Genomic DNA, 54,920 nt, shown 5'->3' with positions numbered 1-54,920 from the left:
GCTTGTAGTAATCCCCCATCCAATCCATGTCCGCCATGATGTCGGTATCGCCCGAAACATAGAGCATACGCCCCTCGGCCGCGATCATGAAGCCGACCTCACTGCCGCCGGTGCGCAGACCATCCGGTGTTGAAAAAGTTGAGCTGTGAGAGGCCGGAACCATTGTCACCTTGACGCCGTTCAGGTCGACGGTGCCGCCTTTGTTGAAACCGATGGTCTCGATTCCTTCCGCTTCGCTCCAGTATCCCATCAGGTCATACTGTCCGACAACGGGGATTTTCAGGTGTTTGGCCAGCGGCAGAATATCAACCACGTGGTCGAAATGCGTGTGGGTCAGAAGGATATGACTCGCACCATCCAGCGCTGCATCATGCTGATTTTCTGGCAAGACCGGGTTGCCGGTCAGCCACGGGTCGATCAACAGAACCTGCCCCTGAGTTTCAATGCGAAAACTGCCATGGCCCAGCCAGATAATGTTCATTCCGGTTTTCCTCCCATAAGGTCTCTTGGCAGCAGCCTAGCATCGGCTATGTAAAATTCCATGGACTGGATTCGAGAAATTGATGGCTATTGCGAACGCGTGTCGGCGGACTATTGGGCCGAGCCGATCAATGCGATCACGAACGCTGCTTTTCTGATTGCCGCATGGATCATGTGGCGGCGCGTGCGCGATCAGGACATGCCGCTGGCCAAGGGTCTGGTCGTGATTTTGGCCATGATCGGGGTCGGAAGCTATCTGTTTCACACCCATGCCCGGGTTTGGGCTGCTTTGGCGGATGTGGCGCCGATCCTGCTGTTCATATTGGTCTATATATTTGCGGTGAACCGCGACATCTGTCGCATGTCGTCCGGAATGGCGATCTGCGGTACGATTCTGTTTCTTCCCTATGCGGCGGCCGTTGCGCCCCTGTTCCAGCTTGTGCCGGGGCTTGGTGGGTCGGCGGCTTATGCGCCGGTCCCTTTGTTGATCCTGATCTACGCGTTCCTGCTGCGGGGCAATGATCCGAACTTGGCCAGAGGGATGACGCTCGGGGCCCTGATCCTGATTCTATCGATCACGTTCCGTGCGCTGGATTTGCCTATTTGCGGGCAATGGCCAATGGGGACGCATTTCATGTGGCACATCCTGAATGCCATAATGCTGGGATGGATGATCGAGGTGTATCGCGCAGCTCTTGTCAGGGGCCGTTTCTGCAAAGGCCCGGCGTCTTGAGGCGCGGGAGGATCGCTTGTGTCCTCCGAGCCTCGTGACAAGGAGGTCAACGAAACCGCCGTGGTCCGATTCTAGTTCTGAAAGGCTGCGGCCAGATGGTCGGGCAGATCAAATTCGTTCAACACCCGAGCGCGGCCTTCGGGCGACATCTTGCGGGCGGTTTTTTCAACGATGCTCTGGATTTTCTCGGCCGAGTGTTTTGCGGCAAAGGGCTGGAAATACCATTTCAGAAACACAAAGCAGATCACGTCTTCCAACGCCTGCACTTCCGCGTCCCGCTTGATGCCCTGTTTGCGCAACATGCGCCCTGCGGCCTCGACCTGTTCTGAATCGTAACCTTCGCGGGTCATCAACCCCATGACCACGTCGGCATGGTGTTCGCCCTGCGCCTTGCGCCATGACAGATATCCAACCCGGCCTTCGGGATATTCACTGCGGGCAAGTTTCCAACGTTCCACATGCTGCCCGCGCGCGGCGATTTGAAGGGCGTCAGAAGCGTCCGGAAACAGGCGGCCCAGCTCGGCACTCATGCGTTCGCCATACAACAGCGCCGCGGGGCGGCCCTCGTCTTGGTTGGGGTCATTTGCATTGGCTGCGTCGATTGCGTCCAGAACCGCTTGTTTTTGCGCGCTCATCATCTGCTCCACTGGCTTGCCTGAACTACGAAACCTTGGCGCAGTTCTGTTCTGTATTCGACGTCATGCTAGCGGCTTACTCTGGGATGTGCATCCTCGAAAATGCAAAACAGCCGGGTCAGAGAGGGGATATCTGACCCGGCTTGGACCTGCGCGTTACTTGGCAGGTTTGACCTGATCCTGCGTGACCGGTTCCGTGATAGGGGACGGGAAGGTCAACGTGCGTGTCAGGTTGCTTGTGTCGATACCCAAAGCCATGGCCGGTGCGGCCAAAATCGTGGCGGACAAGACTGCGGCTGTAATCAGGGGTTTCATGTTTTTTCTCCGGTTTGCGTTATGTCGCATAAATAAAATGAACAGTACAGTTTAGTTTTCAAGATCGATAATGAACTACTCGGTTTACTTTTTTGCATACCAGTCATTCAGTTTTGAATAGCCTCAGAAAAGGGGGGAGTTCCAAACTCGGACCTGCCCAAGGCAGCCCGGTCTTGCGACTGCCGCTACAGACGGGTAAACGCCCCCTAACATAGATGAGGGAAGCCGATGTCGATTGACCAAAGCACCGCCGCCAAAGTGGCCAAACTGGCCCGGATCAAGGTCGAGGATGACGCGCTGCCGGCGCTGGCATCCGAGTTCAACACCATCCTTGGGTTCATCGAACAGCTGAACGAAGTGGATGTGGAAGGTGTCGAGCCGATGGTTTCGGTCACACCCATGCGCCTCAAGCGCCGTCAGGACGAAGTCACCGATGGCAATCAGCAGGACAAGATTCTGGCCAACGCCCCCGACGCCCGCGAAGGGTTCTTCGCAGTCCCCAAAGTGGTGGAGTAAGACATGAGCGATCTGAACAAATTGGGCCTGGCCGAGGCCCGCGACGCGTTGCGAGCCGGCGACGTCACCTCTGTTGAGCTGACAGAAGCCTGCTTGAAAGCCATTGATGAAGCAGATGCGCTGAACGCATTCGTCCACAAGACGCCCGAGATCGCGATGGAGCGCGCCAAGGCCGCGGATGAACGGATCAAGGGCGGGGACGCTCCGTCAATGTGTGGCCTGCCGATCGGCATCAAGGACCTGTTCTGCACCAAGGGCGTGCCGTCACAAGCCGCGTCGGGCATTCTTGAAGGCTTCAAGCCGGAATACGAATCCACCGTGTCACAGCAACTGGCCGACGCAGGCGCAGTCATGCTGGGCAAGCTGAACATGGACGAATTCGCCATGGGCTCGTCCAACGAAACATCGGTCTATGGCAACGCGGTCAGCCCGTGGCGTCGGGGCAACGATGATGCGCAGCTGACGCCGGGCGGTTCGTCCGGCGGGTCCGCGTCCGCTGTGGCCGCTGACCTGTGCCTGGCAGCAACGGGTACCGATACCGGCGGTTCCATCCGCCAGCCCGCGGCTTTTGTCGGCATCACCGGCATCAAGCCGACCTATGGTCGTTGTTCGCGCTGGGGCATTGTGGCGTTTGCGTCCTCGCTGGATCAGGCCGGTCCGATGACCAAGAATGTCCGCGACGCCGCGATCATGCTGGAAACCATGTGCGGCCATGACGCCAAGGATTCGACCAGTGCGGATCTGGCCGTTCCGAATTTCGAAGCGATGCTGACTGGCGACATCAAGGGCAAGAAGATCGGTATCCCCAAGGAATACCGCATGGACGGCATGCCCGCCGAGATCGAAAAGCTCTGGGCCGATGGTGCCGCGATGCTGAAGGATGCGGGGGCCGAGATCGTCGATATCTCGCTGCCGCACACCAAGTATGCGCTGCCTGCCTACTATGTGATCGCCCCGGCCGAGGCGTCCTCGAACCTCGCCCGCTATGACGGTGTCCGCTATGGGCATCGTGCACAGTTGGCGCAGGGGGATGGCATCACCGAGATGTACGAAAAGACCCGCGCCGAGGGCTTTGGCCACGAAGTGCAGCGCCGGGTCATGGTCGGCACCTATGTTTTGTCGGCTGGATTCTACGACGCCTATTACAATCGTGCCCGCAAGGTGCGCACGCTGATCAAGAAAGACTTCGAAGACGTGTTCGCGGCCGGTGTCGACGCCATCCTGACCCCGGCAACCCCATCGGCGGCCTTCGGTCTGGGCGAAATGACCGAAGCAGATCCTGTTCAAATGTATTTGAACGATGTCTTCACCGTGACCGTGAACCTGGCCGGACTGCCCGGTATCTCGGTCCCCGCAGGCCTGGACACACAAGGTCTTCCGCTGGGATTGCAGCTGATCGGGCGTCCTTGGGAAGAAGGCGACCTGCTCAATACCGCCTATGCGCTGGAAAACGCGGCCGGTTTTGTGGCCAAGCCCGGGAAATGGTGGTAAGCCTCGGGCAACTGAAGCACTAGACACGGAGCCAAACAATGCGCGTTTTGCTTTTGGTCCCCGCTCTTGCACTGGCAGCGGCGTGCACGGATGTCGCGCCGCTGACCAGCACGGGTTTCAACACGCCTGAATACCAGGCGCAGCGCGAGGCTCAATTGGCAGGTCAGGGCGTGGCCGGCAACCCTCTGCTGGCCCCGGTCGAAGTTTCACAACAACCGCTGGGCGCCCCGGGTACGGCGCCTGTTGCCACGGGTGAAAACGCGGATATCGCCAACCAGACCGCGGCGGCATTGGCCAGCACATCTGGCCAAAACCCAGCCGCGGTTACGGCGGTTCCCGTGGCGAACACTGGCGCGATTTCGGATGAACAGGATTTTGCCGCCGTGTCCGAACGCCGCAGCATCGAATCCGACGCCGCCCGGATCGAGCAGAACCGCCAGACGTATGAACTCGTGGCCCCGACGGCAGTGCCCGAGCGCACGGCGAGCGGCCAGACAAACATTGTGCAATACGCGCTGAGCACGTCCAATCCGGTAGGTGTGCAACTTTACAGCCGGTCCGGTTTCAACCTTCAGGCCAAGGCTCAGAGGAACTGCGCGCAATTCCCATCCCCTGATCAGGCTCAGATCGAGTTTCTGTCCAATGGCGGCCCCCAGCGCGACCGCAAAGGTCTGGACCCGGATGGGGATGGCTATGCGTGTGGCTGGGACCCGAGCCCGTTCCGCAGTGCCGTCAGCAACTGACCCCCTGAACCCGATCTGGCATCCGTCACCCAATTTTGGTGAGCGCCGAGATGGTCTGACACCATCCTTGATCGTGATCCATTACACGGCGATGGACAGCGCTCAGGCGGCTTTGGATCGTCTGTGCGACCCAAAGGCCGAGGTCTCGGCCCATTACCTGATCGGCAATGATGGCACGCTGTGGCAGATGGTGCGCGAAGAAGACCGGGCCTGGCACGCGGGTGCCGGAGAATGGCACGGTCAGACCGACATCAACTCTCGTTCCATAGGCATCGAGCTGGACAACGCCGGCAAGCATCCGTTCCCCGAACCCCAGATGCATCGGCTGGAACAGCTGTTGCGCCAGATAATGCACCGTTGGGCCATCTTGCCAAACGGTGTTATCGGCCATTCGGACATGGCGCCTGGGCGCAAATTTGACCCCGGTCCGCGATTTGACTGGTTGCGGCTCGAGCGCAACTTGCTGGCCACGCCCCGCGGATATGCCGCTGGTCCGCAAACTGCATCAAAGGGCCAGTTCCGAAATCTGGCTCAGGCTGCCGGTTTCAGCGCTGATGTAGACGATGATACGCTGTTGCATGCCGTCCGCCTTCGATACCGCCCATGGGGCAGGGGGCCTTTGCAGCAAGCCGACCTTGCACCGTTGATCCCGCACTCCTGATCCGCACTTCATCTGGCTGAAAATATCCCGGGGTTGAATTGGCCGCAGGCCAAGAAGGGGCTGGCCCCTTCTCTGTACCATCCACCCTTGACGCCGCCGACCGCAGAGCCTACCCAACCCACGCGCGGAGGGCCGGATGGCCGCTGGGGTCGCAAGGCCCGAGAGGAAAGTCCGGACTCCACAAGACAACGGTGCCGGGTAACGCCCGGGCGGGGCAACCCGACGGAAAGCGCCACAGAAATCAGACCGCCCGGAACCTTGGTTCAGGGTAAGGGTGAAACGGTGGGGTAAGAGCCCACCGCGCCCCTGGCAACAGGGGCGGCACGGCAAGCCCCACCGGGAGCAATGCCAAATAGGGTCCCCGCGCGGGCCGGTCGGCGCAAGCCGATACCGCCGCTAAGCCCGTCTTGGCCGAGAGGGACCGGGTTGGCAGCTTGAGCCGCGCAGCAATGCACGGCCTAGAGGAATGGTCATCGAAGGGGGCGACCCCGGAACAAGATCCGGCTTACAGGCCCTCCGCGCGTCTTCGCCTATCCTCCGGGCGGCGTGTAGGAACCGGTCAGCGCCGCCGCTTTCTCGGTTATCGACGTGAACTCGTCCGCGGTCCAGGCGCGAACGGTTTCGATGTTCGTCACTGCACCCGACGCGGCGACAGCCATGCCAACGGCCACGGCGTCTGTCCCATCTGGGGCTTCGCTGATCACAACCACGTCGTTGCTGCCGGTCGTCATGTAAAAGGACAGCAGCCTGCCGCCTACTTTTTCCAGCAGAGCCTTCACCGGACCGGTACGGTTCTCGGGCTTTTGCAACATGCCTTTGACACCGGCTTGTGAGTAAGATGCGTAAGTAATGAAAATGGGCATTGATACCTCCTGTTGCGTCAAATCGTTTTTGGGTCTTCAAGTCAGCCGACCCCGGGGCCGTTCAAAATCAGGGGCCGGAAAACAACGGCGCCGTGATGAACCAAAGGCCAGCGCCAATCAGCGCAAAACCTGTTACCGGCACAAGCCACCGGGCCCCGGGCAAAAGTTTTTCCAGCGCGACATAGGCGGCAATTCCAACAATCCAGTAGAGGTTCATGATCCCTCCGACGAAAAGCAGCAGCATCAGTGCCCAGCAGCACCCCAGACAATACGTGCCGTGCAGGATACCGGTGCGGAATGCACCGAATGTTCCGGGCCGGTTGTGATTGGCCAGGAAACGTGCGGGGCTCTGACAGTGGCGCAGGCATGCGTTTTTCAAAGCTGAAAACTGATAGGCGCCAGCCGCCAGCAGAACGCTTCCTGCGAAGACACCCGAACTGATTGTCATCATCGGTCCGTCGGACAACCCGATTTGTTCCAACCCCCATTGCAATGCGGTTGCAATCAGGCTGAACGCCCCCCAGGCCACCAGATAGCCGGATAAAAACCACAGGCTGAACGCAACCGTCCGATGCGTTTCAGGCCCTGTCCGCTTGACCGCGATAAACAGAAGAACGGCAGGCGCAGCGCTTGGAGTCATCATGGCGATCATCATGATCCACCACATCAGAAAGATCAGCAAGGCATAGCTTGCGCTCCACGCTGCTGCCGGGCCCATTTGCATGGGGTCGCCGACCGGGCCGGCCATCCGGGTCATCTCGACCGCGGACATGTTCATCCCGACGCCGGCTATCGTGTACCAGGTTGCACCGAGGATGATCAGAAGGACACTTCCCAGAACAATCGCGCTGTCCTGTCTCAGCAACCACTCAACCGTCCCGCCCTGGGGCGATGCGTTCTGTTTGGTCATGGGTGTTCTCTGCTTATGCGCCCAAGACGCCATGGCCCGAGATGTTCAGATGCGCCAGATGAGCATGGGTTGCGTCAAAGGTCAGCTGGATCTGACCACCCGTCGTAGTCGCACTGCCTGATGCCGCTTCGGCATGGCGGTATTCAAAGCCGTTTGGCAACTGTATCGACGCGCGGTGAGGCGCGCCCGATACGATATGAGGGATCGGATTGACCTCAACATCAAAAACTCCGGCAACTTTGGCGTATCCGCTGCGTTCTTCGCGGTTCCAGTCCAGTTCAATCGGAACAAACAGAGTTTCATGTTTCAAAGGCGCCATGGCGCTGAAGACATACCAGAACGTGGCCATTTCATCCGTATCCTGACCGGTCATGATCGCTTGCAACGCGGCACGCTGTTCAGCTGTTGCACTTTCATCAATGATCAGCTGCATCTGACCGTTGCCCTCATGAATTGGTCCCGGCCAATGATAGACCCCTGCCGCCCGAAGACCGCCCAGATCAGTGTCACCGTAGTGACCGCTTTGAATGTCAAAGACCACAACCGCCTCGCAATTGCCGTGTGACGGCAGTACGCTGAACTGACACGGGCAACCGAAGTTGCAATTGCAATTGGCCAGTTCTTCGGCCTGAATAGCCCATTCTGTCATGATAGCCCCCCAAGAAAAGTCGCATAAAACAGCTCTGCTCGTTGCAGGTTGACCCCATTCACGCTGCCTCGGCCTTCGAGCCTGAATTCGGCTTCTTGGATGGGCGAACCTATCACGAATCCGTGATATGTACAAACAAGACCGCAAATTAAATGCCTTCTTTGGGCTTTATCATGTGCCGGGCTATGGGCCGGTCGCGTTCAGGTTGAGCACGGTATTCGGGATTGCATTCGGCTGTTAGACTTTCGGAACCAATTTGAAGATATGGGAGGTTGATTATGAGCTTTATGAAAACACTGGCGTCCGTGGCCATTGGTTTTGCTGCGGCCAAGGGCATGGAAAAATATCAGAAGATGGGCGGCATGGCTGGGCTGCAAGACATGATGCAAGGCGCCGGCGGTGGTTTTGGCGCGGATCAGCTGGGCAAAATGGCAGAACAATTTGGCCTGCCCGGTGGCGCGTCAGGCTTGCAGGACATGATGAGCAAGATGGGGGTTGGCGGCAGCACAGCCGGAGCCGCTGGTTTGGGTGGGTTGTTGAACGCCATGCAAGGGGCCGCCAAAACTGCCAATCAACACACAGGTGACATGATGGAAACCGTGTTCGGCGGCACGCCCGCGGGTGCAGCGATGGAAGAGCAGGCAAAACTCATGCTGCGCGCAATGATTCAGGCTGCCAAGGCAGATGGCGAACTGGACGAACAGGAAAAAGAAATCATCCTGGGTGAATTGGGCGATGATGTCAGCGAGGAAGAGCGCGCGTTCGTGCAAGAGCAGCTGAACGCACCGATTGACGTCATGGGGTTGGCGGCTGATTCTGGTGCGCCGCTCAAGACGCAGATCTATGCAACTTCCCTGGCTGCGATCCGTCTGGACAACGCGCGCGAGGCATCTTACCTGCGGCAATTGTCCACCGCTCTGGGTCTTTCCGACGCGGATAGAGACCAGATTCACACGTATATGGGCGCGCCAACCCTGCCTAGTTGAACCTGCACGAGATTCCTGTGCCTGTATCATCCGATTGGCCTTGACATAGGCGGTGCAGCGCGTAAAAGCGCACGCTCATAGGAATTCAACCGAAAGGCCCCTGCCTTTTCGGACGCAGGAGATAACCATGGCGAAGCCGACGACAATCAAGATCCGTCTGAACTCGACCGCGGGCACGGGCCACTTCTATGTGACCAAGAAGAACGCGCGCACCATGACTGAGAAAATGACCATTCGTAAATACGACCCGGTCGTTCGCAAGCATGTCGAGTACAAGGAAGGCAAGATCAAGTAATCTGCCATTCCATTTGGAATTCCGAAAAAGGGCTCTGTTGTACAGAGCCCTTTTTCAGTTCCGGTTTCCTGATTTCAGCGGATGGCAAGCTGCGGCAGTCCGTTGCAGTGGCGCATCAGCATTTGGGACAATCGCATCCCCTGCGGCTTGCTTTTTGTGGGAACCTGCAAGTACGCTTCAGCAAACCGCCACAAAATGTTGACCGCCATGAAAAAAATCTTGTTATCCACAATTGCCGTTCTGACCCTAGCGGCCTGTGAAGACCCGTTTAACCGCGAAGGTGTCGGGTTTACTGGAATCGATGGCGAACCGCGCACGATTTCGGACGTACCCGGTGCCGTCGCCTTTCTGCCGGACGCGACCAACGTTCCGGCAGAGTTGGCGGAACTGCGGACAGTCACGCTTTTGAGTGATGAGGTTGAGCCGTCCAAGGTGGCTTCGGTTGCAATAGACAATGGCGGGCAGACGCCAAACACGGCTGTTCAACTGCAAGGAAGCGACACAAACTTGTTCCTCAGCACTGTCAGTGTCAACGGCACCTTGTTTGGTGTGCTGCGCACGAGTTCGAACAGTGTGAAGGTCGACAATTCGATCGGTGTAGGCTTTGCGGAAGAAACAGAGCGTTTTACCGGCTGTCTGCCAGCTGGCGGTGTATTCCGCAAAGGAACCTCCGAGAAAAGTTCCGGCTTTGCCATCCCGCTGAACTGTAGCTGAACCCGATTACGTTCCAGTATCTCAAAGCCCCGCCTCGACGGCGGGGTTTTTCATTTCCGGGCAAAAGAAATCCGTCGCGCAAAAGAAAAGGGCCGGTCGTGGACCGGCCCTGAACCAATTCGGTTGTCGGCAAGGCCTATTCTTGCTGACCCATGAACATCAGCAGGAACTGGAACATGTTCAGGAACGAGATATACAGGCTCAGCGCGCCGTCGAAGGCGGCTTTGTCCAGCCATTCCTGATCGCCATGTGCAGCGTGGGCGACGTAAGTGTTCTTGATGTCCTGCGTATAGAACGCGGTCAGACCGGCAAAGATCAGGATGCCGATGGCCGAGATGGCCAGCATCATCACGCCGGATTGCAGGAACAGGTTGATGATCATCGCAACCAGCAGACCGATCACACCCATCATCAGGAAAGTGCCCATTCCGCTGAGGTTCCGCTTTGTGGTGTAGCCATACAGGCTGAGGCCAGCAAAGGCGATCGACGTCACCAGGAAGGTCTGGGTAATCGAGTAGGGCGTGAAGACCAGAAAGATCGAGCTCATCGAGATGCCCATCACGGCGGCAAAGACGAAGAAGCCAAGCTGAACTGTCGCGGCTGAGCCACGGCGCATCAGGGCACCCCATCCAAACAAGATGAAGGCCAGCGGAGCGAACATTACCACCCATTTCAGCGGCGACAGGAACAGCGCGCCGCCCAAGCTCGTCAGATAGCGGTCAGCGCCGATCTGAGCAACCGCGTTGCTTGGATCGCTGGTTACTGCCAGACCGGCAATAGCCCATGCCGCCAGTGCCGTGATCAGCATGCCGACGGACATGGTGCCGTAGACTTTGTTCATGTGGGCGCGCAGGCCCTGATCAATCTCGGCGGCGCGCGCGCCGGATGCCGTCCGGATCGTGTCGAATTGTGCCATCAAAGGGTCTCCCTAGTCGTCAAGTTAGAGCGCCCCGGCAGAGCGGGGCGGTTTTCCATCTAAATATCGGCAACAAGGGGCTGTGTTTCAAGAGATTCCGGGCGAAAACCGACTAAAACACGCAACAAAAATGCCAACAGGCGACTCAAGGTCGCCCATCGCCACAAAAATATGAGAGTCACAGTCACCTTTTCCAGAATTGAGGTGCATCCCAGAAAAAGCGTTTTGCTTCTGCGGATGCTTCCTCGCGGGTGACTCCGATATCGTCCAGCACGGCGGCATCCAGTTGTGCCAGCTTTCGCCGCTGTCTGGACAGTTCGAACGCTTGAGAGATCAGGGACACCAGGGAGCGTTTGGCCGGTTTGCAGGGATTATGGATTGCGAGTTGCGTCATAACTTGTCCTTTCTGTATTTTCGATGGTTTTACTGGCTGATATCAATTTCCTTGATTGATATGGGCGAGTGTGACACATTTTAAAAACGAATATTTTTGATGGAACGCATAAGGAATCGTGAAGATGCGAAATCTGGACATTACAACCCTGCGGTCTTTCGTGGCGGTGGCGGATCAGGGCGGTGTGACCCGCGCCGCCGGATTTCTGCACCTGACGCAGTCTGCGGTGTCCATGCAACTCAAGCGGCTGGAGGAGCTGCTGGGCCTGGAGTTGCTGGACCGAAGCGGCAGGACAATTGCCCTGACCGCATCCGGTGAGCAGCTGCTGGCCTACGCGCGCCGCATGGTTGCCCTGAATGACGAGGTAATCTCAAAACTCACCGATCAGGCCTTTGAGGGCGAAGTGGTTCTGGGCGTTCCCCATGACATCGTCTACCCTGTGATCCCCCGGGTCCTGCAACGGTTCAACGCCGATTTTCCCCGAGTCAGGGTGCAGTTGGTGTCGTCCTATTCACTGCAATTGAAAGACATGTACAAGCGAGGCGAATGTGATGTGATCCTGACGACCGAACCGTCTTCGGCCGATGGCGCAGAGACCATCGCAGAGCTGCCGCTGCGCTGGATCGGCGCGCCGGGCGGATCCGCATGGCGCAAGCGCCCGTTGCCTCTGGCGCTGGGGCGGCGCTGCTTGTTCAGACCGCAGGTCATATCAGCGCTGGATGCGGCCGGAATACCGTGGGAGCTGTCCGTGGAAACCGAAAACGACCGTACCATAGAAGCCACGGTCAGTGCCGATCTTGCGGTTCACGCAATGCTGGACGGAACCGAGGCCGCACATCTTGAACAGATCGACTCGGGTGGGGCTCTGCCGGATTTACCTGCGCATATGATCAACCTCTACGGTGGCGAGCATGGCCGGGATGCGGTTGTCGAAGCTCTGGCACAGTTGGTGCGTCAGAACTTCAGATTGCTGGGCGGTACCCAGTTGCGGGCCGTGGTCGGATGACCGCGATCAGGGCGTGATCACGATCTTGCCCGTTGATTTTCGCTCTTTCAGCAACTGCATTGCATGCGCGACATCTTCAAGTGGCAGGACGTGACTGATGTGCGGTTTTATCCTGCCCTCTGAATGCCACTTGAACAGGGTGTCAAAACTGTTGCGCACAGTTTCGGGGCGGAATTTCAGATAGCCGCCGATATACACCCCGATCACGGTCAGGTTTTTGACCAGCAGATGATTGGTCGGAATCTGCGGGATGTCGCCCCCGGCGAATCCGATGGGCAGCAAACGCCCTTCGGGATTGGTGGCCCTGAACGCGGCCTTGAACACATCCCCGCCGATGACGTCATAGACGACATCCGCGCCACCCAGCGATTTGACCCGCTCGCGCAGGTCTTCGGAAGCATCGATCAGATGATCGGCACCAGCGGCACGGGCAACGGCAAGCTTGTTCTCGCCGCGCGCCTGCGCGATGACCGTGGCGCCCATGAGTTTGCCGATTTCGACGGCAGTCAGGCCGACGCCTCCCGCTGCGCCGGTGACCAGAAGGGTTTCACCCGGTTGCAGGCGTGCCCTGTGATCCAGGGCCATGTGACTGGTGGCATAAGCGATCTGGATGGCGGCGGCGTCTTCGAATCCGGTGTCGTCCGGCAGCACGATCGCACGATCCGCGTCGAATACACCGTACTCGGCCAACCCACCCTGACCGGAATAGACTGCGATCCGGTCGCCTGGGCTGAGCGTTGAAACGCCGGGCCCGACTGTCTCCACGATACCGGCGATCTCCATGCCCAGGGTGAATGGGGCAGGTGGCGTGTCCTGATACGCCCCCGTCTGCATCAGCAGATCGGCGAAATTCAGGCCGCAAGCTTTTATCGCGACCCGCACCTGGCCTTCGCCCGGCTCGGGTATTTTCACGTCACAAAGCTGGGCAGACGCCCCGTCGGATGGAATGCAATAGGCCCGCATATTGTTCCTCAAGAGTTTCCGACATAGGCGCGTGTGCCGTCAGAAAAGTCAATCCGTTTGCTGCGCGGGCGCAAAAGGCCCCCGATTTTGAAGGAGGATTCAGTTGCAGGAATACGGTTCTGTAAAGGCTTTGGGTAATACAACCACAAATCCCTGTCACGGGCATTCGACTCAACCAGCTTGAAAAAAATCTCAAAACCGGCATTATAAACAATCAGTACTGTAAACGGGGGGCGGTACAGTCCGTATTAGGGAGCGGTTAAGGGGAGCTCTCTAAAACTGCGATATCGGACGTCGCAAAATCCCGTGCAGATGTTTGTGTAGTATAGGAGAATACCAATGACTCATCACGTCGATGTCCATGTGGGCAAGCGCGTTCGGCATCGCCGCTGGCTGATTGGGATGACCCAGCAGCAGTTGGCGCAGCAAGTTGGTATCAAGTTTCAGCAAATCCAGAAATATGAGACTGGTGCCAACCGAATCAGCGCATCCCGCTTGTGGGACATCGCCGAGGCGCTGGATGTTCCGGTCAGCTTTTTCTTCGAAGGTCTGGAAGAAGCCCAGAAAGGCGATGCGGACAAGAAATCCGTCCCTGCCGACCTGATGGGTGACAAAGAGGCTTTGGATCTGGTGCGCTCTTACTATGCGATTCCGGAAAACCAGCGTCGCCGCCTGTTCGAGCTGGCGCGGGTTCTCAGCGACGTTGCCTGACTGACTTGACTTTGTCGCGGATTGCTCGCACCTCAGGGTCATGCAACCGACGACACAGAGCGATATCGAAATTGCCGAAGAAATGGCCGAAGCTGCGCGTGAGGCCATACTCCCCTTTTTTCGTCAAACAAATCTGGAAACCACGAACAAGCTGGCCGATGGGTTCGACCCGGTCACAGTGGCAGATCGGGCCGCTGAACAGGCGATGCGGGACGTTCTGGCGCGGCGGCGCCCGGATGACGGTGTGCTGGGCGAGGAGTTCGGCGCGCATACGGGCACCAGTGGCCGCACCTGGGTACTGGATCCCATCGATGGGACCCGTGGGTTTATCAGCGGCACGCCAACCTGGGGTGTTCTGATTGCGCTGAGTGATCAGGACGGGCCTTTTATGGGTGTAATCGATCAGCCGTATATCGGAGAGCGCTTTGTCGGATCGTCTTCCGGTGCTCACATGACCGGTCCGCAGGGCACCAGAAGAATGCAAACGCGCGATACCAGGGCGCTGGATCAGGCGACCTTGTTTACCACGTTCCCCGAAGTTGGAACCCCGAAGGACCGCGCAGGGTTTCAGGCGGTGTCCGAGCAGGTTCAGCTGACGCGCTATGGAATGGATTGCTATGCCTATGCGCTTCTGGCCGCCGGGCAGGCGGATTTGGTGATCGAGGCGGGCTTGAACTCCTATGATATCCAAGCGCCGATTGCCGTTATTCAGGCGGCCGGCGGTATCGTGACCGATTGGCAGGGCGGCCCCGCACATCAAGGCGGCCGGGCCCTGGCTGCGGCAAACGCTGACCTTCACGCCGCGGCGCTTGAGATACTCCGCCAATTCTGAATTCTGTTGCCCGGCGCATCAAAGGCAACTAAACCGGTGATGGCCGGTTCTTGCGCCCGTTTTCCACCGGCCGACGCACTTCTTGCATGAGACGGGCAGATGCAGGAGCGCGATATGACGGAAATCCTACTCAAGAATGCTGATCTGATCCTGACGATGGACGAGTCCCGGCAGGAATTGTCCAAGGCCGATATTTTGGTCCGCGACGGGCAGATTGCCCGGATCGGGCAGGGACTGGAAACACAGGGTGAGGTGCATGATGTTTCGGGCTGTCTGGTGACGCCCGGCCTGGTGAATACCCACCATCATCTTTACCAAACCCTGACACGGGCGGTGCCGGGCGGGCAGGATGCGTTGCTGTTTGGGTGGCTGCAAACGCTCTATCCGATCTGGTCGCGTTTCGGGCCGGAGGAAATGTTCACCTCGGCCCAGATCGGTTTGGCCGAACTGGCGCTGTCGGGGTGCACGCTCAGTTCCGATCACCTTTACCTCTATCCCAACGGCGCGCGGCTTGAGGATACGATCGCGGCCGCGTCCGAGCTGGGGATGCGGTTTCATCCGACACGCGGCGCGATGAGCATCGGCGAGACCGACGGGGGCCTGCCGCCGGACCATCTGGTGGAAAAAGAGGCCGCAATTCTGGACGACATGGTACGTGTCGTGGATGCGTTTCACAACCCGTCGGAGGGGTCCATGTGCCGCGTTGGCCTTGCCCCGTGTTCACCGTTTTCCGTCAGCCGGGATCTGATGCGCGATGCGGCGTTGCTGGCGCGGGACAAGGGCGTGATGCTGCATACCCATCTGGCCGAGAATGATGAGGATATCGCCTATTCGCAGGCGCAATTCGGCTGCCGCCCGGGGCAATATGCCGAGGAATTGGGCTGGACCGGCCCGGATGTCTGGCACGCCCATTGCGTCAAGCTGGACGGGGCCGAGATTGATCTGTTCTCGCGCTCGGAAACAGGCGTGGCCCATTGCCCCTGTTCAAATTGCCGCCTCGGATCGGGTATCGCATCGGTGCGGGCGATGCGCGATGCGGGTGTCAAGGTCGGCCTCGGCGCCGATGGATCGGCCAGCAATGACAATGGCAACCTGATGCTTGAGGCGCGCCAGGCCATGTTGCTGCAACGGGTCGCCAATGGTGCAGATGCCATGTCGGCCCGCGAAGCGCTCGAGATCGCGACGCGCGGCGGCGCGGATGTGTTGGGACGTCCCGATTGTGGACGGCTGATGCCCGGAAAACGTGCCGATATTGCGGTGTGGGATACCCGCGGCATCGAAAGCGCGGGCAGTTGGGATCCGGCGGCGCTGCTTCTGGCGGGGCCGATGTCTGTGAAACACCTGTTCGTCGAAGGCCGCCAGATCGTACGTGACGGGCACATAACGACCATCGACCTGCCCCGCGTGATCGAACGCCAGAACACGCTTGCCCGGGCGTTGCAGGCCTAAGTCGCCTGCTGTCCGCCGATCCAGACCTCTGCCACGGCGCGATCATCGCCCATCATGATGGTTGGGAAGATCGCTTCCCAAACATCTTCTGCATGGGCTTCGCGCTGGGCGATGGCGGGGGTCGAGGCGAGGTCGATCACGACCAGATCCGCCTCCATTCCCTGAGCGATGTTTCCGATGCAGTCGTCCATGCGCAGGCTCCGGGCGGATCCGACCGTGCCCAACCACAGCAATTGCGCCGGATGCAGGGGACGGCCGCGCAATTGGCCGATCTCATAGGCGGCGGCCATGGTGCGCAGCATCGAAAAGCTGGACCCGCCGCCGGTATCCGTGGCCAGACCGATCCGGTGGCCATCATGGATCAGCCCGTTCATGTCAAACAATCCCGATCCGATGAAGGTGTTCGACGTGGGGCAATGGATCAAAGAGGCATCGACTTCGCGCAGCCGATCCCGCTCCCGGTCTTCCAGATGGATGACATGGCCATACAGGCCGTTCTGGCCCAACAGGCCGAATTTCTCGTAGGTATCCAGATAATCCCTTGCTTCAGGGAACAGGGATCGAACCCATTCGATTTCATCCGTTTGCTCGCTCAGGTGCGTTTGCATAAGACAATGGGGATGCTCGGCCCAAAGCGCGCCCATGGCCTCGAGCTGTTCCGGGGTCGAGGTCGGTGAAAAGCGCGGCGTGATCGCATAGGACAAGCGGTCGACGCGATGCCATTTTTCCAGCAGGGCGGCGGATTGGTCGTAAGCCGTCTGCGCAGTGTCGCGCAGCCCTTCGGGCGCGTTCCGGTCCATGCAGGTCTTGCCGGCGACGACGCGCTGCCCACGCTGTTGCGCCGAGGTGAAAAAGGCATCCACGCTTTCAGGGTGAATCGTGCAAAAACTGCACATGGTCGTGGTGCCGTGGGCGGTCGTCAGGTCCAGATACCGGTTGGCGATCTCGGTCGCATAGTCGAAATCGCCGAACTTCATCTCTTCCGGGAAGGTGTAGGTGTTCAGCCAGTCGATCAGCCGTTTGCCCCAGCTGGCGATCATCGCCGTCTGTGGATAATGCACATGCGGATCGACGAACCCAGCCATGATCAGGCGCGTTCCGTGATCCTTCGTGACTGCGTCAGGATGGGCTTTTTTCAGCGCGTCGGCGGTGCCGACCTCTGCAATTCGCCCGTTTTCGATCACGACCGCTTCGTCCAGCCGGGTCGCCTCGGTCGGCTCTCCGTCGAAGGGTGATCCTGTGAAACTCAGAACACGCCCCTTCAAAAGCGTCTTTTGCGCCATTTTCCCTGTTCTCCACCTGTTTGGAACCGCACACCAGCATAGGCGGACGAAAGAAGTGGGTAAATCGGCGCATTGTCATTGTTTTCCGGTAGCTGCTTCTTCTATTTAGGGGCCAATCGCCGAAACAAGGGGGCAACGCATGACGACAGGCAGTCACGAAGCCGGACACGATCAGCCCCGGGATGAAGACGCCTATGCGTTGGACCCCAAGGCAGTTGCGGCGATCCTGTACGCGGTGGATATAGACGACCGCGACAAGCTGGTTGAGTTGATGGAGCCGCTGCACTCGGCCGACATTGCCGACCTTCTTGAACAGATCAATCCGTTTGACCGGGCGCGCCTGATCCGCCTGTACGACAAAGAGTTTGACGGCGACATCCTGTCTGAACTGGATGAATCGGTTCGTGAAGAGGTGATCTCGGTTCTGAACCCGGATGTTCTGGCCGAAGCCGTGCGCGAGATGGAAAGCGACGATGTCGTTGACCTGCTGGAAGACCTTGAGGAACCGCAGCAGGAAACCATTCTGGACGCATTGGAGGATTCCGAAAGGATCGCAGCCGAGCAGGCATTGTCCTACCCCGAGAACTCGGCCGGTCGTCTCATGCAGCGGGAAGTCGTCATGGCGCCCGAACATTGGAGCGTTGGGCAAGCCATCGACTTCATGCGCGCCAATGATGATTTGCCCGAGCAGTTCTATCACGTCGTTCTGGTCGATCCGCGCCTGAAACCGGTTGCTCAGGTGACGTTGGGCAAGCTTATGGCGGCGCGGCGTGAAGTGCCGCTGATTGATCTGGCAGAAGAAGAGTTTCACATCATCCCCGTCGATCAGGATGAGGAAGACGTGGCTTATGCCTTCAACCAGTATCACCTGATCTCGGCCCCGGTGGTGGATGCGGATGGCCGTTTGGTCGGTGTCATCACCATTGACGACGCGATGGTCGTTCTGGATGAAGAGCACGAAGAGGACATCCTGCGTCTTGCCGGTGTAGGCGACGAAAGCTCGTTGTCCGACAGTGTGGCGGCAACCAGCCGGCGAAGGTTGCCCTGGTTGGCAGTGAACCTGTGCACGGCGATCTGTGCCTCTTTGGTGATTTCGCAATTCGAGGCGGCGATTGATCAACTGGTCGCGCTGGCCATCCTGATGCCGATCGTTGCGTCAATGGGCGGCAATGCGGGAACACAATCGCTCACCGTGGCGGTGCGTGCGCTGGCGACACGCGACCTGACAAATTCAAACGTGATGCGTGTGATCAGGCGGGAACTGCTGGTGGGGATGTTGAACGGGCTCTGTTTTGCCATCGTGTTGGGGACCGTGGGGATGCTGTGGTTTGATTCCCCGCTGCTGGGTGTCGTGATCGGGGCGGCCTTGGTCGTGAATATGATCATCGCCGGGTTCGCAGGTACGGTAGTACCTGTCTTGCTGGACCGCTTGGGCATCGACCCTGCGCTGGCATCGGGAACCTTTGTGACAACCACGACGGATGTCATGGGTTTCTTCATATTTCTTGGGCTTGCCAGCGTGGTGCTACTGTGACCGATCTGACCGACATCAAAGCCGCGGCGCGCAAAGCGGCCTTTGCCCGCCGCAAGGCCGCGTTTGATGCGCGCCTGCCGGGTGCAGCCGGGCGCTTGTCCGAGGTTCTGGCAGGCCATCGCGGCGTGCCCCTGTCAGGATACATGCCGATCCGGACCGAGATCGACCCGGTGCCCGCGATGGCCGAAGCATCGGCTTATGGCCCGGTGGGTGTGCCTGTCATCCAGGCAGCCGGTCAGCCGCTGAAATTCTCTCGCTGGACGCCGGACGGTGTGCTCAAGGATGGCCCGTTCGGTGCAAAAGTGCCCCAGGTGGATGACTATTTCGACCCCGAAATTCTGATCGTGCCGCTGGTCGCCTTCGACGCAAATGGTGGTCGCCTGGGGTATGGCGGCGGGTTTTATGACCGAACGCTGGAAGGCTTGCGCGCCAAACGCCCGACGCTTGCCATCGGCTTTGCTTTTGATGTGCAAGAGGCTGCGGACCTGCCGCTCGAGCCAACCGACCAACCGCTGGACATGGTTGTCACGGAAAGCCGCGTGCTGACCTTCTAGCTGCTACTGTTCGAAATGGCTGCGCAAGTAATCCCAGGCATCCACTTCGGTGCCGTCCTTAAGGATGCAGACGCCATAGACACTGCCGTCTTCGTTTTTACGAAGCTGGTAGGTCCCGTCGTTTTCAATACAAAAGGTCGCGGCGGGGTTGGGCATGGATGTCTTGGTGCCTTCGGCAGCGGCAGCAGTTGCCGCTAGAAGGCAGCCGGTCAGAACAATTGACGACTTCACGAAGAATTCCTTCTGTATTCAAGAGACGTATCGAAACATTGCCGCGGCAGAATTTGATTTCAACCCCTAGTTCTGCCGTTAATTTCACGCTTCCGCCTTGTTATTGCCCAGTACAGCCCCTACGACCCGGATCATGAGGATTCTGTTTCTTGGTGATGTCATGGGGCGCGCGGGTCGCGCGGCCGTTCAGCAGCATTTGCCGCGCCTGCGCGACGAATGGCGGCTGGATTTTGTCGTGGTCAATGGCGAAAACGCGTCGAACGGCATGGGGCTGAGCGGAGATCACGCCAGGCTGTTGCTCGACGCCGGAGCGGATTGCCTGACGCTGGGCGATCATGCGTTCGACCAGAAAGACATGCTGCAATTCATCGAGAAGGAACAGCGCATCGTACGACCCGTGAACTTCGCCAAAGGCGCGCCGGGGCGGGGTCATCGGCTGTTCACGGCGCCGGGGGGGCGCAAGGTTCTGGTGGTTCAGGTGCTGGGTCAGGTCTTTATGAAACGCCCGTTCGACGATCCGTTCTCGGCTATCGAACCGATCCTGAAATCCCATCCCAGAGGCGGACAGGCGCAGGCGATCATCGTGGACATGCATTGCGAGGCCACGTCCGAGAAGATGGCGATGGGGCACTACTGCGACAAACGTGCAAGCCTTGTGGTGGGAACGCATACCCATGTCCCGACGGCGGATTCCCAGATTCTGCCGGGTGGCACCGCGTATTTGACCGATGCGGGCATGTGCGGAGATTACGATTCGGTCATTGGCATGGACAAGCAGGAGCCCATGCGCCGGTTCATCACCGGTATGCCCAAGGCGCGCTTTACTCCGGCAAACGGCGAGGCCACACTGAGCGGCGTGTTCGTGGAAACCGATGATCGTGACGGACAGGCCAAAACCGTGCGTATGGTGCGCGTCGGAGGGCGCCTGGAACAAGCCGGGCCCGAATAGTCATCGTCAGGCTTGCTCTGTCGGGCGCAATGCGTGAAACTGCATTTCATCAGGCGCTTGGGCCCGGGTTCGGACAGAATACCACGAATGAATTTCCTTTCACTGACAGACACCGGAAGCGCAGTTCTGGCGCTGGTCATCGTTGCGGGCATGTTCATCATGTTCCTGCGCGAGGTTTATCCGACCGAGGTCGTGGCCATTGGTGGTGTCTCACTGATGCTTGTGACCGGCATTCTGCCCTATCAAAATGCGCTTGCAGTTCTGTCCAACCCGGCACCCTGGACGATTGCCGCGATGTTCATCATCATGGGTGCTTTGGTGCGGACCGGAGCCTTGGACTCGTTCACCTCGACCGCGCAAAAGCAGGCTCAGGTGAATCCGCGTATCGCCATCGCATTGCTCATGGGGTTTGTCGTGCTGGCCTCGGCGGTGGTTTCGAATACGCCAGTGGTTGTGGTGATGATACCGGTCTTTGTGCAAATCGCCCGCACCCTGAATGTTCCCGCGTCCAAATTGCTGATTCCGCTGAGTTATGCGGCTATTCTGGGCGGCACGCTGACATTGATCGGCACGTCTACCAACCTGCTGGTCGATGGTGTGGCCCGCGCGCAGGGGATGAAACCCTTTACGATTTTCGAAGTCACGCCGCTGGGGATTGCGCTGGTGATCTATGGCATGATCTATTTGCGGTTCATCGCGCCCAAACTGTTGCCCGAGCGGGACAGCATGGCGTCGCTGCTCAGTGATCGGTCCAAGATGAAGTTCTTTACCGAGGCCGTCATTCCGCCGGATAGCAACCTGATCGGGCGCGAAGTGACCGGCGTGCAGTTGTTCAAACGCCCCGGCGTGCGCCTGATCGATGTCATCCGGGGGGATGAGTCGTTGCGGCGCAACCTGAAAGGCGTCGAACTTAAGGTTGGCGACCGGGTGGTTCTACGAACCGAGATGACCGAACTTCTGAGCCTTCAGCGCAACAGGGAACTCAAACGTGTGGATCAGGTATCGGCCGTTGAAACCAAGACGGTTGAGGTGTTGATCACGCCCGGATGCCGTCTGGTGGGTCGGACCCTTGGGATGATGCGGCTTCGGCGTCGTTATGGTGTTTACGTGCTGGCGGTGCACCGTCGCAACCAGAATATCGGCCGTCAGCTGGATGACTTGGTGGTCAGGGTTGGGGATACGCTGCTTTTGGAAGGTGCCCCGGCGGATATCCAGCGGCTGGCGGCGGAAATGGACATGGTGGACGTCACCCAGCCATCGGCTCGTGCCTTCCGTCGCAGCCATGCACCGATAGCGATTGGGGCTCTTGTCGGGATTGTTGCCCTTGCCGCGCTGGGCATTGCGCCCATCCTGTTGTTGTCGATCGTGGCCTGCGCCGTGGTTCTGCTGACCCGCTGTATCGATGCGGATGAGGCGTTTTCTTTTGTGGAAGGTCGCCTGTTGGCGTTGATCTTCGCGATGCTGGGCATAGGGGCTGCGCTGGACAGTTCGGGCGCGGTTTCTCTGATCGTCGAGGCCGTTGCGCCGGGGCTCAGTGTCTTGCCACCATTCCTCATTATCTGGGCGATTTACCTGCTGACCTCGGTGCTGACGGAACTGGTTTCCAACAACGCCGTGGCGGTTGTGGTCACCCCGATCGCCATCGGTCTGGCGCAGGCGGTCGGAATAGATCCGCGTCCGCTGGTCGTCGCGGTCATGGTGGCGGCCTCGGCATCTTTTGCTACTCCGATCGGATACCAGACGAACATGATGGTCTATGGCCCCGGAGGCTACAGGTTCACCGACTTCATGAAGGTCGGTGTGCCGCTGAACCTGACGGTCGGATTGTTGGCGTCTCTGCTGATCCCGTTGATCTGGCCGTTATGACATCGGCACAGATTTGCCGCTTTGTTCGCGGCGTACTTGTAAATGTCGGATGAACAGCAATCTTTTGTAGAAATATTACTTCAAGGGGTACTGCCATGCTGACATTCGGCCGCACCATGTTTCCTACGGTTGCTTTCGCCACCGTTTTGAGCGGCGCATCGCTTGCCGGAACCGTCGAGGGAACAGCAACCTACCGAGAGCGTATTGCGCTTCCGCCTGACACGACCTTGTTCGTCGAGCTTCAGGATATCTCATTGGCGGATGCGCCGGCCGAAACGCTTGCCGCGAAGAGATACGCCTTGACCGGTGTGCCGGCGCAGTTCGAACTGACCTATGATGACGCATTGATTCAGGACGGGCGCAGATACGCCGTGCGTGCTTCGGTCATGCAGGGGCAAAAGCTGTTGTTCACCACCGATACCGTTTATCCGGTACTGACACATGGGGCCGAGAATTCTGCTGACCTGCTGATGATACAGGTGCAACACCAAGGTGCCGCGATGCTGGAAAACACCGAATGGGTCGCTTCGGGCCTCAATGGTGCGGCTGTCGAGACAGAGAAACGACCTGAACTTGCTTTTGGGCAGGGCGGGGCATTTTCAGGCAGCGGCGGTTGCAACCGGTTCAGTGGCCAGGCCGAGATTTCTGACAATCGGATTGCGTTCCCGGACAATATGGCTGCAACGCTCATGGCTTGCCCACCCCCGCTGGATGAGGTCGAGCGGCAGTTTCTCAAGGCGATGCAAAGTGTCACGACCTTCGCGATGCAAGGCAACGCGCTGGCCTTGCTGGATGCTCAGGGTGAGCCGGTGATCAAAATGATGCGCAAGTAATAGGGCAGGGCTGTCACGCGATGGCCCTCGATCGTCCGGCGTTGCGACCCGAAAAGATGCAGCCGCCCAGGAAAGTTCCCTCAAGCGCGTTGTAGCCGTGATAGCCACCGCCACCGAACCCGGCGACTTCGCCGGCTGCGAACAGGCCCGGCACAACCTGACCATCGGTGCCAATCATCTGACTGTCCAGATTGGTCTGCAAACCGCCCAGTGTCTTGCGGGTCAGCACGTGCAGCTTGACCGCGATCAGCGGGCCATTCCTGGGGTCCAGGAACTTGTGCGGTTTGGCGGTGCGGATCAGCTTGTCGCCGCGATAGTTGCGCGCCGCCAGGATCGCCATCATCTGCGCATCTTTTGAGAACGGATTGTCCACCTGTGAATCCCGTGCTTCGATCTGGGCGCGCAGATGCGCCTCGTCGATCAGACCCCCGCCCAGATGGTTCATGCCGCTCACCAGTTCGGTCAACGTGTTGGCGACCACGAAATCCTCGCCCTTTTCCTTGAACGCCTCGACCGGGCCGGTGGCTTTCGACCCCGACAGGATGCGCTGACGGATGACCTCCTTCCAACTGCCCGAGGTGAAATCGGGGTTCTGTTCAGACCCGGACAGGGCGAATTCCTTCTTGATGACCTTCTGGGTCAGGACGAACCAACTGTATTCATAGCCGGTGTTCAGGATTTCGCGCAGGGTGCCCAGCGTGTCGAAGCCGGGCAGGCAGGGGGGCTGCAACCGGTTTCCGCGCGCGTCGAACCACATCGAGCTGGGGCCGGGCAGGATGCGGATACCATGGGCGGGCCAGATCGGATCCCAATTGCGTACGCCTTCGGTGTAATGCCACATGCGGTCGCCGTTGATGACATGGCCACCGGCCTTTTCGCTGATGGCGATCATCCGACCATCCACATGGAAGGGCACACCCGCCACCATGTCCTTGGGCGGTTCGCCCAGGCGGTCGCGGGGCCAATTCTGGCGCACCATTTCGAAATTGCCGCCGATCCCGCCCGAGGTGACGATGGCAGAGGGTGCATAGACCTCGAACTCGCCCACCTCGTCACGGTTGGTCTTGCCGCCGCGCGGGGCCGTGTCATCGGCCAGAACCTCGCCCGAGACGCCCTTGGCCTCGCCGTTCTGCATGATGATGTGGCTGACCTGATGGCGGAACTTCAACTGGATCAGGCCGGTGCTGACATGGTTGCGGACCCGGCGGATGAAGTGCTCCAGCACGCCGGGCCCGGTGCCCCAGGTGATGTGAAAGCGCGGGACGGAATTGCCATGCCCGTTTGCATAAGACCCGCCACGTTCAGCCCAGCCCACGACCGGAAACCAGCGCAGGCCCATGTCATGCAGCCAGGGTCGCATTTCACCGGCGGCGAACTCGACATAGGCCTCGGCCCATTTGCGGGGCCAGGTGTCTTCTTCGCGGTCAAACTGCGCGCTTCCCATCCAGTCGCGCAACGCCAGATCGTGGCTGTCGCGGATACCCATGCGGCGTTGTTCCGGCGTGTCGACCATGAACAGGCCACCCAGGCTCCAGAAGGCCTGACCGCCCAGAAAACCTTCTGGTTCCTGATCGAGTATGATTACCTTTTTGCCTCGGTCGCCCAGTTCGGCCGCGGCGGCCAATCCGGCCAGACCGGCACCGATTACGATCGCATCAGCAGTGTTGTTTGTCATAACGGTCCTTTCAGCGCCTGCGGAACCAGACAAGAAACGGCAGAACCACGGCGTACATCGTAATGCCATAAACTGCCGAGGGCAGGGCCAGCGGGCTGAACCCGCTTTCGGTATTCGTGATCAGCGCCGCCAGTGTAATGCCCAGCGTGGAATTTTGAATTCCGGTTTCGATCGAGATCGTCTTGCACTCATTCCAGGACAGGTTTGATATCCGCGCCAGTCCCAGCCCAATGAACAGCAGGGCGATATTCAAAGAAATCAAGCCTGCGCCCATGATGCCAAGATTGTCGACGAACAATTGCCAGTTCCCGGCCAGTGCCGCGGCAACGATCAGCACGAACAAAACGGTCGCGAGCGTCGACAACCCCGGCTCTACGCGGTTTGCAAACCCTGTTGCAAAGTTGCGAATTCCGACCCCGATGGCCACAGGAAGCGTTGTTATCAGAAACAATGCAACAGCCAGCCCGGTGATCGAAACCTCGGGGGCTTCGTCGCCCATGAAATGCGCGATCGACCACGCGGCCAGTATTGGCACGGTCACCATCGACAAAAGGCTGATCACGGCGGTCAGGCTGACCGAAAGCGCGACATCGGCTTTGGCGAGCTTGGAGAGGATGTTGCTGGTTACGCCGCCCGGGCAAAAACTGAGCAGCATGAAACCAACCGCGATCTCGGGGGGCAATGCTAAGATTGTGACCGTCACGAAGGCCGCGACTGGCAAGAGAACAATCTGGCTTACCGCCCCGATGGCAAAGGCGCGTCGTCGGCTCAGGACACGACGGAAGTCTGCCACTTCCAGCCCGATGCCCAGAGACAACATGATAATGGCAAGCGACACCGGCAAGCCGACATTCAAAAGCAAATCCAAGGACAACTCCTCCCAAAGTTGCGTCAGATCAGCCTATGCGAGGGGGCAAGGCGCAGGCAACCGCGCCGTTGGGTCATTCGTATCGTCGGACGAACCGGCGCAGGATCTCGCCCGGCTGTGTGACATCGGCCGAATGGCAGTGATCGATCAGTTTTTGCGCGTCTTCAGGCGGGAAATAGCCGTGGTTCTTGTAGATATTGATGCGCTGTTCAAAATCCCTGGCGTCGGCTTCGGGGTGGAACTGCGTGGCGTATACGTTCTGCCCCCAACGGATCATCTGGAACGGGCAGGGGTCTGACGCGACAAGGTGCACGCATCCCTCTGGCAGAGCCTGAACCGCTTCCTTGTGGCCAACGAAAGCGTCGAAGGTTGGTTCCAACCCGGCGGTCAACGGATCCCGCTGCCCTTCCGGGGTCAAATGGCACGTGGATGGTCCGACGGGTTCGCCATACCGGGCCTTGCTGACGTCGCCGCCCAGATACGCCGCCAGAATGCCAAGGCCATAGCAGCAGCCCATGAACGGGTGATCTTGTGCGATGATCTGCGGCATCAACCCCATGATCGCAGCCTCGATCCGGGCATCCAGCGGGGATTTGGTCGCCGGGTCGTCACTGACGCATCCCGGTCCGCCGCCTACGATGACACCGGCATAGTCCGTGACATCCAGCCCTTCTGGCAGGTCGTCGCAATCCAAACGAATGCGATGCGTCTGTTCAGGAGACAACCCGCTCCGGTTCAGGATCGAGGCATATTCGGCGTCGGACGCATCTGTTTCGGGGCGCAGTTGCAGGATCAAAAACGGTTTCATGCGCAGCCTTTACCCGTCACAGCGGCCAGAATACAAGGATGGCGGGAACAGAAACGGCTATGATCAGCAATTCCAGCGGCAATCCCATGCGCCAGTAATCTCCGAATCGATAGCCTCCGGGACCCAGAACCAGCGTGTTGTTCTTGTGCCCGATGGGGGTCAGGAACGCAGCCGAGGCCGCAACGGCCACGGTCATCAGGAACGGGTCGGGTGACACCTCAAGCGTGCGTGCCATTTGTATCCCGACCGGCGCGGCGACAATGGCGGTGGCGGTGTTGTTCAACACGTCCGACAAAGTCATCGTGACAACCATCAATACGGTCAGAATGGCCCAGGCGGGCAGACCATCGGTCAGCTGGATCAGGGCGTTTGCGATCAGTTCGGTGCCGCCCGAGGTCTCCAAGGCGCTGCCCAGCGGGATCATAGACCCCAGCAGTACGACCACCGGCCATTCGATGTGATTGTAAATGTCGGTGATCGGCATGATCTTGGTCAGCACATAAGCAATCACGACCAGCCCCAAAGCAATGGGCAAATAGATCAGACCAACACTGGCGGCCAGAACGGCAGCGGCAAACAGACCGATGGCCAGCCATGCCTTGTCATTTGCAGTGACGTTCAGCCCGCGTCCGGCAAGGGGCAGGCAACCCAGCCATTCCGTGACATCCGCAGCGCGGTCGCGGGGGCAGAGCAGCAGCAGAATATCGCCCGGTTCCACCTCGGTCTTGCGGACCTGTTCGGTGATCCTGCGCCCCTGGCGTGAGATGCCCATCAGAACGGTGCTTTGCCGCCAGGCCAGCCCAAGCCCTTGTGCCGTGCGACCTGTGACGCGCGCGCTTTCCGGCACGACGACTTCGATCACTTCCAGCCCGTCACCCTCGGCCGTCAGCAACTCCTGCCGGCGCGTGTCCGAGAAGTCGAGATTGAGCGCCGCGCGAAGCTCGTCCAGCGCCTCGGGTCGGGCTTCCAGAACCAGCGCGTCACCTTCCTGCAAAACGGCGTGCGCCGACCGGCCATAGCGCCGTTTGCCATCCCGGATCAAACCGATGATGGCCACGTCCGATTTCTCGGCCACCTCATAAAGTTCACTGACCCGTTTGCCGATATGGGCGGATTCCGGGGGAACGGTCAGCTCGGCGATGTATTCGGCCAAGGTTTCCGATGTCTCGGCCTGCGGTCCGCGATCGGGGATCAGGCGCCAGCCCACCAGTGCGACAAAGGCAAGACCGGTGATTGCGGCCAGCCCACCGACCGGGGCAAAATCGAACATGTGAAACGGCTCGCCCAGTGTTTCGGCCCGGATCGACGCGATGATGATGTTCGGAGGGGTCCCGATCAGCGTCGCCATCCCCCCCAGAATGGTGGCAAAGCTCAGCGGCATCAGCGACAGGCCCACCGATCGTCCGGCCTTGCGTGCGGTCTGGATGTCCACGGGCATCAGCAGCGCCAGTGCTGCCACGTTGTTCATAAAGGCCGACAGAACCGCGCCGATCCCGCCCATCAGGGCGATATGCGCGCCCAGACCCCGCGAGGCATCAACCAGCGTGCGGGTGATCAGGAACACTGCGCCTGATCGGACCAAACCGGCGGAAACCACCAAAACCAGCGCCACGATGATGGTCGCCGGATGGCCGAACCCGGCAAAGGCGCCATCCACGGGCACGACACCCAGCACGACGCCGATCATCAGCGCGGCAAAGGCCACAAGGTCGTATCGAAACCGACCCCATAACAGCATTCCGAAGACGGTGATGAAAAGCGCAAAAAGAATGATCTGGTCTGTCGTCATGTCGTCACCATACTAGCCGGTGAAGCCGTCGCAAGCCGCTCTCTTGATCCTGCCCCCTGCAAACGTCTATATGAGCGCCGAACACGCAATCACGATGACGAGGACGCATTATGGCAGGCCACTCAAAATGGGCCAACATCCAGCACCGCAAGGGGCGTCAGGACGCCGCGCGGTCCAAACTGTTTTCCAAACTGTCGAAAGAGATCACCGTTGCCGCCAAGATGGGCGACCCCGATCCCGACAAGAACCCGCGCTTGCGTCTGGCCGTGAAAGAGGCCAAGTCGAACTCGGTTCCCAAGGATGTGATTGACCGCGCGATCAAAAAGTCCACCGCCGGTGAAGGCGACGATTACGAAGAAATCCGCTATGAGGGCTATGGCCCCAACGGCGTGGCCGTGATCGTTGAAACCATGACGGACAACCGCAACCGCACCGCGTCGACCGTGCGTTCGACCTTTTCCAAGAACGGCGGCAATCTGGGCGAGACGGGCTCGGTCGGGTTCATGTTCGAGCGCAAGGGCGAAGTGATTTACCCGGCAACGGCGGGTGACGCAGACACCATATTCGAAGCCGCCATCGAGGCCGGCGCGGAAGATGTCGAAAGTTCAGAGGATGGACACATCATCTGGTGTGCGGATACGGATCTGAACGACGTTTCGAACGCGTTGGAAGCTGCGCTGGGTGAATCGGAATCCACCAAATTGGTCTGGAAGCCGACCACCACGACCGAGCTGGGTCTGGAAGACATGCAAAAGCTGATGAAACTGGTGGATGCGCTGGAAGACGATGACGACGTACAGCGTGTCACGACCAATTTCGAAGCCTCGGATGAGGTGATGGCACAGCTCTGATCTGTTGCGGATCTTGACGGCAAAACCCGGCTCAACCGCCGGGTTTTTTCGTTTTCGGACAGTTTCGAAGAGTTGTTGGCTGAACCCTTCGAAACGCATAGGCTGGAAAAACCCGGAATTTCCGAGACAACGCCACCGAAAGATCCACGATGGATGCGACTGCTGAAAAGGCCAAGCGAAACGTGCCGGTTCTTGCTGGGCAGAGTATCGTGTCTCAGGTCGCGTGGACTCTGGGCAGCCCATCGGTGGTTTTGCCGTTTCTGGCCGTGTCATTCGAACTGCCGATGTTCGTGGCGGGCGCGCTGGTTTCGGTGCGAATGATTGGCAGCATGATTTCCGATTTCTTTCTGGCGCAATCCGTCGCGGCGAAATCGCAAAAGAAACGCGCAATCGCTCTGACCGAAGCGATCATCGGATCCTGTCTGGTCCTGGCAATGGTGGCCGCCGCGACCGGGGTCGTTCCGTTGATCGCAGTGGTTTTCGTGGCGGTCTTTTTCGTGATCGGTCTTGTGGACGAGGTGCAGAACCTGATGTTCACCGATCTGCTGGGCGATCATGTCCACTCGCGTTCGCGCATGGTCCTGCATTACCTGCAACTTGGGGGCGGAGGCCTGTGTGCCATCGGTCTTGCCATGCTGGTGCATCAGATCACCAAGGAAAACCCACCTTTTTCGCGCCATTCAACCATGATCGGCGTATCAGTTGCGTTTTTCATGCTGTCAGGGCTTTTGATGCTGGCCATGACAGAGAATGCCCGCTCGGCGGAGCCGGCAAACAAGACCGGACCCAAAGCAAAGCTGTCGTTCAAGGCCAATGCACAGGGTATTCTTGGCATGTTCGAATACTCGTGGTTTCGGCGTTACATGGTCATGCGAATGCTTTTGGTGGCTGTTTCGCTCTCTGTCCCGTTCTTCGCGCTGATCGCGGCCGAAGCGCATCACAGCTCGGCCAGGGGACTGACCGCGATGATTGTTTCATCTGCTTCGGGCTATCTTGTGTCCGGGCCTTTGTGGCAGGTCGTGAACATGAAGTCTCATCGTGCCGTCATGGTGGTCGGGACACTGATGGTGGCCGCAACCGGCGGTGTACTTCTGGCATTTCACTACTTGGGTATCGATCACGATGTGCATCTGCACGCGATCGCGCTGTTTGTCGTCACCGTTGCGGTGACCGGGATCAGCAGCGCGCGCAAGCTCTATTTCCTGGACGTCGCGCCCAAGGAACAGCGCGTTCAGGGATCAGCCGCGATCAAGTCTTTTACCCGTTTGTTGGCGGTGCTGCTTTCGGCGGCCTTGGCCGCAGTCGCCCATATGCACGAGGTTGTATTGGCCGTCGCGTTCATAGTCGCAGCCAGCCTGGTGGCCTGCGTGACATGCTACCTGACAATGTTGCCGGACCGAAAGGACGCCTCTGGCACACAGGGCTGATGCGGCTCCGCTCAGAAAAAGGAAGAAATCTCGTCCAGGGGCTTTTTCAGCTTTGCAACGGACGGCACGGTCGCGGTTTCCGAGGGATGTCCAACTGCTATGATCATTGTCGGTTTCTCTGAAGCGGGCCGACCCAGCGCATCGGTCAGAAACCGCATCGGGTTCGGGGTATGTGTCAACGTGCTGAGACCGGCGTGATGCAATGCCGCCAGCAGAAAGCCGGTGGCAATGTTCACACTTTCCGGCACGTAGTAATTCTTGTACCGCGTCCCGTCTTCGAATTGCCCCCAGCGTTGGGCAAAGACCACGATCAGCCACGGGGCGACGGTCAGATGTTCCTTGACCGCGTTTGTCCCGATGGGTTCCAGAGCCTTGATCCATTCATCGCCAGCCCCTCCCGCGTAAAAGTGACTCTCTTCTTCTTCGGCTTCCTCGCGGATGCGCAGTTTCAGCTTGGGGTCCGAGACGGCAGTAAAATGCCAGGGCTGGTGGTTTGCACCTGACGGGGCCGTTCCCGCGGTGCGCAGGCAGGTTTCGATCACATCACGAGCCACCGGGCGCGTAGAGAAATCCCGAACGGTATGACGCCGCCGCATCTTTTCAAAGAAAGCCACAGCCGCGTCCTGCATGTCAGCATCACTGATCTCGCATCGGTCGGGCAGGGGAATGGGGTCATAACTGAGGGCGTCGCGCGAGAACATTGGTTCCTCCAATCGAATGAGTCTGACTATTTGCCTTGTGACGGTAGCAAAACCCGCTGCGCAGCATGCTGGACCGCTTGTGTAAGGGTTTTGAGCGCCGGGGCAAGAACCCGCCCGACCTGCCAGCAAAGGGCAACGTCCAGTGGCGCATCGGGAACGATCGGGCTCAGCAGTCCGCGCGCCATGGCGTCTTGCGCAAGGGCTGCGGGGTTCATGCCCCAGCCAATTCCGGCGATTGCGGCATCAACGAACCCTTGCGAAGATGGCAGGAAGTGGAAAGGCGGTGACAGATGTTTGCCGGTGTGATGTGCGATCCACGCTTTTTGCAGACCGTCCTTCCTGTTGAAGACAAGGCAAGGCGCTTTGCTGAGGGTTTCCTCGGTCACGCCGTTCTTGAACCAGGTGTTGACAAATTTCGGGCTGGCGGTGGGCAGATACCTCAACACGCCCAGCTCGATCGCGTCACAACCGCTTACGGTTTGTCCGCCGACGGTGACGGCGGCGCTGACCTCGCCGCGCCTCAGCCAGTCTGCCGAATAATCCTGATCGTCGATCACAAGGTCGAACAGCATGTCGGGCACCTGCGCCATCGCGTCAATGAACCAGGTGGCCAGAATGTCGGCGGGTACCGCAACGCGAACCCGCGCGGACCCGGGTTCTTGTGCCAGAGTCAATTCCCGAGCCAGCTGCGCCTCGAGCAGACCGACATCTTCGGCGTAACGCGCGATGCGCTGCCCGGCTGGCGTTCCGGTGCAAGGGGTTCCCCGATGGATGAGCGAGGCGCCCACGCGATCCTCCAGCGCTTTTATCCGCTGGGATATCGCCGAAGGGGTTACAGCCAGTTCCGCCGCCGCCGCATCAAAGCTGCCATGGCGCAGAATGGCTGACAAAGCAGCCAATTGGTGAGGGTCCAGCAGCATTAGCAAAACTTAACTGAGGGCAACATCTTTAATTTGATAGATCGTATCGCGGCCATTAGTCAACGCAATGGCTACGCAGGAGATACCATGCCTACATCCGTGATCGCCGGTTTCGCGCTGGGTTTCAGCCTGATCCTCGCCATCGGGGCGCAGAACGCCTTTATTCTGAGGCAGGGCCTGCGGCGCGAGCATGTGTTTGTTCTGTGCCTGACCTGCGCGGCGTCTGATGCCATCCTGATCGGAGCAGGCGTGGCAGGTTTTGGCACCCTGGCACAGGCCGCACCCTGGTTCGAAACCGTGATGCGATACGGTGGGGCGGCATTCCTGATCTGGTATGGCCTGCGCAGTCTCCGGTCGTCCTGGCTGGGTGGTTCGGTGATGGAAATCGGCAATGGCAAGCGAACCAGCCTCAAGGCCGCGCTGCTGACGGTTTTCGCGTTCACCTGGCTGAACCCGCATGTATATCTGGATACGGTCGTGCTGATCGGTTCGATCTCGGCCCAATATGACGACCGGCTTGGATTCGCCCTCGGTGCGATGTCATCCAGCTTTGTATTCTTCTTTTCGCTTGGCTATGGGGCAAGCATCCTGTCGCCTGTTTTTGCGCGCCCCAGGGCGTGGCAGGTGCTGGATGCAGGGATTGGCGTGGTCATGTTGGGTATCGCGCTGAAACTTGTTACCATGTGAAGGGTTGTTCCCGGCCGGGTTTCGGTGTTCAACCTTGAACATGACTTCATCCACCGTATCGTCCCGCCCGCTTGCCGGCATGTTCTGGATGTTCGCCGCCGGCTTGTCCTTTGTCGTGATGACCGCGCTGGTGAAGTCGCTGGGCACATCGATGAATTCCATCCAGGCCGCCTTTCTGCGATATGTGCTGGGGTTGGTGTTTCTGTTGCCGGCCATGCGGTCGATCATGGCGACGCATCTGACCCCCGGCCTGCTGACGCTGTTCGGTCTGCGAGGCATCGTGCATGCGGTTGCGGTCATGCTTTGGTTCTTTGCGATGACACAGATCCCACTGGCCGAAGTTACAGCCATGAATTACATGACTCCGGTTTACGTCACATTGGGGGCGGCCCTGTTTTTGGGCGAAAAGCTGGCCTTTCGCCGGATTGCGGCGATTCTGGTCGCTCTGGTTGGCGTCCTGATCATCCTGCGGCCCGGGTTTCGCGAAGTGTCATCAGGCCATCTGGCCATGCTGGGAACGGCCCTGACCCTTGGGGGGTCGTATCTATTGGCCAAAATTCTGGTGCGTGACGTACCGCCCGCCGTCGTTGTGGCACATCTGTCGATCTGGGTGACCATTGCCTTGATACCTTTTGCGATCGCCGTTTGGACGCAGCCAAGCCTGCGGGATATCGGGGTTCTTTTTCTGGTGGCCAGCTTTGCGACCGCCGGGCACTATTTCATGACCCTGGCGCTTCAGGCGGCGCCAGTGGCCGTCACGCAGCCGGTGACGTTTCTTCAGCTGATATGGGCCACGATCCTGGGCGCCGCTGTTTTCCATGAAAGCGTTGACGTTTGGGTTGTCGCGGGCGGCACGCTGATCCTTGCCGCCGTAAGCTTTATTTCATGGCGCGAATTCGTGTTGAACCGCAAGGACTTGACGCCTCCGAGTATTGCGCCGAAGCTGTAACGACATCGCTCCCTGATTTTTCATTAATTGACGAGTCAATAAAAACCCCCTAGCGTGGTTCCGTGACGCCTGTTCAAGGGGAGAACGATGCCAAAAGTCGGAATGGAGCCAATCCGCCGGGATGCGATTGTTCGCGCGACAATCGCTGAGCTGGGCGTGAAGAAATCCCTTGATGTAACCGTAAGTCAGATTGCCAAACGTGCCGGCATGTCCAGCGCGCTGGCGCACCACTATTTCGGCGGCAAGGATCAGATTTTTCTGGCCGCCATGCGCCGGATCCTGTCGGACTTCGGCGAAGAAGCAAGGGGCGAGTTGAAAGCGGCGGCGGCGGACGAAAGGGCGCAGGCGATCGTCAGGGCGTGTTTTGCGCCCTCTTGTTTCACACCTGATGTGATCGCGGCCTGGATGACCTTCTATGTGTTGGCTCAGACCAATGATGATGCCCTGCGCCTGTGGCAGATCTATCAGGCCCGCATCAAATCCAATTTGACCCACGCCCTGCGGCACAAGTTGGCTGACCCGCAAGAGGCGGCCGAGAACATGGTTGCCCTGATTGACGGTCTGTACATCCGTGCCGCACTCAGCGCCCCTGAAGAACCGCAACTGGCCGTGAACCACGCGATGCGTGTGCTCAACACTCTGCTCGAGGCTGAAAAATGACAAAACCGAACATTCTGATCCTGATGGTGGATCAGCTCAACGGGACTCTCTTTCCAGACGGTCCCGCTGACTGGCTTCACGCTCCGAACCTGAAGAAACTGGCGGAACGGTCAACCCGATTTGCCAACGCTTACACGGCGTCGCCCTTGTGCGCGCCGGGGCGGGCCAGCTTCATGTCCGGTCAATTGCCGTCGCGCACAGGGGTCTATGACAACGCGGCCGAGTTTCGCAGCGACATCCCCACATACGCACATCACCTGCGCCGCGCGGGCTATTACACCTGCCTGTCGGGCAAGATGCATTTCGTCGGCCCCGATCAGTTGCACGGGTTCGAAGACCGCCTGACCACCGACATCTACCCGGCCGATTTCGGCTGGACCCCGGATTACCGCAAGCCGGGTGAACGCATCGACTGGTGGTATCACAACATGGGGTCCGTCACTGGCGCGGGCGTTGCCGAGATTTCCAACCAGATGGAATATGACGACGAGGTCGCCTATAACGCCAAGGCCAAGCTCTATGATCTGGCGCGCGGCAAGGATGACCGCCCGTGGTGCGTGACCGTCAGCTTCACGCACCCTCATGACCCGTATGTTGCCCGCCGCAAATACTGGGACCTTTACGAAGATTGCGCACATCTGCTGCCCGAGGTCGCCGATCTGGGTTATGACAATCAGGACCCCCACGCCAAGCGCATCTTCGATGCCAATGACTGGCGCAGTTTCGACATTACCCAAGAAGATATCCGCAAGTCGCGTCGCGCCTATTTCGCCAATATTTCCTATCTGGACGACAAGATCGGCGAAATCCTCGAAGTGCTGGAAACCACCCGGCAAGAGGCGATCATCCTGTTCGTTTCGGATCACGGCGACATGCTAGGCGAACGCGGGTTGTGGTTCAAGATGAACTTCTACGAAGGCTCGGCGCGTGTGCCGCTGATGATCGCCTCGCCTGATCTGCCCGCCGGCCGGATAGATGCTCCGGTATCGACAATAGACGTAACGCCGACCCTGGGGGCGCTGGCCGGCGTAGACATGGCCGAGATCGCCCCCTGGACCGATGGCGAAAACCTCGTGCCGTTGGCACTGGGCGAAGAACGAACCACACCGGTGGCCATGGAATACGCGGCCGAGGCATCCTACGCGCCGCTGGTCTCGCTGCGATATGGCAAGTGGAAATACAACCGCTGTGCGCTGGACCCTGATCAGTTGTTTGATCTTGAGGCCGACCCGCACGAACTGAACAATCTGGCAGACAGCCCCGAACACGCAGGCACGTTGCAAACACTGCGTGCCAAATCCGAGGCCCGTTGGGATCTGGATCGCTTCGATGCCGAAGTCCGTGCCAGCCAGGCTCGGCGTTGGGTTGTGTACGAAGCGCTGCGGCAGGGCGGATACTACCCGTGGGATTATCAGCCGCTGCAAAAAGCGTCGGAACGCTACATGCGCAATCACATGGATCTGAACATCGTCGAGGAAAGCGCCCGGTTCCCGCGCGGCGAATAACCTCTTCATCTTTTCGAAAATACTCCCGCCGGAGGCATCCAACCTTCTCGGCGGGGCAGGAGTTGTGGAAATGGAAGCAGATTTTGTCATCGTCGGCGCAGGGTCCGCAGGCTGCGCAATGGCATATCGTCTGAGCGAGGCCGGGGCCTCGGTTCTGGTGATCGAACACGGCGGCACCGACATGGGGCCGTTCATTCAGATGCCGGCGGCGCTGAGCTATCCGATGAACATGTCGCGCTATGACTGGGGCTATCAGTCCGAGCCCGAGCCGCACCTGAACAACCGTCGCCTGGCCTGTCCGCGCGGCAAGGTGATCGGCGGGTCGTCCTCGATCAATGGCATGGTCTATGTTCGCGGCCACGCGCGCGATTTCGATACCTGGGCCGAGATGGGGGCTGACGGTTGGTCTTACGCGGATGTTTTGCCTTATTACAAACGGATGGAAACCTGGCACGACGGCGGCCATGGGGGCGATCCGGCATGGCGCGGCACTGACGGTCCGTTGCACGTGTCGCGCGGCCCGCGCGAGAACCCGTTGTTTCAGGCCTTTGTGGACGCCGGTCAGCAGGCCGGTTACGAAGTCACGGGCGATTACAACGGTGAAAAGCAGGAAGGCTTTGGCCCGATGGAACAGACCGTCTGGAAAGGGCGGCGCTGGTCTGCGGCGAATGCCTATCTGAAACCCGCGCTCAAGCGCGACAATTGCGATATCGTGCGCGGTCTTGCGTCTCGGGTTGTCATGGAAAACGGCCGCGCCACAGGGGTCGAACTGATCCGTGGCGGCAGGAAAGAGGTCATCAAGGCCCGGCGCGAAGTCGTTCTTGCTGCATCGTCGATCAATTCACCCAAACTGCTGATGTTGTCCGGTATCGGCCCAGCGGCGCATCTGGCCGAGCATGGGATCGACGTCGTGGCGGATCGCCCGGGGGTCGGTGCCAACCTACAGGACCATCTGGAGCTGTATATCCAACAGGCGTCGCTGCAACCGATCACGCTCTACAAGCACTGGAACCTGTTCAGCAAGGGCCTGATCGGGGCGCAATGGCTGTTTACCAAAACGGGATTGGGCGCATCGAACCAGTTCGAAAGCGCGGCGTTCATCCGGTCGAAACCGGGCGTGGAATACCCCGACATTCAATACCACTTCCTGCCGATTGCCGTGCGCTATGATGGGCAGGCCGCTGCCGAGGGGCACGGGTTCCAGGCGCATGTCGGCCCGATGCGGTCGCCGTCACGCGGGGCGGTCACATTGCGCTCTGCCCAAGCCGCAGACGCGCCGGTGATCAAGTTCAACTACATGAGCCATGAAAAGGATTGGGAGGATTTCCGCACCTGTATCCGGCTGACCCGCGAAATCTTTGGGCAAGCCGCCTTCAAGCCCTTTGCGGGCAAGGAAATTCAGCCCGGTTCCGCTGTCCAAACGGATGAAGATCTGAACGCCTTTATCGCGGAGCATGCGGAAAGCGCCTATCACCCCTGCGGTACGTGCCGGATGGGGCGCGCGGATGACAAGAATGCGGTAGTCGACCCCCAAGGCCGTGTCATCGGCGTGGACGGGTTGCGCGTTGCGGACAGTTCAATCTTTCCGCAGATCACCAACGGCAACCTGAATGCGCCGTCTATCATGGTGGGTGAAAAAGTGTCGGATTCGCTTTTGGGCAAAGATCCGTTGCCGAAAGCCAATGATCGTCCGTGGATTCACCCCAACTGGGCAACCGCTCAACGTTAACCTTTCCAAACGGCCCCCGGTTGAATGCGCGTGAAATACCGCGCATATCGGGGGCATGTTAAGGATTTGTTTAGCCTTTGTTCTTCTGCTTCCAGGTTTGACCCATGCCGCAGAGCAACTTGCAGGTCGGGTTCACGTAATCGATGCGGACACCTGGAATGTCGGTGGTGTTCGGGTGCGGCTGCACGGTATCGATGCGCCCGAACTGGATCAGACCTGTCAGGATTCCGACGGATCAAGCTGGCCATGCGGGACGTGGGCCACTCATATGGTTCGGGAACAGTTTCAGGGACGGATGACCACTTGTGTCCCGGTGGATCGGGATCGCTACGGTCGCATCGTTGCTCGGTGCAGCGTGGAACGCGAAGACGTCGCCACCCGGATTGTAGAGCAGGGCTTGGCCTTTGCGTACCGCAAATATTCGGACACGTATGCAGGTGCCGAACAGGTCGCGAGGATTGGAAACAGGGGATTGCACAAGACACAGATACAGGTGCCTTGGGTGCACAGGGCACGCAAGAAACCGAAATCCTCTGAAACATGCCTAATCAAAGGAAATGTTTCGTCAAAGGGCGAAAAGATCTTTCACGAACCGGGCCAGAGGTACTATGCCAAAACCCGGATCAGTGCAGCCAAGGGCGAGCGATGGTTCTGCTCTGCTGCCGAAGCACGTGCAGCGGGTTGGCGTGCTGCGCGACGCTGAATTCTGAATTTTTCCTGTATGAAATTGATCCGCGTCAAAGTGGGCGGCGCGTCACGCTTCTACCACTGATATGCAACGACATATGAAGGAGCGAACAGACATGTCCCACACCCCGCATGAACTGGCCGAAGAGTTTCCGGACAAGGTTGAACTGATGAGCCAGCTCAAGCAAACGGACGCGCATTTTGCCCGTCTGGCTGATGAGTATCACGAGGTCAATCGCGTTGTGCATCGGGCTGAAACCAACGTCGAGCCCATGGAAGACCTGGCCGAAGTTGATTTGCGCAAGAAACGGGCAGCGCTGAAAGACGAAATCTGGGCGATTTTGTCCAAGGCCTGAACATTATGGCTGGGGGATACTGTCCCTGTCCTTTCCCGGCCCGGGTCGGGGCTCCCCCCGTTAATTTCTGGCCATACGAAATCAGGTGACTTCGTATGGCAGGGTGCCGCGCGTATGGGTGTCGATGCTGAGACGGCGTTCCAGCGGCGGGACTGAACGCTGATGGCAGTTTTGCCGCTCGCAGATGCGGCAGGAAATGCCGATGGGCTCGTAAGCGCTGGCGTTGTTTATGTCGAGGTTGTCGGCATACACGAGCGCCGGGGCGTGGCGCACCTCGCACCCCAGCGCAATTGCGTACCGCCTGACCGGTGCGCCGAATGAACCACCTGATTTCGACACATCCCGAGCCAGCGAGATGTAACGCACACCATCCGGCGTTTCTGCCAGTTGCCGAAGGAAATGGCCCGGCGTTTCAAAGGCCCGATGCACGTTCCAAAGGGGGCAGGCGCCACCGAACCGTGCAAATTGCAGACGCGTGGCCGAGTGCCGTTTCGTGATCGTTCCGGCCTGATCCACGCGGACGAAAAAGAACGGGATACCTTTTGCACCGGGGCGTTGCAGCGTCGACAGTCTATGCGCAACCTGCTCAATCGATGCGCCAAACCGGTTGCTGAGTAGCTCCAGATCGTGGCGCTCTTCCTGAGCAGCGGTCAGGAATGCGGAATAGGGCATCAAGGAAGCGCCGGCGAAATAATTGGCAAGGCCGATCTTTGCGATGGACCGTGCCTCGTCGCTTTGGAACTTGGCAAAATCCAGTGTCGCTTCCAGCAGTTTGTCCTGACTGATCAATGCGACCTGCAACAGCAGTTGAAACACTTGCGTTTGCGGGGTCGAGCGGGAGGAAAGGCGCAGGATTTTGCTTTCGGCGTCATAGGTGCGCAAAGGGGCGATGTCAGAGAACATCACTTGAATGCCACGCTCAGTCAGGCTGTTCAAAGCCGCCTGCCGGATGCTCCCCGGGTTTTCCGCGCGATTGGCGAACAGCTCTGCCGCCCGGTCCACGGCGTCGATGTAGTTGTCGCAATAATGGAAGAAGTCCCGCACCTCTTCCCAGGGACTGGCCTGCATTCGGGCGTCCTCTCGCCCCAGGGCTTCGTCCAGTGAGGCGAGGCGTTCATGCGTTTGCCGGTAGGTTTTGTGCAGCTCGATAAATGCGCGGGCCAATGCCGGAGCGTTTGATGCCGTCAGGCGTAAATCGGCAAGTGGCGGCAGAATATCCGCAAAAACCGGGTCGGCCAAAGCTTCGCGCATATCCGACACCAGTCGCTCGCTGTCGCCGGTGCTGAGCTCGGTGACATCCAAGCCGAATTCTTGTGCCAGAGCCAACACAACCGTGGTCGAGATCGGCCGGTTGTTGTTCTCCATCTGGTTCAGGTATGGGAGTGAAACACCCAGTTTCGCCGCGAATTCGCGTTGTGTCAGGGCCAGTCGCGTGCGCATTTCACGCAGTTTCGCGCCGGCATAGAGCTTTTGGGTGGCCATGAGGTGCCTTTGCAAGTTTTCTGTTTTGGAAGATTAACTTTGCAAAGTTTTCGGAGCAAGTCGTTACAGCCCCAATTGACGCTCTCGCCGAATGACGGATCCAATTGCGAAAATCGCCAGAACTGCAGAGGTTAGCATCAGCCAGAGCAAGGGCATGGCGCCGGTTTCCCGGGTCAGCAGGGTGCCTGCCAGCGCGCTCAGGCCCGCGCCGCCGCCCAGCATGATTGCGCCGCTCAGCCCTGAGGCGGTTGCGGCCAGATGCGGACGAACGGACAATGCGCCGGAGGTGGCATTGGGAATGGCCATGCCGTTTCCGACGCCCACAAAGGTCATCAAGCTGAAAAAGCTGAGTGCGGTGCCCAGACCTGTGAGGAACAAGGATGCCGAAAGCGCAACGCCCAAGGCGTTCAGCAGGCTGCCCCACAGCACCATCCGGTTGATGCCAATCTGTACGGAAAAGCGACCGCTCAGAAAGTTGCCAACAAAATAGCCCACTGCGGGGGCGCCGAAATATATGCCGACCTGTGCCGCGCTTAGTCCGAACAGTTCGGTTCCAATAAATGGCGCGCCACCGAGATAGGCAAAGAATGTGCCCGAAGACAACGCGCAGGACAGTGAATAGCCCCAGAACCGTGGCGAGGTCAGAAGTTCAGGGTATTCCTTGAACTGCTGAACAAGGGTCTTGCCGCTTTTGGCTGACGTTTCCCCAAAATCCGCGAAGGTCAAGGCAAGCGTCAGGGCGCCCAGGGCGAAAGGCAGCCAGAAATTCGCTTTCCAGCCAAAGCTTTCCTCCAGCAGGCCGCCGATCGCCGGGCCGATCATCGGGACCACGGCCATACCCATTGTCACGTAACCGATCATCGATGCCGCCTGATCCTGATCGTACATATCCCTGACCGCAGCCCGGCTGAGAACCATGCCGACAACCACGACCGCCTGGCACATTCTGAACGCCAGAAAGACTTCAACGTTGGGGGCATAGATGCATCCAAGCGTGGCCAGCAGGAACAAGCCGATCCCCCACAGCAGAACTGGCCTGCGACCTGCCTTGTCCGCGAGCGGCCCGATCAGGATTTGCAGAACGGCGTTGACCAGAAGATACAGCGCGATCGATAGCTGCATGACCTTGTAATCGGCGCCAAAATACGCGGCCATGTTCGGCAGGCTCGGCAGAAACAGGTTCATGCTCAGCGCAGACAAGCCCGCAAGCAATACAAGTGTCGCCAATGTGGGTGGTGTGCGGCGAACCGCGCGAGAGCTGAACTGCATAGTTCACATGTATAATCATGGAATTTTGGATTGCCAGCCATCCAGCGATCTCAATGTGAGGCTTTGCAAGTTTACAGTTATCCAGATTGTTGTTGCTGGATATTTGCAAATTTGCCGAAAAGAGCTTTGGATGAGGGGCGCGAAAGGGTAGGGTCCCGGCAAATTTTACAGGGGATAATCGTCATGAAAGACATCCTTTCCGAGTTGGAAAACCGCCGCAACGACGCACGACTGGGCGGCGGGCAGAGGCGGATTGATGCCCAGCATGCGCGCGGAAAGCTGACGGCGCGAGAGCGGATCGAGTTGCTGCTGGATGAGGGCAGCTTTGAAGAATTCGACATGTTCGTCAGTCATCGATGCACCGAATTCGGAATGGAAAAACAAAAACCTGCGGGTGATGGCGTTGTCACGGGCTGGGGCACCATCAACGGCCGCATGGTCTATGTGTTCAGCCAGGACTTTACGGTCTTTGGTGGGTCGCTGTCCGAGACGCATGCCCAGAAAATCTGCAAGATCATGGATATGGCGGTGCAAAACGGAGCACCGATTGTCGGTATCAACGACTCGGGCGGTGCGCGAATCCAGGAAGGCGTGGCTTCGCTGGCCGGCTATGCCGAAGTGTTTCAGCGCAACATCACGGCCTCGGGTGTGGTTCCGCAGATCAGCGTAATCATGGGCCCATGCGCTGGCGGAGCGGTTTACAGCCCAGCGATGACTGACTTCATTTTTATGGTCAAGGACACGTCTTACATGTTCGTGACGGGCCCCGATGTGGTCAAAACGGTCACCAACGAGGTTGTAACAGCCGAAGAACTGGGTGGCGCCTCGACCCACACCAGGAAATCCTCGGTCGCCGATGCGGCGTTCGAAAACGATGTGGAAGCATTGGCAGAAGTGCGCCGTCTGGTGGATTTCCTGCCGCTCAACAACCGCGAGAAACCTCCGGTGCGTCCGTTCTTTGATGACCCTCACCGGATCGAGGATTCGCTGGACACTCTGGTTCCGGACAATCCAAACACGCCCTATGACATGAAGGAACTCATCACCAAAATAGCCGATGAAGGCGATTTCTACGAAATTCAGGAAGATTTCGCCAAGAACATCATCACCGGCTTTATCCGGCTGGAGGGTCAGACCGTTGGTGTCGTGGCGAACCAGCCGATGGTTTTGGCGGGATGTCTGGATATCGACAGCTCGCGCAAGGCGGCGCGGTTCGTGCGGTTCTGCGACTGTTTCGAAATTCCGATCCTGACGCTTGTCGATGTTCCGGGCTTTCTGCCGGGCACACAGCAGGAATACAGCGGTGTGATCAAGCACGGCGCAAAGCTGCTTTATGCATATGGCGAGGCGACCGTGCCTAAGGTCACGGTGATCACGCGCAAGGCGTATGGCGGTGCCTATGTTGTTATGGCGTCCAAACATCTGCGCGGCGATTTCAACTATGCCTGGCCGACAGCCGAAATCGCGGTGATGGGTGCCAAGGGTGCAACCGAGATCATTCACCGGGCAGATCTGCATGATGCGGAAAAGACCGCACAGCATGTCGCCGATTACGAAGATCGGTTTGCAAACCCCTTTGTCGCCGCCGAACGCGGCTTCGTCGACGAGGTGATCATGCCGCATTCGACCCGCCGGCGCGTGTCCAGGGCCTTTGCCAGTTTGCGCGGCAAACAGCTGAAGAACCCCTGGAAAAAGCACGACAATATTCCGCTTTGATCCCTTCGGGGCGGCGTTGTCCGCCCCGGTTGATGGCACTGGCAGTCCGATTCTGAGCGAAAAATGCTCAAAATTGCGGCGGAATTGACAAAAAGCGACAAATAGTTGAATGATCCGACCCGTCAGACATAGAACCGCGCAGGCCAAAAGCACTGCGCGCGCGATCCCGGAAGGAGGAGCCTGCCTTCGGTGGGTCCGGGATCGCGCCATATGTCTGGTCTTGTGCGCGCTCGGCGTTCCTGTTTTTGCCCAGACAGACAGTTCATTGCCGGTGCCGTCCGGTCAGCCGGTGCATCTGAGCGATGTCCTGCTGGACAACAACCCTGGTGAGCTTTGGGTGCGCTTTCGATTTGTCGCCCCGAAGATCGGAGCGTCAGTGGGACGGATCGGCTATGACGTGGCGTCCAAGGATATGGAGCATCTGTGCCAGGTTCTAGCTGTTCCGTATGTGGCTCAACACGAGTTGCAACCATCCAGAGTTGTCATTTCCCTGTCTGATCGCCCGGTGGAATTCGGCGACACCGCTCCGGACGCGACACAGTATTTTGAAGCCTACCGGCTGGAGCAGTCCCGGTGTATCTGGGAAGGGCTTTGACCATGAACTTACGCTGTCATGACGTCAAAACTTCTCAGACCAACGGTGCGGCTTTGGAGGTGCGCAACATGATCCCATCCAAGTTCGGGTTCGAACTATTTTTGTCTGCAAAACAAAGCTGTGGAGTGTCGCCATGCTGAAACATCGCGGGTTTCCGGGGCGTCTTTCAGGCACCGATTTTCAGTTCACTATTCGCCGCGCCAATCCCAAGGGTGTGACGCCGCTGACACGGCGGGAACGGTTCCGGGATCGAAAACCGGCGGACAAACGCGCCGATGCCGCCTTCATGGAGGCCCTTTGGGCGCATTTCGGCGATCAGCCGTTCGAGCGGGGCAATCTGGATGCCGGACGTCTCAGCTGGCTTTTCGGGCGCGAAGTCATTCCGGCGGAAGATCCTTTTGATCCGGCCAGCTATGACGCGATGCTGGTGATCGATGTGGACGCCGCCCGTGCGTCCTTTCCCGACGTAATCGACGGGACAGGCTGATCGTGATCCAAGCCGCCGCATATCAGCCCTTCAAGACCGGTTTCGGGATGACCCTGCCCGAAACCGGGCAGGATCCGTGTGCGGCATCAGAAGTTCAACTGAGCGGCCAGCTGAACGCGGTTTCCGTCAAAGGTTCTGCCGGTCGGCGCGTCGTTCCGTTCGCCATAGATATACTCGCCGCTAAGTGTCAGATCTTCGGTTGCCTTGTAAAATGCGTTGACGTGGATCGTTTCCAGTTCGGTAAACGACAGGGTTCCGGTCGAGGTCGGCAGGTCATAGTCTTCTTTGCCGTATGCAATGCCAATATTCCATTTCGGGCTCAGATCCTGCCGGAATTCGAGGGTGTATCCGTCCACGTCATTGGCCTGGCCGTTCACGATGGGATCACCAAGGCCGATCAGGTACGGGCCGAGTGCCTCGCCGTTCACGTAGTTGACCTGGAACAGGCCGCCCTGCCATGGGCGAACCGAGCCGGATATCGTGAACCCGGTCTGATCAACTTCGATATTGCCGGATTCCACCTTGCCATAAAGGCCGGACACACGTGCGACATAAGTCCCGTCATTGTATTCGGCGGATGCGGTCAAAACCGGATCGTCCGAATTCGAACCGCCGACATTCTCTTCGATCGAAACGGCGAAGGACGTGTTCGTTCCGAAAGAGTTGGTATAGCGAACCTGCGGAACCCGTGCGAAAGGGATGCCAACGGGGCCGTTGAATTCCACCGAGGTCGGGTAGGTGTCCAGCGGCATGAAGTTGGTCCAGGTCTGTCCGATCAGCCAGTTGTCACCGATGGTGATATTGGCGTGGCGTACACGCAATTCGGCCGTTCCGCCGGAACCGAACAGATCCAGTTCCAGTTGTCCGCCGATATCGCCGATACCGCTTGGGGTGGTGGTGCGCAAACCGATCCGCGATTGGCGGACGGTGGCACCAAATGTGCCATCGGTCGCGGCCGACGGTTCCCCGATGACATTCACGAACGCCGTGTCGCCCTGATCGAACTCGAAATCGTAAAAGAAGTCGGCCTTTACATATCCGTAAACGTCCAGAACGGTGTTGCCGATGCGGAAGTCACCATTGGCAGGGCTGGCACTGGCGGATTCCAGCGCCTCGACCCGGGCGCGCAAGGCGTCAAGTTCGGCTTGGGTTTGGGCATCCTGGGCAAAGGCGAGCGTGCTGGTCACACTGAGCGCGGAGGCAGCAAGCAGGAGTGCCTTTTTTCTAGTCTTCGTCATGTGGGTATTCCTTTGAGTGCGAGTGTGCACACGGACCGTTTCACGAGGTTCGAACCTTGGGAAATCACGAGAATGGGAAGTGAAGATGTTGATTTTTCAAGCAAATGTGTGTTTTTCACTGCGCTGAAACACGACGTCTTGAGCCGCTTGGATAACGCATTGGCGCAAGGCGGTTCTGTATGTCCAACGCTGACCGAGAGTCGTGATGCTGCAACTGCGAAACGCGCGGAAAGCGGCTTGATCTGTCACGAAACTGTGACGGTAAAGCGGCCTCAAACGCCCGAGCAGTATCGAACCGGTATCGGCGCGAAGTTGCGCGGCATTTCCGGGTGTGGGCAGATTCCAGCCGAAATCCCGATTGGAAACAATACTGTGTTTGCTGGCAATATTGTGCTGTGCAAACTGGATGAGCCGTGCGGCTCTACTTTGCCTGCGCCGCACATGCACCTACTATTCCGTACCCCTTCCTTGCGCGGGCAGGCTTGTGTTCCCCACATAGTCCTGTCCGCGTTTTTCTTTTTGCCTGTAGCGGACAGAAAGAGGCAAAATCCCGCACAAAAATCGCCGGCGCACCCGTTGATATTGAATAACAGGGCGTGTTTCGCGCATCTGACCCGAAAAGGATCAAGAAACCAAAAAGGGCAGATACTATGCGATTCTCACGCTTCATCCTTGTTGCGACGACCTGCGCGGGTCTGGCCGCCTGCGGAGACACCACGGGCGAACAGGCAATCCTCGGCGGCGGTGCCGGGGCAGTGGGGGCGGCCGTCCTCAACGCGGACCCGTTGTTTGGCGCAGCCGTCGGTGCGGCGGGCAACGTGCTGTACTGCAAGACACAGAACACCTGTAACTAACGCATATTTTGCGGGGCGCATGTCGTTCCGCCCGTCATCGCGCATCACGCCGCCGTGGGGATTGTTCCCTGCGGCGGCGTTTTGCGTTTCCAGAACACCAAGCCAAAGGACGTTCCATGTTCAATAAGATCCTGATCGCCAACCGGGGCGAGATCGCCTGCCGGGTTATCAAGACCGCCCGCAAGATGGGTATCGGCACCGTTGCCATTTTCTCGGACGCGGACAAGAACGCGCTGCATGTGTCGATGGCGGACGAAGCCATCCATATCGGCCCGCCACCTGCAAACCAGTCCTATATCGTGATCGACAAGGTGATGGACGCCATCCGCCAGAGCGGCGCGCAGGCGGTCCATCCCGGTTATGGCTTCCTGTCCGAAAACGCCAAGTTTGCCGAGGCGCTGGAAGCCGAAGGCGTGGCGTTTGTCGGTCCTCCGAAAGGCGCGATCGAGGCGATGGGCGACAAGATTACCTCGAAGAAAATCGCGCAGGACGCGAATGTGTCGACGGTTCCCGGATACATGGGGCTGATCGAAGACGCGGAAGAGGCGGTCAAAATCTCGAACCAGATCGGCTATCCTGTCATGATCAAGGCCAGCGCCGGGGGCGGTGGCAAGGGCATGCGGATCGCGTGGAATGATGACGAAGCGCGCGAGGGCTTCCAGTCGTCAAAGAACGAAGCCGCAAGCTCGTTCGGGGATGACCGGATCTTCATCGAGAAATTTGTGACCCAACCGCGTCACATCGAAATTCAGGTTCTGTGCGACAGTCATGGAAACGGTATCTACCTGGGCGAGCGCGAATGCTCGATCCAGCGCCGCAACCAGAAAGTCGTGGAAGAGGCGCCGTCGCCGTTTCTGGACGAAGCGACGCGCAAGGCCATGGGGGAACAGGCCGTGGCGCTGGCCAAGGCCGTGGGTTATTCCAGCGCAGGCACAGTCGAGTTCATCGTTGACGGTGAAAAGAACTTCTATTTCCTTGAAATGAACACGCGTTTGCAGGTGGAACACCCTGTTACAGAACTGATCACCGGCGTTGATCTGGTCGAACAGATGATCCTCGTGGCAGCGGGTGAAAAGCTGTCGATCACGCAGGACGACGTGACACTGACCGGATGGGCGATCGAAAACCGCCTGTACGCCGAGGATCCGTATCGCGGCTTCCTGCCCTCGATTGGCCGTCTGACCCGGTATCGCCCGCCTCAGGAGACGGCAGCCGGGCCGATGCTGGCCAACGGCAAATGGCAAGGGGATGCGCCCGAAGGCGATGTTGCTGTTCGAAATGACACCGGCGTCTATGAGGGCGGTGAGATCAGCATGTATTACGACCCGATGATTGCCAAACTGTGTACCTGGGCCCCGACCCGTGATCAGGCGATCGAGGCGATGCGCGTGGCGCTGGACAGTTTCGAGGTTGAAGGCATTGGCCACAATCTGCCGTTCCTGTCCGCCGTGATGGATCATCCGAAATTCATCAGCGGCGATATGACCACGGCCTTCATCGCCGAGGAATACCCCGACGGGTTCGAGGGCGTCGAACTGGCCGACGCAGACCTGCGCCGGATTGCGGCGTCCTGCGCGGCCATGCATCGCGTCGCTGAAATTCGCCGGACTCGCGTGTCGGGCCGGATGGACAATCACGAACGCAAGGTCGGCACCGATTGGGTTGTCTCCTTCGGACGCGAAATCCAGTGGCCCGTCAAGGTTAACGCGGATCAGGATGGGGCCACGATCAGGTTTGACGACAGTCAGGAAATGCGGGTGACGGGTGATTGGACCCCGGGCGATCAGCTTGCCGTTATGACGGTCGATGACGCGCCGCTTGTCATGAAGGTGGGCAAGATCTCGGGCGGGTTCCGCATTCGTAACCGCGGCGCGGATCTCAAGGTGCAGATACGTACCCCGCGTCAGGCCGAACTGGCGCGGCTGATGCCTGAAAAACTGCCGCCCGACACCTCGAAAATGCTGCTGTGCCCGATGCCCGGCCTGGTCGTGAAGATCGACGTCGAAGTGGGGCAAGAGGTGCAGGAAGGTCAGGCGCTGTGCACCATCGAGGCGATGAAGATGGAAAACATCCTGCGCGCCGAGAAAAAGGGTATCGTTGCCAAGATCAATGCAGGCCCCGGCGACAGTCTCGCCGTGGACGAAGTGATCATCGAGTTCGAGTGATCATGAACGCGCTTTTGCCATACCTGTCAAAGCCTCCGGCATTCTGTGCCGGGGTCTTTCGGGGTGGCGAAAGCGGTCAGCCGCCTTCGCGCCGATCGCGGATTTCGCGTTCGCGCAGGGGGGTCTTGTCGATGGACCGGCCGATCTCGCGCACGCTCCACGGAGAAGGTTTGCGCAGTTTGACCACGCCGTCCTTGTCGACGAATACCATCTGGAACCCGCGCGGGCGCAGCTGTGACCGGATCGGAGACCGCGCCGATGGGTCGGTATCGGTCAGAACCACCACGTCACGCTCACGCATTGCGGCTTCGCCTTCGAGCAGCATGTCGATCTGTTGCTGGAACCGCGGGTCCGCCGGCGTGTCGGCAAAGACTACGATGGGTCGGTTGACCCAAAGAAACTCGCTGAGTTCGCTGTCACCCACCGGGCGGACAAAACTGTCATCCGTCGTCGCCGTGCCATCCGCCGCCCAGACAGACATCGGGATTAGTGCCAAGAAAACAAAGGCAAGCGTGCGTGTCATGTGGCCTCCTGTTCCTTCGAATATAGCCTCTGTGACACCGATTGCGACCGACGATTTGTACCAAACACTCAAAATGTCGCGCTTGCGGCTGAATGAAACGGCCAAGCGCAAGACCTCAATGCGGAAGCTTTCGACTGCCGCCATCCGAATTGACAAGAGGAAACCGAAATGACCGACACCAAGGATTGGAAAGCGCTGGCCGAGAAAGAGCTGCGCGGACGTCCGCTGGACGACCTGACCAAAGAGACGCTGGAAGGCATTGCGGTCAAACCGCTCTATACGCAGGAAGACACCGCCGGTTTGCCGCATATGGGTTCGCTGCCGGGCTTTGGTCCGTTTACACGCGGTGTGAAGGCCACGATGTATGCGGGCCGTCCGTGGACGATCCGTCAGTATGCGGGCTTTTCGACCGCCGAAGAATCCAACGCCTTCTATCGCCGCAACCTGGCGGCGGGCCAGCAGGGTGTTTCGGTTGCCTTCGATCTGGCCACCCACCGCGGCTATGACAGCGACCACCCGCGTGTCGTCGGTGACGTGGGCAAGGCCGGTGTGGCCATCGACAGTGTCGAGGACATGAAAATCCTGTTCGACGGCATTCCGTTGGATCAGGTCTCGGTCTCGATGACCATGAACGGCGCGGTGATCCCGATCCTGGCGAACTTCATCGTGGCAGGAGAGGAACAGGGGCACGACAAATCGGTTCTGTCCGGCACCATTCAGAACGACATTCTGAAGGAATTCATGGTGCGAAACACCTATATCTACCCGCCCGAGCCCTCGATGCGGATCATCTCGGACATCATCGAGTATACTTCGAACGAGATGCCCAAGTTCAACTCGATCTCGATCTCGGGCTATCACATGCAAGAGGCCGGCGCGAACCTGGTGCAGGAGCTGGCCTATACCCTGGCCGACGGGCGCGAATATGTCCGTGCAGCGACACAGGCCGGGATGGACGTGGACAAGTTCGCAGGCCGGCTGTCGTTCTTCTTTGCCATCGGCATGAACTTTTTCATGGAGATCGCCAAACTGCGCGCCGCACGCACGCTGTGGCACCGGGTCATGACCGAGTTCGGCGCGAAATCCGAACGGTCAAAAATGCTGCGCACCCACTGCCAGACGTCAGGTGTTTCGTTGCAGGAACAGGACCCTTACAACAACGTGATCCGCACCGCCTATGAGGCGATGAGCGCGGTTCTGGGCGGGACCCAATCGTTGCACACAAATGCGCTGGACGAAGCGATCGCGCTGCCCACCGACTTTTCGGCGCGTATCGCCCGGAACACGCAGCTGGTGTTGCAGGAAGAGACCGGCGTGACCGATGTGGTCGACCCGCTGGCGGGGTCTTATTACATCGAAAGCCTGACCAATGAGCTGATCGAAAAAGCCTGGGCCCTGATGGAAGAGGTCGAGGAAATGGGCGGCATGACCAAGGCCGTGGCCAGCGGCATGCCCAAGCTGCGCATCGAGGAAAGCGCCGCGCGCCGCCAGGCCATGATCGACCGCGGCGAAGAGGTGATCGTCGGGGTCAACAAATATCGCAAGGAACAGGAAGATCCGATCGATATTCTGGACGTCGACAATGTGGCCGTGCGAGAAGCTCAGGTCGCGCGATTGGAACGTATCCGTGCAACCCGTGACGAGGCTGCTTGCCAACAGGCGCTGGACGCTTTGACCAAGGCTGCCCAAGAGGGCGGAAACCTGCTGGCTGCTGCGGTCGAGGCCGCCCGCGCCCGCGCATCCGTAGGAGAGATCAGCATGGCAATGGAAAAGGAATTCGGCCGCCACCGCGCCGAAGTGAAAACCCTGGCCGGCGTTTATGGCGCGGCCTATGAGGGTGATGAAGGCTTTGCCGCGATCCAGAAATCCATCGAGGAATTCGCCGAGGCCGAAGGCCGTCGCCCCCGTCTGCTGGTGGTCAAGATGGGGCAGGACGGTCATGACCGTGGGGCCAAGGTGATTGCCACCGCGTTCGCCGATATCGGGTTTGACGTAGACGTTGGCCCCTTGTTCCAGACCCCGGCCGAGGCCGCGCAGGACGCGGTGGACAATGACGTGCATGTGGTCGGTATTTCCTCGCAGGCGGCAGGGCACAAGACATTGGCTCCGCAACTGGTGGAAGAGCTGAAAAAGGCCGGGGCCGAGGACATCATTGTGATCTGCGGCGGGGTGATCCCGCAGCAGGATTACCAGTTCCTTTATGATCATGGGGTCAAGGCCATCTTTGGCCCGGGCACCAACATTCCCGAGGCCGCTCAGGACATCCTGCGCCTGATCAGCGAAGCGCGCGGCTGACGAAGGTCGGGTTATTCGTCGAAACATCTTGTGATCGCGCCTCTTTGGCGGAAACATACGGCCAGATCCGCAAGGGTCTGGCCGTAAACTTGCAGGAGGTGGCACATGTTACTGGATCATCTGGCCGTCGCGGGTGAAACATTGGAAGACGCATCTGCCCATATCGAACAAGCGCTTGGCGTTGCGCTGCAACCCGGCGGCAAGCACGAGACGTTCGGGACATACAACAAGTTGCTGGGCCTCGGGGGCGGGCTCTATCTGGAGGCGATTGCGATCGACCCGCAGGCGCAAACACCTGGCAGAACGCGGTGGTTCGATCTGGATCGCTTCCAGGGCAGCCCGCGTCTGACCAACTGGATTTGCCGGGTCGAGGATATCGAAGCCTCGCTTGCGTTGTTTCCCGATGGTGTCGGGCAACCGATCGATCTGACCCGGGGCGCGCTGCGGTGGCGGATGGCGGTTCCACCAACCGGGCGCTTGCCGTTCGACAACCTGTTTCCCGCACTGATCGAATGGCAGGGCGATCTTCACCCGGCCGACATGCTGCAAAACAGCGGCTGTCGGCTGCGGCGCTTGGTTGTGTACCACCCGGATGCGTTGACGTTGGCCAGACATCTTGGTGCATTGGATCAGGTGGTGTTCGACACCGGCCCGGCCGCGCTCCGGGCGGAGTTCGAGACACCTCATGGGGTACGGGTGCTGGAATGATCATTCGCCCGGCCATGGCGGCGGATGCGCCCGCAATCGCCAGGATCACCAATGCGATCATCCGCGAGTCCTTGATCACCTTCACGACCGATGAACGCAGCGCGACGCAAATCACCAAGGATATCACGGCGCGGGGCACCGGCTTCCTGGTCGCCGAACATGATGGGCACGTTGTTGGTTTTGCCACCTATGCCCCGTTTCGTGCGGGCCCCGGATACGCGCAGACGCGCGAACACTCGATCCAGCTGTCACCGGACGCGCGCGGAAAAGGCGTTGGGCGGGCTTTGATGCAAGCGCTTGAGGCGGCCGCACGAACCGACGGGGCGCATGTGCTGGTTGCAGGCATTTCCTCGGCCAATCCAGGCGCCGTGGCGTTTCACGCGGCGCTGGGCTTTTCACAGGTTGGTCGCATGCCCGAAGTTGGGTTCAAATGGGGTCAATGGCTGGATCTTGTGCTGATGCAGAAAATTCTTTCACCTGAATGATCTGTCGCACCTGACAGTCCCGAATTGTAACGCTAGTGTACGCCCATGTCGATCTGGACCCGCATATCCGATGCGCTCAGCGCGCTGGCCCAAGGCGAAAGCCTGGCCGCAGTTTTTGAAAAGCTGCGAACACCTCCGGAACGATCGGTGGCGTTCACGATTGCGGTGATTGCCTTGGGCGCGAAAATGGCCAAGGCGGACGGTCAGGTGACACGAGATGAAGTCACCGCCTTCCGCGATGTGTTCCAGATCGCGCGCGAAGACGAAGAAGACGCTGCGCGGGTCTTCAACATGGCGCGCACGGATGTGGCGGGGTACCAGGATTATGCCCGCAAGATCGCCCGGATGTTCGCCGAAGACAGCACCACGCTTTGCGACCTGATGGAGGGGCTGTTTCACATCGCCATGGCCGATGGGTTCTACCATCCCAATGAGAACGCGTTCTTGGAGGAAGTGAGCAAGATCTTCGGGCAGTCCGACGCTCAATTCAAAGCATTGCGGGCGCGATTTGTGCCGGATGCGCCAAAAGATCCTTACACGGTTCTGGGCGTGCCGCAGGACATGCCCTTGCCCGATATCCGCAAAGTCTGGCGAAGGCTGGTCCGCGAAACGCATCCGGACGCCATGATGGCGCGCGGTGTCCCGGAAGAGGCGATCAGACTGGCCGAGAAAAAGATGATCGACATCAACCGCGCCTGGGATGAGATCAACGGCGCGCGGGCCTGACAGGATGCGGCTGGCGACCTACAATATCGAATGGTTTGCCAATCTTTTTGATCAAAACGACAATCTGATCGTCGATGACACCTGGTCCGGTCGGCATGATGTCACCAAGGCGCAGCAGGTCGAGGCGATTGCAAAAGTGCTGATCGCGATTGACGCGGATGCGGTATTGATTGTCGAGGCTCCGAACACCGGCAAACGCCAGAACACGGTGCGGGCCCTGCAAACCTTTGCCGAGGCGTTCGATCTGCGCATCTCTGACGCGGTGATGGGATTTGCCAACGACACCCATCAAGAGCTGGCGCTGCTCTACGACAGGACCATTCTCACCGTGCGCCATGATCCCAAGGGTGACATCGACGACCCCTTGGCCCCCCGGTTCGATGGTGCGTTCAGAATCGATCTGGATATTGATGCGACCGAGGATGTCGTGCGGTTTTCCAAACCACCGATGGAATTGGCGGTGACGACGCAGTCGGGACACGACGTCCGGCTGATCGGAGCTCATTTGAAATCCAAGGCTCCGCATGGGGCCGGGTCGCGGGATGAGGCGATCCGGATCTCGATTGCCAACCGCCGCAAGCAACTGGCGCAGGCGGTCTGGCTGGCCAGGCGGGTCGAGATGCACGTTGCCAGCCAGGAACCCGTCATTCTGCTGGGAGACCTGAACGACGGCCCCGGGCTGGATGAGTTCGAGCATCTGTTCGGCCGCTCTTCGGTTGAGATTTTGCTGGAGGCAGGTTTGTTCGACCCGCACGCGGTGACGGCTCATGGTTTTCGGCCGGGATCGATACCTTCCACGGCGCGTTTTGCCCGCCCGGAAGAAGGCAGGTATCTCGAGGCTCTTCTGGATTACATAATGATAACCCAGGATCTGCGTGCATACCGCCCGGCCTGGCGCATTTGGCATCCGTTTCGCGACGCGGCCTGTTGGTCCGCACCGGACCTGCGACAGGCGCTGCTGACGGCGTCGGATCATTTCCCGGTCACACTGGACATCGACCTGTGACCTTTCACGCCTGCGGCTGGGGCGCTATATTCTAGGTATGAAACACGTTTTGCTGATCAGCATGATCACTGCCGGCATCGCCGCGCCCGCCCTTTCGCAGGAAGACAACAGCAAATCCCTGATGGAGCAGGGGGCCGAGCTGTTTTTCGAAGGTCTGCGCAAGGAAATGGAACCGGCGCTGGATGATCTGCTGGGCCTTGCGGATGAGTTTGGCCCGGCAATGCAGTCGTTCTTGCGGGAAATGGGC

At 59.1% G+C, this 54,920-nt stretch carries 58 protein-coding genes and 1 other RNA gene (2 of these 59 cut by a window edge); 38 read left to right on the top strand and 21 right to left on the bottom strand.

Features of this window, described 5'->3' with window-relative positions; all coding sequences use genetic code 11:
- Positions 1–481, bottom strand: partial view of a metal-dependent hydrolase gene (locus ACR0E2_RS07055; protein ID WP_480445836.1) — the 5' portion only. Its footprint begins 212 nt before the window's first position; only the first 481 of its 693 coding nucleotides appear in the window; its start codon is at positions 479–481; the stop codon falls past the left edge of the window.
- A 60-nt stretch (positions 482–541) separates the two neighbouring features.
- On the opposite strand from ACR0E2_RS07055, the gene ACR0E2_RS07050 reads away from it, so the two are divergent.
- Entirely contained in the window at positions 542–1,213 is a 672-nt protein-coding gene (locus tag ACR0E2_RS07050; protein ID WP_480445834.1) for a ceramidase domain-containing protein, read from the top strand.
- A 71-nt stretch (positions 1,214–1,284) separates the two neighbouring features.
- Here the strand turns inward: ACR0E2_RS07050 and ACR0E2_RS07045 are convergent, their stop codons facing one another.
- Positions 1,285–1,848 (bottom strand): DUF4202 domain-containing protein, encoded by a 564-nt coding sequence (locus tag ACR0E2_RS07045; RefSeq protein WP_171231191.1) that lies wholly within the window; start codon positions 1,846–1,848, stop codon positions 1,285–1,287.
- Positions 1,849–2,004: 156 nt separating this feature from the next.
- Positions 2,005–2,163, bottom strand: a complete 159-nt coding sequence (locus ACR0E2_RS07040) for a hypothetical protein (protein ID WP_171167089.1) — start codon at positions 2,161–2,163, stop codon at positions 2,005–2,007.
- Positions 2,164–2,391: 228 nt separating this feature from the next.
- On the opposite strand from ACR0E2_RS07040, the gene gatC reads away from it, so the two are divergent.
- The 5 genes from gatC to rnpB all read left to right on the top strand — a co-directional run bounded on the left by gatC (position 2,392) and on the right by rnpB (position 6,098).
- Positions 2,392–2,679, top strand: coding sequence for an Asp-tRNA(Asn)/Glu-tRNA(Gln) amidotransferase subunit GatC (gene gatC, locus ACR0E2_RS07035; RefSeq protein WP_117868236.1), 288 nt, complete (start codon positions 2,392–2,394; stop codon positions 2,677–2,679).
- A gap of 3 nt (positions 2,680–2,682) precedes the next feature.
- On the top strand, positions 2,683–4,170 hold the full coding sequence (gene gatA / locus ACR0E2_RS07030; protein WP_171227828.1) for an Asp-tRNA(Asn)/Glu-tRNA(Gln) amidotransferase subunit GatA: 1,488 nt from the start codon (positions 2,683–2,685) through the stop codon (positions 4,168–4,170).
- A gap of 38 nt (positions 4,171–4,208) precedes the next feature.
- Positions 4,209–4,913, top strand: coding sequence for a hypothetical protein (locus ACR0E2_RS07025; RefSeq protein ID WP_171231193.1), 705 nt, complete (start codon positions 4,209–4,211; stop codon positions 4,911–4,913).
- A complete protein-coding gene (locus ACR0E2_RS07020; RefSeq protein ID WP_253283897.1) occupies positions 4,864–5,574 on the top strand; it encodes an N-acetylmuramoyl-L-alanine amidase in 711 nt (236 codons plus the stop codon). The genes ACR0E2_RS07025 and ACR0E2_RS07020 overlap by 50 nt, the downstream gene beginning before the upstream one ends.
- A gap of 124 nt (positions 5,575–5,698) precedes the next feature.
- An RNA gene (rnpB, locus tag ACR0E2_RS07015) (RNase P RNA component class A) lies at positions 5,699–6,098 on the top strand.
- A 6-nt stretch (positions 6,099–6,104) separates the two neighbouring features.
- On the opposite strand, the gene ACR0E2_RS07010 is transcribed toward rnpB, so the two are convergent.
- From ACR0E2_RS07010 to ACR0E2_RS07000, 3 genes are all read right to left on the bottom strand, one after another.
- Complete coding sequence (locus ACR0E2_RS07010; protein WP_152458759.1) at positions 6,105–6,437, bottom strand: GYD domain-containing protein; 333 nt, start codon at positions 6,435–6,437, stop codon at positions 6,105–6,107.
- A 67-nt stretch (positions 6,438–6,504) separates the two neighbouring features.
- Entirely contained in the window at positions 6,505–7,347 is an 843-nt protein-coding gene (locus ACR0E2_RS07005) for a DUF2182 domain-containing protein (protein WP_480445831.1), read from the bottom strand.
- 13 nt (positions 7,348–7,360) lie between these two features.
- Positions 7,361–7,996 carry a DUF1326 domain-containing protein gene (locus ACR0E2_RS07000; protein ID WP_480445829.1) on the bottom strand — a complete coding sequence of 212 codons (636 nt, stop codon included), beginning with the start codon at positions 7,994–7,996 and terminating at the stop codon, positions 7,361–7,363.
- Between the two features lie 278 nt (positions 7,997–8,274).
- Between ACR0E2_RS07000 and ACR0E2_RS06995 the strand changes: the two genes are divergently transcribed.
- From ACR0E2_RS06995 to ACR0E2_RS06985, 3 genes are all read left to right on the top strand, one after another.
- Positions 8,275–8,982, top strand: coding sequence for a DUF533 domain-containing protein (locus ACR0E2_RS06995; protein ID WP_480445828.1), 708 nt, complete (start codon positions 8,275–8,277; stop codon positions 8,980–8,982).
- A 127-nt stretch (positions 8,983–9,109) separates the two neighbouring features.
- Complete coding sequence (gene rpmG / locus ACR0E2_RS06990) at positions 9,110–9,277, top strand: 50S ribosomal protein L33 (protein WP_037309480.1); 168 nt, start codon at positions 9,110–9,112, stop codon at positions 9,275–9,277.
- A gap of 207 nt (positions 9,278–9,484) precedes the next feature.
- Positions 9,485–9,991 (top strand): hypothetical protein, encoded by a 507-nt coding sequence (locus ACR0E2_RS06985; RefSeq protein ID WP_171167102.1) that lies wholly within the window; start codon positions 9,485–9,487, stop codon positions 9,989–9,991.
- A 136-nt stretch (positions 9,992–10,127) separates the two neighbouring features.
- Here ACR0E2_RS06985 and ACR0E2_RS06980 read toward each other — a convergent pair whose 3' ends face one another.
- On the bottom strand, positions 10,128–10,907 hold the full coding sequence (locus ACR0E2_RS06980; RefSeq protein ID WP_171114763.1) for a Bax inhibitor-1/YccA family protein: 780 nt from the start codon (positions 10,905–10,907) through the stop codon (positions 10,128–10,130).
- A gap of 184 nt (positions 10,908–11,091) precedes the next feature.
- On the bottom strand, positions 11,092–11,301 hold the full coding sequence (locus ACR0E2_RS06975) for a DUF1127 domain-containing protein (protein WP_171630833.1): 210 nt from the start codon (positions 11,299–11,301) through the stop codon (positions 11,092–11,094).
- Positions 11,302–11,425: 124 nt separating this feature from the next.
- Between ACR0E2_RS06975 and ACR0E2_RS06970 the strand changes: the two genes are divergently transcribed.
- A complete protein-coding gene (locus tag ACR0E2_RS06970; protein WP_480445825.1) occupies positions 11,426–12,307 on the top strand; it encodes a LysR family transcriptional regulator in 882 nt (293 codons plus the stop codon).
- A 6-nt stretch (positions 12,308–12,313) separates the two neighbouring features.
- Here ACR0E2_RS06970 and ACR0E2_RS06965 read toward each other — a convergent pair whose 3' ends face one another.
- Complete coding sequence (locus tag ACR0E2_RS06965; RefSeq protein ID WP_480445823.1) at positions 12,314–13,270, bottom strand: NADPH:quinone oxidoreductase family protein; 957 nt, start codon at positions 13,268–13,270, stop codon at positions 12,314–12,316.
- Between the two features lie 339 nt (positions 13,271–13,609).
- On the opposite strand from ACR0E2_RS06965, the gene ACR0E2_RS06960 reads away from it, so the two are divergent.
- The 3 genes from ACR0E2_RS06960 (at position 13,610) to ACR0E2_RS06950 (ending at position 16,262) form a co-directional block, all read left to right on the top strand.
- Positions 13,610–13,981: a helix-turn-helix domain-containing protein gene (locus ACR0E2_RS06960; protein ID WP_152458749.1), complete on the top strand. Its 372-nt coding sequence runs from the start codon at positions 13,610–13,612 to the stop codon at positions 13,979–13,981.
- Positions 13,982–14,021: 40 nt separating this feature from the next.
- Positions 14,022–14,813 carry a histidinol-phosphatase gene (hisN, locus tag ACR0E2_RS06955; RefSeq protein WP_171205361.1) on the top strand — a complete coding sequence of 264 codons (792 nt, stop codon included), beginning with the start codon at positions 14,022–14,024 and terminating at the stop codon, positions 14,811–14,813.
- Between the two features lie 114 nt (positions 14,814–14,927).
- On the top strand, positions 14,928–16,262 hold the full coding sequence (locus ACR0E2_RS06950; protein ID WP_480445822.1) for an 8-oxoguanine deaminase: 1,335 nt from the start codon (positions 14,928–14,930) through the stop codon (positions 16,260–16,262).
- Here the strand turns inward: ACR0E2_RS06950 and guaD are convergent.
- A complete protein-coding gene (guaD, locus tag ACR0E2_RS06945; protein ID WP_480445820.1) occupies positions 16,259–17,545 on the bottom strand; it encodes a guanine deaminase in 1,287 nt (428 codons plus the stop codon). The two genes, ACR0E2_RS06950 and guaD, sit on opposite strands and share 4 nt — an antisense overlap.
- Positions 17,546–17,684: 139 nt before the next feature.
- Here guaD and mgtE point away from each other — a divergent pair, with 139 nt between their 5' ends.
- Both mgtE and ACR0E2_RS06935 read left to right on the top strand, forming a co-directional pair.
- On the top strand, positions 17,685–19,079 hold the full coding sequence (mgtE, locus tag ACR0E2_RS06940; RefSeq protein ID WP_480445819.1) for a magnesium transporter: 1,395 nt from the start codon (positions 17,685–17,687) through the stop codon (positions 19,077–19,079).
- Positions 19,076–19,633 carry a 5-formyltetrahydrofolate cyclo-ligase gene (locus ACR0E2_RS06935; protein WP_171227838.1) on the top strand — a complete coding sequence of 186 codons (558 nt, stop codon included), beginning with the start codon at positions 19,076–19,078 and terminating at the stop codon, positions 19,631–19,633. Before mgtE ends, ACR0E2_RS06935 begins: the two co-directional genes overlap by 4 nt.
- A gap of 3 nt (positions 19,634–19,636) precedes the next feature.
- On the opposite strand, the gene ACR0E2_RS06930 is transcribed toward ACR0E2_RS06935, so the two are convergent.
- The gene (locus tag ACR0E2_RS06930) at positions 19,637–19,864 is read right to left on the bottom strand and encodes a putative hemolysin (RefSeq protein ID WP_224853568.1); all 228 of its coding nucleotides are present in this window, start codon (positions 19,862–19,864) and stop codon (positions 19,637–19,639) included.
- A 133-nt stretch (positions 19,865–19,997) separates the two neighbouring features.
- On the opposite strand from ACR0E2_RS06930, the gene ACR0E2_RS06925 reads away from it, so the two are divergent.
- The 3 genes from ACR0E2_RS06925 (at position 19,998) to ACR0E2_RS06915 (ending at position 23,512) form a co-directional block, all read left to right on the top strand.
- Positions 19,998–20,813, top strand: coding sequence for a TIGR00282 family metallophosphoesterase (locus tag ACR0E2_RS06925; RefSeq protein WP_171616080.1), 816 nt, complete (start codon positions 19,998–20,000; stop codon positions 20,811–20,813).
- Positions 20,814–20,900: 87 nt separating this feature from the next.
- Positions 20,901–22,679 (top strand): SLC13 family permease, encoded by a 1,779-nt coding sequence (locus tag ACR0E2_RS06920; protein WP_171231204.1) that lies wholly within the window; start codon positions 20,901–20,903, stop codon positions 22,677–22,679.
- Positions 22,680–22,774: 95 nt separating this feature from the next.
- On the top strand, positions 22,775–23,512 hold the full coding sequence (locus ACR0E2_RS06915; protein WP_480445816.1) for a YbaY family lipoprotein: 738 nt from the start codon (positions 22,775–22,777) through the stop codon (positions 23,510–23,512).
- 13 nt (positions 23,513–23,525) lie between these two features.
- Here ACR0E2_RS06915 and ACR0E2_RS06910 read toward each other — a convergent pair whose 3' ends face one another.
- The 4 genes from ACR0E2_RS06910 to ACR0E2_RS06895 all read right to left on the bottom strand — a co-directional run bounded on the left by ACR0E2_RS06910 (position 23,526) and on the right by ACR0E2_RS06895 (position 28,652).
- Positions 23,526–25,187, bottom strand: coding sequence for an FAD-binding dehydrogenase (locus ACR0E2_RS06910; protein ID WP_480445814.1), 1,662 nt, complete (start codon positions 25,185–25,187; stop codon positions 23,526–23,528).
- A 10-nt stretch (positions 25,188–25,197) separates the two neighbouring features.
- Positions 25,198–26,055 (bottom strand): bile acid:sodium symporter family protein, encoded by an 858-nt coding sequence (locus ACR0E2_RS06905; protein WP_480445813.1) that lies wholly within the window; start codon positions 26,053–26,055, stop codon positions 25,198–25,200.
- A 73-nt stretch (positions 26,056–26,128) separates the two neighbouring features.
- On the bottom strand, positions 26,129–26,863 hold the full coding sequence (locus tag ACR0E2_RS06900; RefSeq protein ID WP_480445811.1) for a glutamine amidotransferase: 735 nt from the start codon (positions 26,861–26,863) through the stop codon (positions 26,129–26,131).
- A 16-nt stretch (positions 26,864–26,879) separates the two neighbouring features.
- Complete coding sequence (locus ACR0E2_RS06895; protein WP_480445809.1) at positions 26,880–28,652, bottom strand: SLC13 family permease; 1,773 nt, start codon at positions 28,650–28,652, stop codon at positions 26,880–26,882.
- A gap of 110 nt (positions 28,653–28,762) precedes the next feature.
- Here ACR0E2_RS06895 and ACR0E2_RS06890 point away from each other — a divergent pair, with 110 nt between their 5' ends.
- Together ACR0E2_RS06890 and ACR0E2_RS06885 are read left to right on the top strand one after the other, a co-directional pair.
- The gene (locus ACR0E2_RS06890) at positions 28,763–29,503 is read left to right on the top strand and encodes a YebC/PmpR family DNA-binding transcriptional regulator (RefSeq protein WP_152458737.1); all 741 of its coding nucleotides are present in this window, start codon (positions 28,763–28,765) and stop codon (positions 29,501–29,503) included.
- A gap of 149 nt (positions 29,504–29,652) precedes the next feature.
- The gene (locus ACR0E2_RS06885) at positions 29,653–30,930 is read left to right on the top strand and encodes a permease (protein WP_171639064.1); all 1,278 of its coding nucleotides are present in this window, start codon (positions 29,653–29,655) and stop codon (positions 30,928–30,930) included.
- A gap of 11 nt (positions 30,931–30,941) precedes the next feature.
- Here ACR0E2_RS06885 and ACR0E2_RS06880 read toward each other — a convergent pair whose 3' ends face one another.
- Entirely contained in the window at positions 30,942–31,631 is a 690-nt protein-coding gene (locus ACR0E2_RS06880) for a nitroreductase family protein (protein ID WP_480445807.1), read from the bottom strand.
- Between the two features lie 26 nt (positions 31,632–31,657).
- Positions 31,658–32,551: a LysR family transcriptional regulator ArgP gene (locus ACR0E2_RS06875; RefSeq protein ID WP_480445805.1), complete on the bottom strand. Its 894-nt coding sequence runs from the start codon at positions 32,549–32,551 to the stop codon at positions 31,658–31,660.
- An 87-nt stretch (positions 32,552–32,638) separates the two neighbouring features.
- Between ACR0E2_RS06875 and ACR0E2_RS06870 the strand changes: the two genes are divergently transcribed.
- From ACR0E2_RS06870 to ACR0E2_RS06840, 7 genes are all read left to right on the top strand, one after another.
- Positions 32,639–33,238: a LysE/ArgO family amino acid transporter gene (locus tag ACR0E2_RS06870; protein WP_480445803.1), complete on the top strand. Its 600-nt coding sequence runs from the start codon at positions 32,639–32,641 to the stop codon at positions 33,236–33,238.
- A gap of 40 nt (positions 33,239–33,278) precedes the next feature.
- On the top strand, positions 33,279–34,187 hold the full coding sequence (locus ACR0E2_RS06865) for a DMT family transporter (protein WP_480445801.1): 909 nt from the start codon (positions 33,279–33,281) through the stop codon (positions 34,185–34,187).
- A gap of 87 nt (positions 34,188–34,274) precedes the next feature.
- Positions 34,275–34,847 carry a choline-binding transcriptional repressor BetI gene (betI, locus tag ACR0E2_RS06860; RefSeq protein ID WP_171167131.1) on the top strand — a complete coding sequence of 191 codons (573 nt, stop codon included), beginning with the start codon at positions 34,275–34,277 and terminating at the stop codon, positions 34,845–34,847.
- Positions 34,844–36,352 carry a choline-sulfatase gene (gene betC / locus ACR0E2_RS06855; RefSeq protein WP_171227851.1) on the top strand — a complete coding sequence of 503 codons (1,509 nt, stop codon included), beginning with the start codon at positions 34,844–34,846 and terminating at the stop codon, positions 36,350–36,352. The genes betI and betC overlap by 4 nt, the downstream gene beginning before the upstream one ends.
- Positions 36,353–36,422: 70 nt before the next feature.
- Positions 36,423–38,081, top strand: a complete 1,659-nt coding sequence (gene betA / locus ACR0E2_RS06850) for a choline dehydrogenase (protein ID WP_480445800.1) — start codon at positions 36,423–36,425, stop codon at positions 38,079–38,081.
- A gap of 97 nt (positions 38,082–38,178) precedes the next feature.
- A complete protein-coding gene (locus ACR0E2_RS06845; RefSeq protein ID WP_480445799.1) occupies positions 38,179–38,784 on the top strand; it encodes a thermonuclease family protein in 606 nt (201 codons plus the stop codon).
- Positions 38,785–38,884: 100 nt separating this feature from the next.
- Positions 38,885–39,124 carry an HP1242/YdcH family protein gene (locus ACR0E2_RS06840; RefSeq protein ID WP_152458727.1) on the top strand — a complete coding sequence of 80 codons (240 nt, stop codon included), beginning with the start codon at positions 38,885–38,887 and terminating at the stop codon, positions 39,122–39,124.
- An 81-nt stretch (positions 39,125–39,205) separates the two neighbouring features.
- Here ACR0E2_RS06840 and ACR0E2_RS06835 read toward each other — a convergent pair whose 3' ends face one another.
- A complete protein-coding gene (locus ACR0E2_RS06835; protein ID WP_480445797.1) occupies positions 39,206–40,606 on the bottom strand; it encodes a helix-turn-helix domain-containing protein in 1,401 nt (466 codons plus the stop codon).
- 63 nt (positions 40,607–40,669) lie between these two features.
- Positions 40,670–41,875 (bottom strand): multidrug effflux MFS transporter, encoded by a 1,206-nt coding sequence (locus ACR0E2_RS06830; RefSeq protein ID WP_171666368.1) that lies wholly within the window; start codon positions 41,873–41,875, stop codon positions 40,670–40,672.
- Positions 41,876–42,058: 183 nt separating this feature from the next.
- On the opposite strand from ACR0E2_RS06830, the gene ACR0E2_RS06825 reads away from it, so the two are divergent.
- The 3 genes from ACR0E2_RS06825 to ACR0E2_RS06815 all read left to right on the top strand — a co-directional run bounded on the left by ACR0E2_RS06825 (position 42,059) and on the right by ACR0E2_RS06815 (position 44,673).
- Entirely contained in the window at positions 42,059–43,591 is a 1,533-nt protein-coding gene (locus tag ACR0E2_RS06825) for an acyl-CoA carboxylase subunit beta (protein WP_171114816.1), read from the top strand.
- 109 nt (positions 43,592–43,700) lie between these two features.
- Positions 43,701–44,186 carry a DUF6497 family protein gene (locus tag ACR0E2_RS06820; RefSeq protein ID WP_480445796.1) on the top strand — a complete coding sequence of 162 codons (486 nt, stop codon included), beginning with the start codon at positions 43,701–43,703 and terminating at the stop codon, positions 44,184–44,186.
- Positions 44,187–44,319: 133 nt separating this feature from the next.
- Positions 44,320–44,673, top strand: coding sequence for a hypothetical protein (locus tag ACR0E2_RS06815; protein ID WP_152458722.1), 354 nt, complete (start codon positions 44,320–44,322; stop codon positions 44,671–44,673).
- An 86-nt stretch (positions 44,674–44,759) separates the two neighbouring features.
- Here ACR0E2_RS06815 and ACR0E2_RS06810 read toward each other — a convergent pair whose 3' ends face one another.
- Positions 44,760–45,911: a DcaP family trimeric outer membrane transporter gene (locus tag ACR0E2_RS06810; RefSeq protein ID WP_480445795.1), complete on the bottom strand. Its 1,152-nt coding sequence runs from the start codon at positions 45,909–45,911 to the stop codon at positions 44,760–44,762.
- Positions 45,912–46,561: 650 nt separating this feature from the next.
- Between ACR0E2_RS06810 and ACR0E2_RS06805 the strand changes: the two genes are divergently transcribed.
- Both ACR0E2_RS06805 and ACR0E2_RS06800 read left to right on the top strand, forming a co-directional pair.
- Positions 46,562–46,765: a hypothetical protein gene (locus ACR0E2_RS06805; protein ID WP_152458720.1), complete on the top strand. Its 204-nt coding sequence runs from the start codon at positions 46,562–46,564 to the stop codon at positions 46,763–46,765.
- Positions 46,766–46,881: 116 nt separating this feature from the next.
- The gene (locus tag ACR0E2_RS06800; protein WP_480445794.1) at positions 46,882–48,930 is read left to right on the top strand and encodes an acetyl-CoA carboxylase biotin carboxylase subunit; all 2,049 of its coding nucleotides are present in this window, start codon (positions 46,882–46,884) and stop codon (positions 48,928–48,930) included.
- 76 nt (positions 48,931–49,006) lie between these two features.
- Here ACR0E2_RS06800 and ACR0E2_RS06795 read toward each other — a convergent pair whose 3' ends face one another.
- The gene (locus tag ACR0E2_RS06795) at positions 49,007–49,453 is read right to left on the bottom strand and encodes a DUF4174 domain-containing protein (protein WP_152458718.1); all 447 of its coding nucleotides are present in this window, start codon (positions 49,451–49,453) and stop codon (positions 49,007–49,009) included.
- Positions 49,454–49,621: 168 nt separating this feature from the next.
- Here ACR0E2_RS06795 and scpA point away from each other — a divergent pair, with 168 nt between their 5' ends.
- The 6 genes from scpA to ACR0E2_RS06765 all read left to right on the top strand — a co-directional run.
- A complete protein-coding gene (gene scpA / locus ACR0E2_RS06790; RefSeq protein ID WP_171227859.1) occupies positions 49,622–51,748 on the top strand; it encodes a methylmalonyl-CoA mutase in 2,127 nt (708 codons plus the stop codon).
- A 105-nt stretch (positions 51,749–51,853) separates the two neighbouring features.
- Positions 51,854–52,456, top strand: a complete 603-nt coding sequence (locus tag ACR0E2_RS06785; protein ID WP_480445792.1) for a VOC family protein — start codon at positions 51,854–51,856, stop codon at positions 52,454–52,456.
- On the top strand, positions 52,453–52,941 hold the full coding sequence (locus tag ACR0E2_RS06780) for an N-acetyltransferase family protein (protein WP_480445791.1): 489 nt from the start codon (positions 52,453–52,455) through the stop codon (positions 52,939–52,941). The genes ACR0E2_RS06785 and ACR0E2_RS06780 overlap by 4 nt, the downstream gene beginning before the upstream one ends.
- 45 nt (positions 52,942–52,986) lie before the next feature.
- Positions 52,987–53,667, top strand: a complete 681-nt coding sequence (locus ACR0E2_RS06775; RefSeq protein WP_171114829.1) for a molecular chaperone DjiA — start codon at positions 52,987–52,989, stop codon at positions 53,665–53,667.
- 4 nt (positions 53,668–53,671) lie between these two features.
- Positions 53,672–54,673: an endonuclease/exonuclease/phosphatase family protein gene (locus ACR0E2_RS06770; RefSeq protein WP_480446186.1), complete on the top strand. Its 1,002-nt coding sequence runs from the start codon at positions 53,672–53,674 to the stop codon at positions 54,671–54,673.
- Positions 54,674–54,710: 37 nt separating this feature from the next.
- On the top strand, positions 54,711–54,920 hold the 5' portion of the coding sequence (locus tag ACR0E2_RS06765; protein ID WP_171231225.1) for a hypothetical protein. It continues 165 nt past the right edge of the window; only the first 210 of its 375 coding nucleotides appear in the window; it begins with the start codon at positions 54,711–54,713; its stop codon lies beyond the right edge, outside the window.

This window comes from Ruegeria sp. A4 (assembly GCF_056543025.1).
The sequence above is the reverse complement of the archived record's forward strand: the minus strand, read 5'-3'. Positions and strand labels throughout refer to the sequence as shown.

What these genes read in the sequence shown, in the direction of transcription:
- ACR0E2_RS07050 (WP_480445834.1), top strand. Translation starts at nt 542, where the DNA reads ATGGACTGGATTCGAGAAATTGATGGCTATTGCGAACGCGTGTCGGCG.
- ACR0E2_RS07045 (WP_171231191.1), bottom strand. Translation starts at nt 1,848, where the DNA reads ATGAGCGCGCAAAAACAAGCGGTTCTGGACGCAATCGACGCAGCCAAT.
- ACR0E2_RS07040 (WP_171167089.1), bottom strand. Translation starts at nt 2,163, where the DNA reads ATGAAACCCCTGATTACAGCCGCAGTCTTGTCCGCCACGATTTTGGCC.
- gatC (WP_117868236.1), top strand. Translation starts at nt 2,392, where the DNA reads ATGTCGATTGACCAAAGCACCGCCGCCAAAGTGGCCAAACTGGCCCGG.
- gatA (WP_171227828.1), top strand. Translation starts at nt 2,683, where the DNA reads ATGAGCGATCTGAACAAATTGGGCCTGGCCGAGGCCCGCGACGCGTTG.
- ACR0E2_RS07025 (WP_171231193.1), top strand. Translation starts at nt 4,209, where the DNA reads ATGCGCGTTTTGCTTTTGGTCCCCGCTCTTGCACTGGCAGCGGCGTGC.
- ACR0E2_RS07020 (WP_253283897.1), top strand. Translation starts at nt 4,864, where the DNA reads ATGCGTGTGGCTGGGACCCGAGCCCGTTCCGCAGTGCCGTCAGCAACT.
- ACR0E2_RS07010 (WP_152458759.1), bottom strand. Translation starts at nt 6,437, where the DNA reads ATGCCCATTTTCATTACTTACGCATCTTACTCACAAGCCGGTGTCAAA.
- ACR0E2_RS07005 (WP_480445831.1), bottom strand. Translation starts at nt 7,347, where the DNA reads ATGACCAAACAGAACGCATCGCCCCAGGGCGGGACGGTTGAGTGGTTG.
- ACR0E2_RS07000 (WP_480445829.1), bottom strand. Translation starts at nt 7,996, where the DNA reads ATGACAGAATGGGCTATTCAGGCCGAAGAACTGGCCAATTGCAATTGC.
- ACR0E2_RS06995 (WP_480445828.1), top strand. Translation starts at nt 8,275, where the DNA reads ATGAGCTTTATGAAAACACTGGCGTCCGTGGCCATTGGTTTTGCTGCG.
- rpmG (WP_037309480.1), top strand. Translation starts at nt 9,110, where the DNA reads ATGGCGAAGCCGACGACAATCAAGATCCGTCTGAACTCGACCGCGGGC.
- ACR0E2_RS06985 (WP_171167102.1), top strand. Translation starts at nt 9,485, where the DNA reads ATGAAAAAAATCTTGTTATCCACAATTGCCGTTCTGACCCTAGCGGCC.
- ACR0E2_RS06980 (WP_171114763.1), bottom strand. Translation starts at nt 10,907, where the DNA reads ATGGCACAATTCGACACGATCCGGACGGCATCCGGCGCGCGCGCCGCC.
- ACR0E2_RS06975 (WP_171630833.1), bottom strand. Translation starts at nt 11,301, where the DNA reads ATGACGCAACTCGCAATCCATAATCCCTGCAAACCGGCCAAACGCTCC.
- ACR0E2_RS06970 (WP_480445825.1), top strand. Translation starts at nt 11,426, where the DNA reads ATGCGAAATCTGGACATTACAACCCTGCGGTCTTTCGTGGCGGTGGCG.
- ACR0E2_RS06965 (WP_480445823.1), bottom strand. Translation starts at nt 13,270, where the DNA reads ATGCGGGCCTATTGCATTCCATCCGACGGGGCGTCTGCCCAGCTTTGT.
- ACR0E2_RS06960 (WP_152458749.1), top strand. Translation starts at nt 13,610, where the DNA reads ATGACTCATCACGTCGATGTCCATGTGGGCAAGCGCGTTCGGCATCGC.
- hisN (WP_171205361.1), top strand. Translation starts at nt 14,022, where the DNA reads ATGCAACCGACGACACAGAGCGATATCGAAATTGCCGAAGAAATGGCC.
- ACR0E2_RS06950 (WP_480445822.1), top strand. Translation starts at nt 14,928, where the DNA reads ATGACGGAAATCCTACTCAAGAATGCTGATCTGATCCTGACGATGGAC.
- guaD (WP_480445820.1), bottom strand. Translation starts at nt 17,545, where the DNA reads ATGGCGCAAAAGACGCTTTTGAAGGGGCGTGTTCTGAGTTTCACAGGA.
- mgtE (WP_480445819.1), top strand. Translation starts at nt 17,685, where the DNA reads ATGACGACAGGCAGTCACGAAGCCGGACACGATCAGCCCCGGGATGAA.
- ACR0E2_RS06925 (WP_171616080.1), top strand. Translation starts at nt 19,998, where the DNA reads ATGAGGATTCTGTTTCTTGGTGATGTCATGGGGCGCGCGGGTCGCGCG.
- ACR0E2_RS06920 (WP_171231204.1), top strand. Translation starts at nt 20,901, where the DNA reads ATGAATTTCCTTTCACTGACAGACACCGGAAGCGCAGTTCTGGCGCTG.
- ACR0E2_RS06915 (WP_480445816.1), top strand. Translation starts at nt 22,775, where the DNA reads ATGCTGACATTCGGCCGCACCATGTTTCCTACGGTTGCTTTCGCCACC.
- ACR0E2_RS06910 (WP_480445814.1), bottom strand. Translation starts at nt 25,187, where the DNA reads ATGACAAACAACACTGCTGATGCGATCGTAATCGGTGCCGGTCTGGCC.
- ACR0E2_RS06900 (WP_480445811.1), bottom strand. Translation starts at nt 26,863, where the DNA reads ATGAAACCGTTTTTGATCCTGCAACTGCGCCCCGAAACAGATGCGTCC.
- ACR0E2_RS06895 (WP_480445809.1), bottom strand. Translation starts at nt 28,652, where the DNA reads ATGACGACAGACCAGATCATTCTTTTTGCGCTTTTCATCACCGTCTTC.
- ACR0E2_RS06890 (WP_152458737.1), top strand. Translation starts at nt 28,763, where the DNA reads ATGGCAGGCCACTCAAAATGGGCCAACATCCAGCACCGCAAGGGGCGT.
- ACR0E2_RS06885 (WP_171639064.1), top strand. Translation starts at nt 29,653, where the DNA reads ATGGATGCGACTGCTGAAAAGGCCAAGCGAAACGTGCCGGTTCTTGCT.
- ACR0E2_RS06880 (WP_480445807.1), bottom strand. Translation starts at nt 31,631, where the DNA reads ATGTTCTCGCGCGACGCCCTCAGTTATGACCCCATTCCCCTGCCCGAC.
- ACR0E2_RS06875 (WP_480445805.1), bottom strand. Translation starts at nt 32,551, where the DNA reads ATGCTGCTGGACCCTCACCAATTGGCTGCTTTGTCAGCCATTCTGCGC.
- ACR0E2_RS06870 (WP_480445803.1), top strand. Translation starts at nt 32,639, where the DNA reads ATGCCTACATCCGTGATCGCCGGTTTCGCGCTGGGTTTCAGCCTGATC.
- ACR0E2_RS06865 (WP_480445801.1), top strand. Translation starts at nt 33,279, where the DNA reads ATGACTTCATCCACCGTATCGTCCCGCCCGCTTGCCGGCATGTTCTGG.
- betI (WP_171167131.1), top strand. Translation starts at nt 34,275, where the DNA reads ATGCCAAAAGTCGGAATGGAGCCAATCCGCCGGGATGCGATTGTTCGC.
- betC (WP_171227851.1), top strand. Translation starts at nt 34,844, where the DNA reads ATGACAAAACCGAACATTCTGATCCTGATGGTGGATCAGCTCAACGGG.
- betA (WP_480445800.1), top strand. Translation starts at nt 36,423, where the DNA reads ATGGAAGCAGATTTTGTCATCGTCGGCGCAGGGTCCGCAGGCTGCGCA.
- ACR0E2_RS06840 (WP_152458727.1), top strand. Translation starts at nt 38,885, where the DNA reads ATGTCCCACACCCCGCATGAACTGGCCGAAGAGTTTCCGGACAAGGTT.
- ACR0E2_RS06835 (WP_480445797.1), bottom strand. Translation starts at nt 40,606, where the DNA reads ATGGCCACCCAAAAGCTCTATGCCGGCGCGAAACTGCGTGAAATGCGC.
- ACR0E2_RS06830 (WP_171666368.1), bottom strand. Translation starts at nt 41,875, where the DNA reads ATGCAGTTCAGCTCTCGCGCGGTTCGCCGCACACCACCCACATTGGCG.
- ACR0E2_RS06825 (WP_171114816.1), top strand. Translation starts at nt 42,059, where the DNA reads ATGAAAGACATCCTTTCCGAGTTGGAAAACCGCCGCAACGACGCACGA.
- ACR0E2_RS06820 (WP_480445796.1), top strand. Translation starts at nt 43,701, where the DNA reads ATGATCCGACCCGTCAGACATAGAACCGCGCAGGCCAAAAGCACTGCG.
- ACR0E2_RS06815 (WP_152458722.1), top strand. Translation starts at nt 44,320, where the DNA reads ATGCTGAAACATCGCGGGTTTCCGGGGCGTCTTTCAGGCACCGATTTT.
- ACR0E2_RS06810 (WP_480445795.1), bottom strand. Translation starts at nt 45,911, where the DNA reads ATGACGAAGACTAGAAAAAAGGCACTCCTGCTTGCTGCCTCCGCGCTC.
- ACR0E2_RS06805 (WP_152458720.1), top strand. Translation starts at nt 46,562, where the DNA reads ATGCGATTCTCACGCTTCATCCTTGTTGCGACGACCTGCGCGGGTCTG.
- ACR0E2_RS06800 (WP_480445794.1), top strand. Translation starts at nt 46,882, where the DNA reads ATGTTCAATAAGATCCTGATCGCCAACCGGGGCGAGATCGCCTGCCGG.
- ACR0E2_RS06795 (WP_152458718.1), bottom strand. Translation starts at nt 49,453, where the DNA reads ATGACACGCACGCTTGCCTTTGTTTTCTTGGCACTAATCCCGATGTCT.
- scpA (WP_171227859.1), top strand. Translation starts at nt 49,622, where the DNA reads ATGACCGACACCAAGGATTGGAAAGCGCTGGCCGAGAAAGAGCTGCGC.
- ACR0E2_RS06785 (WP_480445792.1), top strand. Translation starts at nt 51,854, where the DNA reads ATGTTACTGGATCATCTGGCCGTCGCGGGTGAAACATTGGAAGACGCA.
- ACR0E2_RS06780 (WP_480445791.1), top strand. Translation starts at nt 52,453, where the DNA reads ATGATCATTCGCCCGGCCATGGCGGCGGATGCGCCCGCAATCGCCAGG.
- ACR0E2_RS06775 (WP_171114829.1), top strand. Translation starts at nt 52,987, where the DNA reads ATGTCGATCTGGACCCGCATATCCGATGCGCTCAGCGCGCTGGCCCAA.
- ACR0E2_RS06770 (WP_480446186.1), top strand. Translation starts at nt 53,672, where the DNA reads ATGCGGCTGGCGACCTACAATATCGAATGGTTTGCCAATCTTTTTGAT.